This window comes from Pseudomonas sp., from assembly GCF_048269965.1.
Taxonomy (GTDB): Bacteria; Pseudomonadota; Gammaproteobacteria; order Pseudomonadales; family Pseudomonadaceae; genus Aquipseudomonas.
The window spans coordinates 1-41,112 of record NZ_JBLWTV010000029.1 but is presented as its reverse complement, the minus strand read 5'-3'; the positions used below and the strand labels follow the sequence as shown (position 1 = coordinate 41,112).

The 41,112-nt window shown below is 64.6% G+C and carries 36 protein-coding genes and 2 pseudogenes; 20 read left to right on the top strand and 18 right to left on the bottom strand.

Annotation, left to right across the window (positions count from 1 at the left end):
- Window positions 1–181 precede the first annotated feature (181 nt).
- The 3 genes from sugE to ACN0X6_RS22945 form a co-directional block, all read right to left on the bottom strand.
- A complete protein-coding gene (sugE, locus tag ACN0X6_RS22955; protein WP_192985717.1) occupies window positions 182–496 on the bottom strand; it encodes a quaternary ammonium compound efflux SMR transporter SugE in 315 nt (104 codons plus the stop codon).
- 142 nt (window positions 497–638) lie between these two features.
- Complete coding sequence (locus tag ACN0X6_RS22950; protein ID WP_417707488.1) at window positions 639–1,586, bottom strand: bile acid:sodium symporter family protein; 948 nt, start codon at window positions 1,584–1,586, stop codon at window positions 639–641.
- Window positions 1,587–1,950: 364 nt separating this feature from the next.
- On the bottom strand, window positions 1,951–2,811 hold the full coding sequence (locus ACN0X6_RS22945; protein ID WP_178094664.1) for a MurR/RpiR family transcriptional regulator: 861 nt from the start codon (window positions 2,809–2,811) through the stop codon (window positions 1,951–1,953).
- A gap of 211 nt (window positions 2,812–3,022) precedes the next feature.
- On the opposite strand from ACN0X6_RS22945, the gene zwf reads away from it, so the two are divergent.
- The 8 genes and pseudogenes from zwf (at window position 3,023) to ACN0X6_RS22905 (ending at window position 9,716) form a co-directional block, all read left to right on the top strand.
- The gene (gene zwf / locus ACN0X6_RS22940; protein ID WP_417707486.1) at window positions 3,023–4,492 is read left to right on the top strand and encodes a glucose-6-phosphate dehydrogenase; all 1,470 of its coding nucleotides are present in this window, start codon (window positions 3,023–3,025) and stop codon (window positions 4,490–4,492) included.
- Window positions 4,479–5,192, top strand: coding sequence for a 6-phosphogluconolactonase (pgl, locus tag ACN0X6_RS22935; RefSeq protein ID WP_417707484.1), 714 nt, complete (start codon window positions 4,479–4,481; stop codon window positions 5,190–5,192). The genes zwf and pgl overlap by 14 nt, the downstream gene beginning before the upstream one ends.
- A gap of 1 nt (window position 5,193) precedes the next feature.
- Complete coding sequence (locus tag ACN0X6_RS22930; RefSeq protein WP_196476914.1) at window positions 5,194–5,865, top strand: bifunctional 4-hydroxy-2-oxoglutarate aldolase/2-dehydro-3-deoxy-phosphogluconate aldolase; 672 nt, start codon at window positions 5,194–5,196, stop codon at window positions 5,863–5,865.
- A gap of 165 nt (window positions 5,866–6,030) precedes the next feature.
- A pseudogene (locus ACN0X6_RS22925) lies at window positions 6,031–7,050 on the top strand (methyl-accepting chemotaxis protein); the annotation flags it as partial.
- 9 nt (window positions 7,051–7,059) lie between these two features.
- On the top strand, window positions 7,060–7,953 hold the full coding sequence (locus tag ACN0X6_RS22920; protein ID WP_417707490.1) for a methyl-accepting chemotaxis protein: 894 nt from the start codon (window positions 7,060–7,062) through the stop codon (window positions 7,951–7,953).
- Between the two features lie 164 nt (window positions 7,954–8,117).
- Window positions 8,118–8,651 carry an REP-associated tyrosine transposase gene (locus ACN0X6_RS22915; protein ID WP_417707483.1) on the top strand — a complete coding sequence of 178 codons (534 nt, stop codon included), beginning with the start codon at window positions 8,118–8,120 and terminating at the stop codon, window positions 8,649–8,651.
- 208 nt (window positions 8,652–8,859) lie between these two features.
- Window positions 8,860–9,294, top strand: coding sequence for a YciI family protein (locus tag ACN0X6_RS22910; protein WP_417707481.1), 435 nt, complete (start codon window positions 8,860–8,862; stop codon window positions 9,292–9,294).
- 2 nt (window positions 9,295–9,296) lie between these two features.
- Window positions 9,297–9,716, top strand: coding sequence for a VOC family protein (locus ACN0X6_RS22905; RefSeq protein ID WP_417707479.1), 420 nt, complete (start codon window positions 9,297–9,299; stop codon window positions 9,714–9,716).
- A gap of 141 nt (window positions 9,717–9,857) precedes the next feature.
- On the opposite strand, the gene ggpS is transcribed toward ACN0X6_RS22905, so the two are convergent.
- The 6 genes from ggpS to phhA form a co-directional block, all read right to left on the bottom strand.
- On the bottom strand, window positions 9,858–12,116 hold the full coding sequence (gene ggpS / locus ACN0X6_RS22900; RefSeq protein WP_417707478.1) for a glucosylglycerol-phosphate synthase: 2,259 nt from the start codon (window positions 12,114–12,116) through the stop codon (window positions 9,858–9,860).
- A 144-nt stretch (window positions 12,117–12,260) separates the two neighbouring features.
- Window positions 12,261–13,523: an MFS transporter gene (locus ACN0X6_RS22895; RefSeq protein WP_417707476.1), complete on the bottom strand. Its 1,263-nt coding sequence runs from the start codon at window positions 13,521–13,523 to the stop codon at window positions 12,261–12,263.
- A gap of 145 nt (window positions 13,524–13,668) precedes the next feature.
- On the bottom strand, window positions 13,669–15,012 hold the full coding sequence (locus ACN0X6_RS22890; protein WP_417707475.1) for a DUF2254 domain-containing protein: 1,344 nt from the start codon (window positions 15,010–15,012) through the stop codon (window positions 13,669–13,671).
- A gap of 84 nt (window positions 15,013–15,096) precedes the next feature.
- On the bottom strand, window positions 15,097–16,296 hold the full coding sequence (locus ACN0X6_RS22885; RefSeq protein ID WP_417707474.1) for an amino acid aminotransferase: 1,200 nt from the start codon (window positions 16,294–16,296) through the stop codon (window positions 15,097–15,099).
- On the bottom strand, window positions 16,293–16,691 hold the full coding sequence (locus tag ACN0X6_RS22880; RefSeq protein ID WP_417707473.1) for a 4a-hydroxytetrahydrobiopterin dehydratase: 399 nt from the start codon (window positions 16,689–16,691) through the stop codon (window positions 16,293–16,295). Before ACN0X6_RS22880 ends, ACN0X6_RS22885 begins: the two co-directional genes overlap by 4 nt.
- Window positions 16,692–16,830: 139 nt before the next feature.
- Entirely contained in the window at window positions 16,831–17,616 is a 786-nt protein-coding gene (phhA, locus tag ACN0X6_RS22875) for a phenylalanine 4-monooxygenase (RefSeq protein WP_417707471.1), read from the bottom strand.
- A 251-nt stretch (window positions 17,617–17,867) separates the two neighbouring features.
- Here phhA and ACN0X6_RS22870 point away from each other — a divergent pair, with 251 nt between their 5' ends.
- Window positions 17,868–19,421 carry a sigma-54-dependent transcriptional regulator gene (locus tag ACN0X6_RS22870; protein ID WP_417707469.1) on the top strand — a complete coding sequence of 518 codons (1,554 nt, stop codon included), beginning with the start codon at window positions 17,868–17,870 and terminating at the stop codon, window positions 19,419–19,421.
- 76 nt (window positions 19,422–19,497) lie between these two features.
- Here ACN0X6_RS22870 and ACN0X6_RS22865 read toward each other — a convergent pair whose 3' ends face one another.
- Together ACN0X6_RS22865 and ACN0X6_RS22860 are read right to left on the bottom strand one after the other, a co-directional pair.
- Window positions 19,498–20,052, bottom strand: coding sequence for a nucleoside deaminase (locus tag ACN0X6_RS22865; RefSeq protein WP_417707467.1), 555 nt, complete (start codon window positions 20,050–20,052; stop codon window positions 19,498–19,500).
- Window positions 20,053–21,119: 1,067 nt separating this feature from the next.
- On the bottom strand, window positions 21,120–22,007 hold the full coding sequence (locus tag ACN0X6_RS22860) for a LysR family transcriptional regulator (RefSeq protein ID WP_160017457.1): 888 nt from the start codon (window positions 22,005–22,007) through the stop codon (window positions 21,120–21,122).
- Window positions 22,008–22,230: 223 nt separating this feature from the next.
- On the opposite strand from ACN0X6_RS22860, the gene ACN0X6_RS22855 reads away from it, so the two are divergent.
- From ACN0X6_RS22855 to ACN0X6_RS22830, 6 genes are all read left to right on the top strand, one after another.
- Window positions 22,231–23,058: an FAS1-like dehydratase domain-containing protein gene (locus ACN0X6_RS22855; protein ID WP_417707465.1), complete on the top strand. Its 828-nt coding sequence runs from the start codon at window positions 22,231–22,233 to the stop codon at window positions 23,056–23,058.
- A 73-nt stretch (window positions 23,059–23,131) separates the two neighbouring features.
- The gene (locus tag ACN0X6_RS22850; RefSeq protein ID WP_417707464.1) at window positions 23,132–24,295 is read left to right on the top strand and encodes an acyl-CoA dehydrogenase family protein; all 1,164 of its coding nucleotides are present in this window, start codon (window positions 23,132–23,134) and stop codon (window positions 24,293–24,295) included.
- Window positions 24,296–24,385: 90 nt separating this feature from the next.
- Window positions 24,386–25,738 (top strand): MmgE/PrpD family protein, encoded by a 1,353-nt coding sequence (locus ACN0X6_RS22845; protein ID WP_417707463.1) that lies wholly within the window; start codon window positions 24,386–24,388, stop codon window positions 25,736–25,738.
- 66 nt (window positions 25,739–25,804) lie between these two features.
- Window positions 25,805–27,007: a CaiB/BaiF CoA transferase family protein gene (locus ACN0X6_RS22840; protein ID WP_417707461.1), complete on the top strand. Its 1,203-nt coding sequence runs from the start codon at window positions 25,805–25,807 to the stop codon at window positions 27,005–27,007.
- Between the two features lie 175 nt (window positions 27,008–27,182).
- Window positions 27,183–28,004 carry an HpcH/HpaI aldolase/citrate lyase family protein gene (locus ACN0X6_RS22835; RefSeq protein ID WP_417707460.1) on the top strand — a complete coding sequence of 274 codons (822 nt, stop codon included), beginning with the start codon at window positions 27,183–27,185 and terminating at the stop codon, window positions 28,002–28,004.
- A 130-nt stretch (window positions 28,005–28,134) separates the two neighbouring features.
- Entirely contained in the window at window positions 28,135–29,130 is a 996-nt protein-coding gene (locus ACN0X6_RS22830) for a TRAP transporter substrate-binding protein (protein ID WP_417707458.1), read from the top strand.
- Window positions 29,131–29,187: 57 nt separating this feature from the next.
- Here ACN0X6_RS22830 and otnI read toward each other — a convergent pair whose 3' ends face one another.
- Genes otnI through ACN0X6_RS22805 form a run of 5 tightly spaced genes read right to left on the bottom strand, consistent with a single transcriptional unit; the run spans window position 29,188 to window position 33,548 of the window.
- Window positions 29,188–29,970 carry a 2-oxo-tetronate isomerase gene (gene otnI / locus ACN0X6_RS22825; protein ID WP_417707456.1) on the bottom strand — a complete coding sequence of 261 codons (783 nt, stop codon included), beginning with the start codon at window positions 29,968–29,970 and terminating at the stop codon, window positions 29,188–29,190.
- A gap of 9 nt (window positions 29,971–29,979) precedes the next feature.
- Window positions 29,980–30,621 (bottom strand): 3-oxo-tetronate 4-phosphate decarboxylase, encoded by a 642-nt coding sequence (gene otnC, locus ACN0X6_RS22820; protein ID WP_417707454.1) that lies wholly within the window; start codon window positions 30,619–30,621, stop codon window positions 29,980–29,982.
- Window positions 30,618–31,895: a 3-oxo-tetronate kinase gene (gene otnK / locus ACN0X6_RS22815; RefSeq protein ID WP_417707453.1), complete on the bottom strand. Its 1,278-nt coding sequence runs from the start codon at window positions 31,893–31,895 to the stop codon at window positions 30,618–30,620. The genes otnC and otnK overlap by 4 nt, the downstream gene beginning before the upstream one ends.
- 2 nt (window positions 31,896–31,897) lie before the next feature.
- Window positions 31,898–32,806: an L-threonate dehydrogenase gene (ltnD, locus tag ACN0X6_RS22810; protein ID WP_417707451.1), complete on the bottom strand. Its 909-nt coding sequence runs from the start codon at window positions 32,804–32,806 to the stop codon at window positions 31,898–31,900.
- Between the two features lie 28 nt (window positions 32,807–32,834).
- Window positions 32,835–33,548 (bottom strand): FadR/GntR family transcriptional regulator, encoded by a 714-nt coding sequence (locus tag ACN0X6_RS22805; protein ID WP_417707450.1) that lies wholly within the window; start codon window positions 33,546–33,548, stop codon window positions 32,835–32,837.
- Between the two features lie 162 nt (window positions 33,549–33,710).
- Here ACN0X6_RS22805 and denD point away from each other — a divergent pair, with 162 nt between their 5' ends.
- Window positions 33,711–34,679, top strand: coding sequence for a D-erythronate dehydrogenase (gene denD, locus ACN0X6_RS22800; RefSeq protein WP_417707448.1), 969 nt, complete (start codon window positions 33,711–33,713; stop codon window positions 34,677–34,679).
- A 43-nt stretch (window positions 34,680–34,722) separates the two neighbouring features.
- A complete protein-coding gene (locus ACN0X6_RS22795; RefSeq protein ID WP_417707446.1) occupies window positions 34,723–36,123 on the top strand; it encodes a GntP family permease in 1,401 nt (466 codons plus the stop codon).
- 176 nt (window positions 36,124–36,299) lie between these two features.
- Here ACN0X6_RS22795 and ACN0X6_RS22790 read toward each other — a convergent pair whose 3' ends face one another.
- Together ACN0X6_RS22790 and ACN0X6_RS22785 are read right to left on the bottom strand one after the other, a co-directional pair.
- Window positions 36,300–37,235 (bottom strand): hydroxymethylglutaryl-CoA lyase, encoded by a 936-nt coding sequence (locus ACN0X6_RS22790; protein WP_417707444.1) that lies wholly within the window; start codon window positions 37,233–37,235, stop codon window positions 36,300–36,302.
- A 183-nt stretch (window positions 37,236–37,418) separates the two neighbouring features.
- The gene (locus tag ACN0X6_RS22785) at window positions 37,419–38,621 is read right to left on the bottom strand and encodes a CaiB/BaiF CoA transferase family protein (RefSeq protein ID WP_417707442.1); all 1,203 of its coding nucleotides are present in this window, start codon (window positions 38,619–38,621) and stop codon (window positions 37,419–37,421) included.
- Window positions 38,622–38,789: 168 nt separating this feature from the next.
- On the opposite strand from ACN0X6_RS22785, the gene ACN0X6_RS22780 reads away from it, so the two are divergent.
- The 3 genes and pseudogenes from ACN0X6_RS22780 to ACN0X6_RS22770 all read left to right on the top strand — a co-directional run.
- A complete protein-coding gene (locus ACN0X6_RS22780; protein WP_417707440.1) occupies window positions 38,790–39,710 on the top strand; it encodes a LysR family transcriptional regulator in 921 nt (306 codons plus the stop codon).
- A gap of 118 nt (window positions 39,711–39,828) precedes the next feature.
- The gene (locus tag ACN0X6_RS22775) at window positions 39,829–40,833 is read left to right on the top strand and encodes a TRAP transporter substrate-binding protein (RefSeq protein ID WP_417707438.1); all 1,005 of its coding nucleotides are present in this window, start codon (window positions 39,829–39,831) and stop codon (window positions 40,831–40,833) included.
- Window positions 40,834–40,984: 151 nt separating this feature from the next.
- A pseudogene (locus ACN0X6_RS22770) lies at window positions 40,985–41,112 on the top strand (C4-dicarboxylate ABC transporter); the annotation flags it as partial.

Below are 41,112 nucleotides of genomic sequence, written 5' to 3'. Positions count from 1 at the left end.
AGGGGTGTGTTTCTTTGCTTACTTTCTTTGCACAAGCAAAGAAAGTGAGTCGCCCGTAAGGGGCGAAACCCATCAGGCCAGGCGGCGTGCTAATGGATAGTGCCAAGTCATTGACAGCTAACACGTAATTGCCAGTCCGGTGTCAACCCGGACGTTCCCCAAACTATCCGAAGAGCCTTTTCTAGTGGCTCAGCTTGAGCCCGATCAGCCCGCAGACGATCAGCGCCACGCTGGCCAGGCGCAGCAGCGCCATGGATTCGCCGAACAGGATGATGCCGGCGATTACCGTGCCCACGGCGCCGACGCCGGTCCAGATGGCGTAGGCGGTGCCCAGCGGCAATTCCTTCATGGCCAGGCCGAGCAGGCCCAGGCTGACCAGCATGGCGCAGACGGTGAGCAGAGTGGGCAGCGGGCGGGTGAAGCCTTCGGTGTATTTCAGGCCGATGGCCCAGCCGACCTCGAACAAGCCGGCGAGAAACAGAATGATCCAGGACATATGACCTCCAGTAGGTGCTGAAGGGCCGTCCCCGGATGAGCCACCCTGGCGTCAGGGTGCGGAGGTCGTCCTCGCGTGCGCCATTATTGTGCATATCGGCGCATCCGGGGCAAGGTGCCCCGGATTGGTGCGAGCTGTCGGGTCAGTTGGCGTCTTTCTTCGAGCCCTGATCCATTCGGCGATAAAGGGTCGCCAGCAGCGGGCCGGACAGGTTGTGCCAGACGCTGAACAGGGCGCTGGGCACGGCGGCCAGCGGGCTGAAGTGCGCGCTGGCCAGGGCGGCGCCGAGGCCGGAGTTCTGCATGCCGACCTCGATCGACAGCGTCTTGCGCTGCGCCAGCGACATGCCGAACAGGCGTCCGGCCAGGTAACCCAGGCTCAGGCCGATGCCGTTGTGCAGGATCACCACGGCCATGATCAGCAGGCCGGATTCGGCGATCTTGCCCTGGCTGGCGGCGACCACTGCAGCCACGATGGCGACGATGCTCACCACGGAAATCAGCGGCAGCACCTCGACGGCGGTCTTCACCCGTTCGCCGAGCAGGCGCTGGGCGATCAGGCCGAGGGCGATGGGCAGCAGCACCATCTTGAGGATGGAAATGAACATGGCGCTGAACGACACCGGCAGCCATTCCGAGGCCAGCAGCCAGATCAGCGCCGGGGTGACGAGCGGGGCGAGCAGGGTGGTGACGGCGGTGATCGACACCGACAGCGCCAGGTCGCCACGGGCGAACCAGGTGATCACGTTGGAGGCGGTGCCGCCCGGGCAGCAGCCCACCAGGATCACGCCCACGGCGATTTCCGGCGGCAGGGCAAAGGCCTGGCACAGCAGCCAGGCGGTGCAGGGCATGATGATGAACTGGGCCAGCACACCAAGCAGCACCGCCAACGGGCGCCGGGCGACTTCCTGGAAGTCCGCACCCTTGAGGGTCAGGCCCATGCCGAACATGATCAGCCCGAGCAGGGGGACGATCCAGGCAGTCAGCGGCAGGAACCAGCCGGGCTGGAAGAACGCCATGACGGCGAACAGCAACACCCAGATGGCGAAGGTGTTGCCGATGAAACGGCTGAGGGCAATCAGTGCGTGCATGGCGGATTTCCTGGCAGGTTCGGAAAAGCCGGCAAGCCTACCAGAAGTGTCCAGCGCACCAGAACTGCAGGAGCCGCCTTGCCGGCGATGCTTTTGCGAAGGGGCGGTACTGCCGATCGCCAGCAAGCTGGCTCCTGCTGTAATGCTGTTCATTTAAGAAATGGTCGGACGCGATCAGTCCCCGCGCCCCTTCGGGGGAGAGGGTAAGGGCGGGCCGCGTTCGGAGAGGGGAAAACTGGCAGTTTTGCGGCGTTTTCAGCCCTCTCCCCCAGCCCCTCTCCACTAGGCGTGCCCCCAATAAATGGGAGAGGGGAGTCAACCGCGTGCAACCTTAAGTGAACAGCATTAGGCTCCTGCAAGCGCCTTACAGCGGCTCTTCATCCGCCGGGTAACGGCTGGCGCCGAGGCTTTCCTTGATCTTGCGCAGGTGCGGCTGGAAGTCCACGCCACGGCGCAGGGTGACGCCGGTGGCGAGCACGTCGAGCACGGTGAGCTGGATGATGCGCGAGGTCATCGGCATGTAGATGTCGGTGTCTTCCGGCAGCGGAATGTCCAGGCTCAGGGTGCTGGCCTTGGCCAGGGGCGAGCCGGCGGCGGTGAGGCCGAGCACCGAGGCGCCGTTCTCGCGGGCCAGGCGCGCCACTTCCACCAATTCGCGGGTGCGCCCGGTGTAGGAAATGATCACGAACAGATCACCGGTGTGCGCCACCGAGGCGATCATGCGCTGCATCAGCACGTCGGAATGCGCCGACACTGCCAGGTTGAAGCGAAAGAACTTGTGCTGCGCGTCCAGCGCCACCGACGCCGAGGCGCCGAGGCCGAAGAAATGGATCTGTCGCGCCTGGATCAGCAGGTCGACGGCGCGGCTGACGTGCTGCGGGTCGAGGCTCTGGCAGGCGGTGTCCAGCGAGGCGATGGTGCTGCCGAAGATCTTGCGGGTGTAGGCCTCGGGGCCGTCGTCGGCGGACACCGCGCGGCTGACGTAGGCGGCGCCGCTGGCCAGGCTCTGCGCCAGTTGCATCTTCAGTTCCGGGTAGCCGTTGGCGCCGAACGAGCGGCAGAAGCGGTTGACCGTCGGCTCGCTGACGCCTGCGGCCTGGGCCAGTGCGGCGATGCTGAAGCGCGTGGCCTGCTGCGGATCGTGCAGGATCACTTCGGCGACCTTGCGTTCGGCCTTGTTCAGGTCGTCAAGGCGGCTCTGGATCTGTTCCAGCAAGTTGCGCACACGGTCCATAAGGGCTCCTAACAGGCGGTTGAACGGGCTTGGCGACAGGCGATGGGCGGTAAGACAACCGGCCTATCCTACTGATGCCGCCCCAAGGTCACCACTGACTTATCGGATGTCGTGAATAATGTTGTTGCTATCACAACATTTTTCCTTGATAAAAGCAGTATCACCCGGTATTTCTAGTGCATCTTGATAAAAGAACAAACTCATGCCCGCGATGAAGCTTGAATCCTGCACCTTTGCCTTGTTCGGCGCGCTGGGCGATCTGGCCTTGCGCAAGCTGTTTCCTGCGCTTTACCAGCTCGATCGCGCCGGTTTGCTGCACGATGCCTCGCGCATCCTCGCCCTGGCCCGCGAGACGGGCGAGCCGAGCGGCCACCTGCGCGCCATCGAGCAGGCATTGCGCCTGCACGTGCCAGCCAAGGAGCTGACGGAAACCGACATGGCGCGGTTCCTGGCGCGTCTGAGCTACCTGAGCATGGATTTCCTCAAGCCCGAGGACTATGCAGCGCTGCTCGAGCAGGTCAGCCCGCAGGATCAGCTGATCGCCTACTTCGCCACGCCCGCCTCGGTGTATGGCGGCATCTGCGCCAACCTGGCCGCCGTCGGGCTGGCCGAGGGCACGCGGGTGGTGCTGGAGAAGCCGATCGGCCATGACCTGGCGTCCTCGCGTGCGGTCAACGATGCCGTGGCCCAGGTGTTCCCGGAAAACCGCGTCTATCGCATCGACCATTACCTGGGCAAGGAGACGGTGCAGAACCTGATTGCCCTGCGCTTCGCCAACAGCCTGTTCGAAACCCAGTGGAACCAGAACCACATCTCCCACGTGGAAATCACCGTGGCCGAGAAGGTCGGTATCGAAGGGCGCTGGGGCTACTTCGATCAGGCCGGGCAGTTGCGCGACATGATCCAGAACCACCTGCTGCAGCTGCTTTGCCTGATCGCCATGGACCCGCCCAGCGACCTGTCCGCCGACAGCATCCGTGACGAGAAGGTCAAGGTGCTCAAGGCGCTGGAGCCGATCAGCGTCGAGCAGCTCGGCCAGCGCGTGGTGCGCGGTCAGTACGTGGCCGGCAGCAGCGATGGGCGGCCGGTGCCGGGCTATCTGGAGGAAGAGAACTCCAATACCCAGAGCGACACCGAAACCTTCGTCGCCCTGCGCGCCGACATCCGCAACTGGCGCTGGGCCGGCGTGCCGTTCTACCTACGCACCGGCAAGCGCATGCCGCAGAAGCTGTCGCAGATCGTCATCCACTTCAAGGCGCCGCCGCACTACATCTTCGCCCCGGAGCAGCGTCAATTGATCGGCAACAAGCTGATCATCCGCCTGCAGCCGGACGAGGGCATCGCCCTGCAGGTGCTGACCAAGGATCAGGGCCTGGACAAGGGCATGCAGCTGCGCAGCGGTCCGCTGCAGCTGAGTTTTTCCGATACCTACCGCAGTGCGCGCATTCCCGATGCCTACGAGCGTCTGCTGCTGGAAGTGATGCGCGGCAACCAGAACCTGTTCGTGCGCAAGGACGAGATCGAATACGCCTGGCAGTGGTGCGATCAACTGATCGACGGTTGGCATCGTCTCGGCGAGGCGCCGAAGCCGTACACGGCCGGCAGCTGGGGCCCCATGGCGTCGGTCGCGCTGATCACCCGCGATGGCAGGAGCTGGTATGGCGATCTCTGAACTGAAACTGCCGCCAGGCGTGCAGGCCTGCCCGCACGCTGGCGCCGAACAACTGGCCCAGGCATTGGCCGTGCGCGTGGCCGATGCGCTGCGTCAGGCCATCGCCAGTCGCGGCAAGGCCACCCTGGTGGTGTCTGGCGGGCGTAGCCCGGTGCCGTTCTTCGAGGCGCTGGCGCAACAGCCGCTGGCTTGGGCGCAGGTGCTGGTCAGCCTGGCCGACGAGCGTTGGGTGCCGGTGAATCACGCCGGCAGCAACGAGGCGCTGGTGCGCCGTCACCTGCTGCGTGGCCCGGCCGCCGAAGCGCGTTTTCTCAGCCTCTACCAGGTCGCTGGCAACCTCGAACAGGCGGCCGAGCTGGCCGATGCTGCGGTCGCCGAACTGGCGCCGATCGACGTGCTGGTGCTGGGCATGGGCGACGACGGTCATACCGCCTCGCTGTTCCCGCACAGCCCCAATCTGCACCAGGCGCTGCAGCCGGACTGCGTGCGCCGCGTGCTGCCGATGCTCGCCCCGAGCGAGCCGGCGCAACGCCTGACCCTGACCCTGCCGGTGCTGGCCAGCGCACGGCTGCCGCTGCTGGCGATCCAGGGCCAGGCGAAACTCAACACCCTGAGCGCGGCGCTGCTGCCGGGTGAGACCGCCCAGCTGCCGATCCGCGCGTTCCTCAATTCTCCTCTCGAAATCCATTGGTGCTCCTGACATGACCAGCCTCGACCCAAGCCAGCGTGTGCGCATGGCCGACAAAATCGCCGAGATCGACCGCATCTGCGCGCAAGCGCGGATCATGCCGGTGATCACCATCGCCCGTGAGGCGGATATCCTGCCGCTGGCCGATGCGCTGGCCGCTGGTGGCCTGCGCGTGCTGGAAGTGACTCTGCGCTCGGAGCATGGCCTGGAGGCGATTCGTCGCCTGCGTGCCGAGCGTCCCGAGCTCTGCGTTGGCGCTGGTACCGTATTGGATGAAGACATGCTGGCCGCAGCGACCGCTGCCGGTGCGCAGTTCATCGTCACGCCGGGCAGCACGCGCGAGCTGTTGCTGGCCGCGCTGGACAACCCGCTGCCGCTGCTGCCCGGCGTGAGCAGCGCGTCGGAACTGATGGTCGGCTACGCCCTGGGTTATCGCCGCTTCAAGCTGTTCCCGGCTGAGGTCTGTGGCGGTGTCGCGGCGCTCAAGGCACTGTCCGGGCCTTTCGGCGGGGTGCGCTTCTGCCCGACCGGCGGCATCACCCCGGACAACCTGCAGCGCTACATGGCGCAGCCCAATGTCATGTGCGTGGGCGGCACCTGGATGTTCCAGCGCGAGTGGGTGGAAAACAGCGATTGGGCACGCATCCAGCAATGCAGCGTCGAGGCGCTGCAGCTGCTGGGCTGATGCGCGCGTGGCGCCGCCAACGCTGGCGCCGCCGCTGCACAATGCCGCAGCCGCTTAAAATCTGTGCCGTCGTGGTCGCCTGGTACGTCAGCTGATCCCTCGTGCTGGCTTCAACAAAAACAATTCTCCAGCGAAACCTGAAACATCCGCAGTCGGAGAATTGTCATGAACACCTGGTTCGCTAATCTCAGCGTTACCCGCAAACTCGCGCTCGGCTTCGGCCTGGTGCTGGTGCTTACCCTGGCTCTGGCCTGGACCGCCTGGAGCGGCCTGGGTAGCGTGATCCAGCGCAGCACCTGGATGAGCGAGATCACCCAGCTCAATGCAACGCTGACCAACCTGCGTATCGCCCGCCTGCAGTTCATGCTGGCAAAGGGCGACGCAGCCAGTACCGAGCGTCTGCTGACCAACCTGAACATCTATCTCGGGCAGCAGAAGAAGCTGCTGGGGACCTTCACCAATCCGGTCAACGTCAAGCTGCTGCAAGAGCAGGACCGCTACAACCAGGACTATCAGCGTTCACTGGCGGGTATGCGCGCCGCTTACACGGCCGCCGAGCAGGCACGTGGCCGGGTCGGTAGCGAAGACCAGCAACTGAGCGAGCTGCTGGGCGCGATGCGGCGCAGCGTGGAGCTGCTGCCGGAATACGACGGTCGTCGCTTCGAGCAACTGCAGGCGCTGACGCTCACCCATGGCGAGCTGCTGCGTCTGCGTTATCTGCTCGAGCGTTACGACAGCGCAGCCGATGCCCAGACCGAGCAGGCCCTTGCCGAGCGCATTGCCATTGCCCGCAACAGCCTCGATGCACTGGAGCAGGCTTTCGGTAGCGCCCAGCAGGATGCGGTACGGCGTATCGCCACTGCGCTCGGCCAGTTCGAGCAGACGGTGCAGGCGTTCAAGGCTGCCACTGCCGATATCGCCCGTACCCGCCAGGAAATGACCGATCAGCAGGGCGAGATCGTCCGTATCAGCGAGACGCTGTACAAGTTCCAGATGGAGCGCATGGCCATCGAAAGTGCCCAGGCGCGCAGCCTGCAGATCGGCGCCACGCTGCTGGCCCTGCTGTTCGGCGTACTTGCTGCCTGGATCATCACCCGTCAGATCACCCGACCCTTGCAAGACACCCTGGGCGCGGTGCAGCGCATTGCCGACGGTGACCTGACCGCCAGCGTGCGGGTCGATCGTCGCGACGAGATGGGCCAGTTGCAGCAGGGCATCCAGCACATGGCCACGACCCTGCGCGAGCTGATCGGCGGCATCCGCGACAGCGTCACGCAGATCGCCAGCGCCGCCGAGGAACTGTCGGCGGTGACCGAACAGACCAGCGCTGGCGCCAACAGCCAGAAGAGCGAGACCGACCAGGTGGCCACCGCCATGCATGAGATGTCCGCGACCGTGCAGGAAGTGGCGCGCAACGCCGAGCAGGCCTCGCAGGCGGCCAACGACGCGGACGGCCAGGCGCGCCTGGGCGACCAGGTGGTGGCCGAGGTGATTTCGCAGATCGAGCGTCTGGCCGCCGAAGTGGGGCGTTCTTCCGAGGCCATGACCGGCCTGCAGCAGGAAAGCGACAAGATCGGCAGCGTGATGGATGTGATCAAGTCGGTGGCCGAGCAGACCAATCTGCTGGCGCTCAACGCCGCCATCGAGGCAGCGCGTGCCGGCGAAGCGGGGCGCGGCTTTGCCGTGGTCGCCGATGAGGTGCGTGGCCTGGCGCAGCGTACGCAGAAATCCACCGAGGAGATCGAGGCGCTGATCGCCGGCTTGCAGAGTGGCACTCAGCAGGTGGCGGCGGTGATGCGCAACAGCCACAAGCTCACCGACAGCAGCGTCGAGCTGACGCGCAAGGCCGGCGACTCGCTGGGTAGCATCACCCTTGCGGTGTCCAACATTCAGTCGATGAACCAGCAGATCGCCGCCGCTGCAGAAGAGCAGAGCGCCGTGGCCGAAGAAATCAGCCGCAGCATCCTCAGCGTGCGCGATGTCTCCGAGCAGACCGCCACTGCCAGCGACGAAACGGCCAAATCCTCCGCCGAGCTGGCGCGCCTGGGTGGCCAGCTGCAGTCCATGGTCAGCCGTTTCCGCGTTTGATTCGAGTGGGAGTCGGTGCGTGCGGCGCACCCTACGGGAATTGCGCCGTTCTACCGGTAGGGAGCGCCATGCGCAGCGAATACGCCGAGATACGCCGCCGTAGGGTGCGCCGCGCGCACCACCGACTATCCTGAATCTGCCGGCAAGGATTCAGGAGACAGGGAATGTCCAACTACCGCCGCGCTCGCGATGCGGGTGCCTGCTATTTCTTCACGCTGACAAGCCATCAGCGCCTCCCGGTGTTGACCGATGCGCCATTGCGCGCAGCCCTGCGCCGCGCCATCGAACGCGTCCGTCTACACCGTCCGTTCGTCATCGAGGGCTGGGTGCTGTTGCCAGACCACCTGCATTGTCTTTGGCGCATGCCTCAGGGAGATGCCGATTTCGGGTCACGCTGGTCGATGATCAAGCGCCTGACATCCCAGGCAATCGCGCTGCCTGGAACGGTCAGCTTGAGCCGTAGCCTGCGCCGCGAGTCGGGGCTGTGGCAGCGGCGTTTCTGGGAACATCGCATTCATGATGGCGACGATTACCAGCGGCATATGGATTACCTGCATTTCAATCCGGTGAAGCATGGTCTGGTGCCGCGCGTGGTGGATTGGCCGTGGTCGAGCTTTCATCGGTTGGTGAAGGAGGGCGTATATCCGGCCCATTGGGGCGCTGATGCGGTGGTGGACAACGGTGAGTACGGCGAATGACGCGGTGCGCATGGCCTAGGCGGCCCCGCGACACCCTGCGGGGGCGGCGAATGTTCGTAGGGTGCGCCGCGCGCACCAACTTTTTTCAATGTGCCTGTCGATTCTTCCGTCGCCCATTCGACTACTGCATAGAACCCCGGTCTGGGTTCACTGTCAGCCATAGGGAGACACCCTGCGCGCGACTTCGACTCGAACAAGGAGAAAGGCGATGCGTTTCATGGTGATTGTCAAAGCGACGGCCGATTCCGAAGCCGGTCTGGTGCCCAGCGAAGAGCTGCTGACGGCCATGGGCCGTTACAACGAAGAGCTGGCAGCCGCTGGTGTGATCCAGGCAGCCGAAGGTTTGCACCCGAGCTCCAGGGGAGCACGGGTGCGGTTCTCCGGGGCGCAGCGCACGGTGATCGACGGCCCGTTCATGGAAACCAAGGAGCTGGTCGCCGGTTTCTGGATCTTTCGGTGCGAGTCGCTGCAGGCCTGCATCGACTGGGTCAAGCGTTGCCCCAACCCCATGCCTGGCGAATCCGATATCGAGATTCGCCAGATCTTCGAGGCCGAGGATTTCGGCGCCGAGTTCACCCCCGAGTTGCGTGAGCAGGAAGACCGTATTCGCACGCGCATGAGCAGTGAAAATCAAGGAGCGTAACGATGAAGATGCATGCCTATCTGATGTTCGACGGCCAGTGCGAGGCCGCTTTCAAGCGCTACGCCGAGGTCTTCGGCGGTAACCTGGAGATGATGCGCTACGCCGATAGCCCTGAGGATATGGAGGTTCCGGCCGAGTACCAGCAGCGTGTCATGCACGTTTGCCTGACCGTTGGCGATCAGTTGCTGATGGCCTCCGACAATCTGCCGCAGTACCCCTATGAGGGGATCAAGGGGTGTTCCGTTTCCCTGCAGGTGGACAACGTGCCGGAGGCCGAGCGCCTGTACGAGGCGTTGTCGGCCGGCGGTTCGGTGCAGATGGAGCTGCAGGCGACCTTCTGGGCGACCCGCTTCGCCATGCTTACCGACCGTTTCGGCGTGTCCTGGATGATCAACTGCATGGTCGATAGCCAGCAGGGTTGACGGCGAGGTTCTCGGCAAACGTAGCCCGGATGAAATCCGGGGAAACGAGACTACGTCTTCGCGGCTGAAGCCGCTCCTACCGAGTGAATGAGCTCCGTAGGAGCGGCTGGGCGGCATTCCGTTTCAGCCGCGAAGCGCTTTCTAGCTCACCAGCGTCAGCGGCTCGGGCTCTTCCTGCACCTGCACGCCGGAGAGGAATTCCTCGCCCCAGCGGCGAATGTCGTTGTAGCAGACGATATCGAACAGCTCGCGCAGGCGCGCCTGTGCTTCGCTCTTGGGCAGGTTCAGCGCCAGGTAGCAGGTCTGCGCCAGGTCGGCCGGATCATGCGGGTTGGTCAGCAGCGCGCCCTTGAGTTCGGCGGCCGCACCGGCGAACTCCGACAGCACCAGCACGCCGCGTCCACCCAGCAGGCCCTGGGCGGCGACGAATTCCTTGGCCACCAGGTTGAGGCCGTCGCGCAGTGGGGTGATCCACATGACGTCGGCCATGGCGTACCAGGCGCTGACCTCCTCGAACGGCAGGCTGCGGAAGAAGAACTGCAGCGGCGTCCAGCCGATGCGGGCGAAGCGGCCATTGATGCGGCCGACCGCCTGTTCGATCTGGCTTTGCAGTTCGTTGTAGATGGTCATCTCCTTGGCCGCCGGTACGCACACCGTGACCAGGGTGACCTTGCCGATCAGCTCGGGGTTGTCGGCCAGCAGGCGCTCGTAAGCGTTGAGCTTTTCCAGAATGCCTTTGGTGTAGTCGAGCCGTTCCACCGAGAGGATCAGCTTCACGCCTTTCATTTCCTCGCGCAGCTGACCCATCAGCTCCTTGATCTTCGGCGCCTCCAGGGCGTTGCGTACGCGGTCGATGTCCAGCCCGACCGGGTGTGCGCCGAGCTTGACCTGACGGGTGCCGGTGTCCAGTGCGGTGGTCATGCGCTCCAGGCCCACGGCGCAACCGTAAGTGATGAAGCGCGGCGCGCAGTTCTGCCGCTCCAGGGTCTTGAGCGGGAACACGCCACGGGCGACGTCGACGAAGTTCTCCACCTGCCGTGGGATGTGAAAACCGATGTAGTCGCACTGCAGCAGGCTGCCGACGATCTGCCGGCGCCAGGGCAGCACGTTGAACACGTCCGCCGAGGGAAAGTAGGTGTGGTGGAAGAAGGCGATGCGCAGGTCCGGGCGCAGCTCGCGCAGGTAAGCCGGCACCATCCACAGGTTGTAGTCGTGCAGCCAGACGATGGCGCCTTCGGCAGCCTCCAGCGCCGTGCGTTCGGCGAAAGCGCGGTTGACCTTGAGGAACACCTGCCAGTCGTCCTCGTTGAAGGTGGCGCGCTCCCAGAAGGTGTGCAGGGTCGGCCAGAAGGCTTCCTTGGAGAAGCGCTTGTAGAAGATGTCGACTTCTTCCTTGCTCAGCTTGACCCGCGCCGCGGTGAGCTTGGGATAGCGTTCGGCGTCCACCGTGGTGTGGCTGTCGAACGGCTCGTCGCCGTCCTCGTGCACGGCCCAGGCCACCCAGGAGCCGGGGCGGCCATCGCCGAAGAAACTCAGCAGGGTGGGGATGATGCCGTTGGGCGAGGTCGGGCGACGGCGCTGCAGCTTGCCGGCGTCATTGCGGTATTCCTCATAGGGCAGGCGGTGATAGACCATCACCAGCTCGGCCTTGCCCGGCTGCGCGGCCTGGCGGCGTTCGGCAGCGATGCCGTGCTCGCCGAGAAAGCCGAAGTGGGCGAAGGCTTCGAGAATGCCGCCGCAGCCTGGGCGAGTGGCGTGCAGGGTGCGCGAGTGGCTGGCGGTGGCCTCCAGCAGGGCGGTTTCCGACTGACCGACGCAGACACCGTGGAAGCTGGCGCTGAGCATGGACAGGTCGTTGAGCGTATCGCCGGCCGCCAGTACCTGATCGTGGCTCAGCTCCAGCCAGTCGGCCAGGGCCTGCAGGCTGCTGCCCTTGTTCACGCCCTTGGGCAGAAAGTCCAGGTACAGCTCGGCGGAGTAGAGCAGGTCGCAGCCCAGCTCATCGGCGATCTCGCGCAGCGCCGGGTTGGCCGCCTGTTCGGGCGTGCAGAAGTAGGAGCAGCGGCGCGCCTGCGGCACGTCCTGGCGCTCAAGGCCGAGCGGCTCGATGGCGCTGGCCACCTGGGTTTCGCCGGGCCAGCGGGCGTCGACCACGCCTTGCAGCTGCTGGATCGGCTGCAGGCTGTCGCCATGTACCAGCGTCGCGCCGACGTCGGCGATGATGTAGTCAGGTTGCGGCAGCGTCGGGTCGGCCAGCAGCGGCAGTACCGCCTCCAGGCTGCGCCCGGTGACGTAGGCGAGCTTGATCTCGGGGTGAGCGGCGATGGTCTGATAAAGGCTCAGGCGATCCTCGGGATCGCCAGCGAGAAAGGTTCCATCCAGGTCGGTAGCAAGTAGCATCGTTGTTTCTCCAGAAGTGGCCACTGCGGCTCGGCGCGAATGCGAGCGGCCGACGGGCCGGGTTTCTGGCTGCTTGGGGTAGGCTCGCGGCCTTGCCGAAACAGCCATCCTTCAACAGGCTGTTTTCAACAGCCTGCCAGGTGTTCAGGAGGCGTTGGGGGAAGGTTCCTCCGTGGCTTCGTGGTCTTGTGGCGGTGCATCGGGCATCAGCTCCAGCACCGTGGGGCTGGTGCGCAGCATGGGTACGAAGTGCGCGGCGTCGCCGCTGACCAGGTCGCTGACATGGCGCAGCCGGTAAAAGGTGTAGGCGGCCAGCAGGCCGAGGGTACTGGCGAAGTACAGCGGCAGTGCGCTGGCGCCCAGTTGCTCCATCAGTACGCCGGCCAGCAGCGGCCCACACACCGAGCCAATGCCGTTGACCATCAGCAGGCTGGCGGAGCCGGAAAGGATTTCGTCGCTGTGCAACTGGTCGATCAGTTGCGCCACGGCGATGGGGTAGATGGCGAAGGCCAGGCCGCCCCAGATGAAGATGGCGCCGAGCAGCAGCGGGCCGGCCGGCAGCAGGCTCATGATCAGCGCCAGGGCGACTGCCAGTATCACGACCCAGAGCAGTACCTGGCGCCGGTCGTGGCGATCGGAGTAGATGCCGATGGGCCATTGCAGCAGGGCGCCACCAAGAATGGTGGCGGTCATCAGCAGGCCGACGCCGGACGTATCGAAGCCGGCCAGGCTCGCGTAGACCGGCGCCATGCCCCAGAAGGCGCCGAGTGCCAGCCCGGACAAACCCGCCGCGACGATGGCCAGCGGCGCGATGGTCCAGAGTTGGCGCAGGTTGCTCGGCGGTGTCTCGGGCAGGCTCGGCTGTGCCTGGCGGGTGAGGGTAATGGGTATCAACGCGGCGCTGATGAGGATGGCCGCGAGGGCGAACAGGGTGAACTGCACCGGGTCGGCCAGGTGCAGCAACTGCTGGGCCAGCGCCAGGGCACCGAGGTTGACCGCCATGTACACGGCGAATACCTGGCCGCGTTTTTCGTTGGGTGCCTGGGCGTTGAGCCAACTCTCGATGACCATGTACAGCGTCACCAGCCCCAGGCCGTAGAGCACGCGCAGCAGCAACCAGACCCAGGGATCGATCAGCAGCAGATGGAGCAGGGCGGCGATGGCGGCCAGCGCGGCACAACAGGCGAACGCGCGAATGTGCCCGATACGTTTGACCAGCGGAGTCGCCAGCCAGGTACCGAGGAGGAACCCGACGAAGTACCCGGACATGATCAGTCCGAGCATCGTGGTGGAGTAGCCTTCGGCGACGCCACGCAGGGTCAGTAGGGTGTTGAGCAGACCATTGCCAAGCAGGAGTAACGCGACCCCGCTCAGCAACGAACTGATGGGGGCAATCAGGGACCACATGCGAACTACCCTAGGGAACTGTGCCCCTGATGGCAAGCATGAAGCACGCCATGTTTTTTGCGTTTCGTTTCTATCTATTTGATTTTTAAGAGTTATTTTTACTGATAAACGGTCGTGCAATTTTCCTGCGGCGCGTTTCGCCCCATCACGGGGCGTCGTTTGCAACCTTCAGAGGCATCAGCGGCTGCTCCGAGTCCTGCAACGTGCGGTTGAGACGAGTGATGAAATCGTTGATTTCCTCGCGCTCCAGGCGTTCGGTCAGATGGCGCTCGGCGCTATCGCGCACGCTGCGTGCGTGGCGCAGCAGGTCGGCGCGTTGCCGCACGCTGGCGGGGCGATGCAGCAGGTTCTTGAAGGCCTGCAGCAGGCTCACCAGTACGCTGGCATCCGCCGCACCGTAGGCGCGTATCGGCCCCAGCAGTTGCAGCAGCAACTGGTCCAGCGGCAGTTCCTGGTAGCACAGCCGTGGTGGCTCGTCAGGCAGGCTGGCGAAATCTCGCTCGGACAACGCCAGGCGCCGACTCAGCAGCACGCTGAGCAGATCCACCGTCTTGATCGCCGTGCCGGGATCGTTGATGCCGGGGCTCAGCGCCTTCACGGCGATTTCCGACATCTGCCGGCAACCGAAGAAGTAATGGGTGCTGGCGTACTCTTCGATGAAGAAGTCGAAGCAGTCGAGCAGTTGCTGGCAGACGGCCTCGTCGAGCGGACGTTCCAGGCGAAACAGCGGGTGCCCCTCGCTGACGAAGAAACCACGGTGGGCGAGTACCGTCATGCGTACCTGATGGCGACGCAGCAGCGTGTTGACCTCTTTGACGTTGAGTTCCTTGAAGTAGCCGTTGCGCTGCGCATTGACGGTGACCCAGTCGCGGTCGTCCGGCCACTGTGGCGCGGCGGCGCGCGAGGCCGGGCCGCCACTGCAGGCATCGAGCTTTGCCAGGCTGGCGTTGTAGAGGTTGCTGAGGATGTGCTCGACCTGAATCGACTGCGAGATCGAGCGGATGAAGTGCACGAACAGACCCAGGCAGGTGATGCCCAGCACCAGGGTGATCAGCACGCCGAGGCTCGGCACACGGTCGCTGTTGCCCTGTTCGATGGTGGTGATCAGCAGCAGTGCGTAGAGGATGCTGCCGAGGTAGATGCCCAGGGTTTTCTGGTGGCCCTTGCTGCTGATCAGCCCTGGAATGACCCGTGGCGAAAGCGATGCGGCGGCGTTGTTGAGCACCACCATGACCATCGAGAAGCTGAACACCATCAGCGACAGAATGCCGGCCACCAGGGTGCCGAGAATCAGCCTGGCGTTGTCGGCGTTGCGCACCAGGCCAAGGTCGAAGTGCCCCTTGAGCGCCACCATCCACGGCTGGTATTCGATGGCCATGGTCAGCAGGCACAGCAGGAAGAAGCCGATGGCGATCAGCGTCGGGTAGAAGGCCAGGCTGTGGATGATGCGCTGGTAGGCGCGAAAGAGGATGTTGCTGGGTACGGCCATTGGCGAATCCGTCGTGAATGGCGATGACCGCACTATAGCCGTGAAGTGGGCAGGCGGCGGTCTTTGAGACTACCGCCTGCGGACTCAGTTCACGCAGACCCGGGCGATGGCGTCGGCCAGCTGATCCAGTCGGCTGGCGTCCAGTCCGGCGACGTTGGCGCGGCCACTGCCGACCATGTACAGGCTGAATTCCTCGCGCAGGCGTTGCACCTGCAGCGGCGACAGGCCGGTGTAGGAGAACATGCCGCGTTGCTCGGCTATGTGCGCGAAGCGTTCGCTCAGGCCATGCGGTGCCAGTGCCTCGACCAGGTCGTGACGCAGGCTGGCGACGCGCAGGCGCATGCTTTCCAGCTCGTCCAGCCACAGCGCCTTGAGTTCTTCGTCGCCGAGAATCTGCGCCACCACGGCGGCGCCATGAGCCGGCGGCGTCGACCACAGGTTGCGGGCAATGGACGCCAGCTGGCTGCGGATGTCGACGAGCTTTTCGGCGTCGCCGGCGCAGACGATCAGCGCGCCAGTACGCTCGCGATAGAGGCCGAAGTTCTTCGAGCAGGAACTGGTGATCAGCAGCTCCGGCAGTTCGGCGGCGAACAGGCGCACGGCCCAGGCGTCTTCTTCCAGGCCATCACCGAAGCCCTGGTAGGCGAAGTCGATCAGCGGCAGCAGTTCACGCGCCTTGACCACTTCCAGCACACGCTTGAAGTCGCGCGGGGTGAGGTCGAAGCCGGTGGGGTTGTGGCAGCAGGCATGCAACAGCACCACGTCGCCCTTGGGCAGGTGGGTGAGGGCGGCGATCATGGCCTCCACGTCGAGGCGATTGTCGGCGCCGACGTAAGGGTAGTGACCGACCTTGAGCCCGGCTTCGGCGAACAGGGTTTCATGGATCGGCCAGGTCGGATCGCTCAGCCAGATACCGCGCCCCGGCAGGCAATGGCGGATGAAATCACCCGCCAGGCGCAGGGCGCCGGTGCCGCCTGGCGTTTGCGTCGCGCCGGCACGCTGCTCGGCGAGCAGGGCCGAGTCAGCGCCCAGTACCAGCTGGCTGAGCAGCGTGCCGAACGCCGCGTCGCCGTGACCGCCGATGTAGGTCTTGGTTTGCTCGATATCGATCAGGCGCTGCTCGGCAAGCTTTACTGCACGTGGGATTGGCGTCAGGCCCTGAGCGTCCTTGTAGACGCCGACGCCGAGGTCCAGGCGCGCCGGGTTGCTGTCCAGGCGATAGGCTTCCATCAGGCTGAGGATGGGGTCGCCCGGCACGCGGGTGACCTGGGCGAAATGGCTCACTTGCGGCCCTCGGCGCTGGTTGCCAGCACATCGGTGCGCGCGGCCATGATGAAGTCGTTGCGGTGCAGGCCGCGCATTTCGTGGCTCCACCAGGTGACGGTGACCTTGCCCCATTCGGTGAGCAGGGCCGGGTGGTGGCCGACTTCCTCGGCGATGGCGCCAACCGCGTTGGTGAAGGCCAGGGCGTGGCGGAAGTTTTTGAACAGGTACACGCGCTCCAGCTCCATGTGGTCGCCGCGTACCTCGATGTTCCAGTCGGGGATCTCGCGGATCAGCTCGGCCAGTTCTTCATCGGTCACTTTCGGCGCATCGGCGCGGCAGGCTTCGCATTGGGCTTGGGCAAGGGACATGAGGCTCTCCTGATTATTCGTAGCCCGGATGAAATCCGGGGCCATGTCTGTGAACGATCCCGGATTGCATCCGGGCTACTCATCTGGGGTGTTCGACGCAGTGAATACACGAAGCGCTTCCTGCACAGGATAAAGGCTGCGTGAACCGCTGCCCGCTCGCATAAACGGGCGAGGGGCTAAAAGGCTACGCCGCTTTCGGCGGAAATTTCGGCGCGTGCAAGCCCAACTGCATGGCCTGATGCACCAGCGCCATGATGTCTTCATGAGCCAGCTCGAACAGGCGCTTGAGCTCGGGCAGGACGAAGTACACCGGCTGCAGGATATCGATGCGATACGGTGTGCGCATCGCCTCCAGCGCATCGAACGCCTGGTGCTCGGGGGCGTCGGACAGGGCGTAAAGGGTTTCCTTCGGCGACGAGAGGATGCCGCCGCCGTAGATGCGCCTGCCGGCCGGGGTGTCGAGCAGGCCGAACTCGATGGTCAGCCAGTACAGCCGCGCCAGGTAGACACGCTGCTCTTTCGTGGCCTGGAGGCCGAGCTTGCCGTAGGTATGGGTGAATTCGGCGAACCAGGGGTTGGTCAGCATGGGGCAGTGGCCGAAGATCTCGTGGAAGATGTCCGGTTCCTGCAGGTAGTCCAGCTCCGCAAACGTGCGGATGAAGGTGGCGACGGGAAACTGCTTGCTGGCCAGTAGCTCGAAGAAGGTCTGGAAGGGGATCAGCGCCGGTACCCGCGCCACGCGCCAACCGGTGCTGGCCTCGAGCACCCGGTTGATCTCGCCGAGCTGAGGAATCCGCTCCATGGGTAGACCGAGCTGCTCGATACCGTCCAGGTATTCCTGGCAGGCGCGGTTCTGAATCACGTCCAGCTGGCGAGTGATCAGGGTATTCCACACCTGATGTTCGCTTTCCGGGTAGTGGATAAAGCCACTCTCGTCCGGTTCCCGGGCCAGGTACTGCGTACTCTTCATCGCTGCCTCCTTGAGGGGGCTGTTGTTCTTGTCCTGACCCAAGCATGCCGACGATTGTTCGGGTTGAAATGGTGCCCATAAGCGGCGCTGCCCGGCATTGCGCTCAGAAACTGTAAAATTTTTATTACGATATTGCCGGTATGGCGATTTATCGGCTTGCTGCTGTGCTCTGCTGTCACATATTCTTGACGGAAATTATGCCGCCATCGTCGATTTCTACGACTCGGCGGCCCATAACAAGAGCCTGAGCCATGCGTATCAAGGTCCACTGCCAGAACCGTGTCGGCATCCTGCGTGACATCCTCAACCTGCTGGTCGACTACGGCATCAACGTCGCCCGTGGCGAAGTCGGGGGTGAGCAGGGCAACGCCATCTACCTGCACTGCCCGAATCTGATCAATTTGCAGTTCCAAGCGCTAAGGCCGAAGTTCGAGGCCATTGCCGGCGTGTTCGGCGTCAAACGTGTGGGGCTGATGCCCAGCGAACGGCGTCACCTGGAGCTCAATGCGCTGCTTGGTGCGCTGGATTTTCCCGTGTTGTCCATCGACATGGGCGGCAGCATCGTCGCCGCCAACCGCAGCGCCGCGCAGTTGCTCGGTGTGCGCGTGGACGAGGTGCCGGGCATGGCGCTGTCGCGCTATGCCGAGGATTTCGACCTGCCCGAACTGGTGCGCGCCAACAAGACGCGGATCAACGGGCTGCGGGTGAAGATCAAGGGCGATGTGTTCCTCGCCGATATCGCACCGTTGCAGAACGAACACGACGACAGCGAGGCGCTGGCCGGCGCCGTGCTGACCCTGCACCGCGCCGACCGCGTCGGTGAGCGCATCTACCATGTGCGCAAGCAGGAGCTGCGCGGCTTCGACTCGATCTTCCAGAGCTCCAGGGTGATGGCGGCAGTGGTCAAGGAAGCGCGGCGCATGGCGCCGCTGGATGCACCGCTGCTGATCGAAGGTGAAACCGGCACCGGCAAGGAATTGCTGGCGCGCGCCTGTCACCTGGCCAGCCCGCGCGGGCAGTCGCCGTTCATGGCACTCAACTGCGCGGGGCTGCCGGAATCCATGGCCGAGACCGAGCTGTTCGGCTACGGCCCCGGCGCCTTCGAGGGCGCACGCCCGGAAGGCAAGCTCGGCCTGCTCGAACTGACCGCCGGCGGCACGCTGTTTCTCGACGGCGTCGGTGAGATGAGCCCGCGTCTGCAGGCCAAGCTGCTGCGCTTTCTGCAGGACGGCTGCTTCCGTCGGGTGGGCAGCGACGAGGAGGTGTACCTGGACGTGCGGGTGATCTGCGCCACCCAGGTCGATCTGTCCGAACTCTGCGCCCATGGCGAGTTTCGCCAGGATCTCTACCACCGCCTCAACGTGCTCAGCCTGCACATCCCGCCGCTGCGCGAATGCCTCGACGGCCTGGCGCCGCTGGTCGAGCACTTTCTCGATTCCGCCAGTCGGCAGATCGGTTGTGCATTGCCCAAGCTGGCGCCGCAAGCCTTCGAGCGCATGGCCCATTACCACTGGCCGGGTAACGTGCGGCAGCTGGAGAACGTGCTGTTCCAGGCGGTTTCGTTGTGCGATGGCGGTACGGTGAAGGCCGAGCATATCCGCCTGCCAGACTACGGCGCGCCGCAGCCGTTGGGCGAGTTTTCGGTGGAAGGCAGCCTCGACGACATCCTCGGCCGTTTCGAGAAGGCGGTGCTGGAGCGGCTATTCCACGACCATCCCAGCAGCCGCCAGTTGGGCAAGCGCCTTGGTGTTTCCCATACCACCATCGCCAACAAGTTGCGGCAACACGGTCTGGGCAAGGAGTAGGGTGCGCCGCGCGCACCAATGCACCGCTGGCCCTGGCGGATGTCGCAATTTTCGGTGCGCATGGCGCACCCTGTACTCAACGCCCGCCGCGCCAGGCTGCGACCACGCGCTCGCGCATGGCCCGTCGCTCTTGCAGGCGGCTGATGGCCCGCTCGGCCAGGTCGATCCAGTAGGGATCGGCCTGGGCCTGAACCACCGAAAGGCCGGAGGCGAGATTGGCCCAGGCCGGAGGCAGGCGCCCGTGACGCAGGGCGAAGCCGCCATCGCGGTCGCGCGCCAGGTAGCGCACGCGGGTGATGCCGGCCAGCAGGATACGGCCGTAGCACATCAGGCAAGGTTCGAGGCTGACGTAGAGAGTAAGGCGTCCACGGTCGATCTGCGCATGTTCGGCTTCGAGCCGATCGAGCACCTGCATCTCCGCGTGCGCGGCGCTGGCGTAGGCCGCAGCGAATACCTGGTTGCGGCCGCTGCACAGCAGTTCGCCTGCCTCATCCACCAGCACTGCGCCGACCGCATAACAGCCTTCCTCAAGCGCCAGTAGGGCCTGTTCGCAACAGAGCCGGGCCCAGGTGTCATCGACATGGGTGCTGGCTGGCGCCTGCTGCAACAGGGCGAGGTGTTCCGGGTTCATGGGTGTCTCCAGGCCCAAAAGGCGTCGCCGGAGTATGGCCTGCCCTGTGACGGGTGCCCTACGACCTTGGTGCAATAGGCAGGGCATGGGGCTACGGCGACACTGAGGCCGTCCCGATCATCCTGCGTGATTTGGGTGCAAGCGTTTCCGCATTCCTCTCGAGGAATGCCTTGAATGGGCGGGCGACCAAATTGGTCGCCCTTTTTTTTGGTTCTTCGCATAGCTTGGGGAACGTCCGGGTTGACACTGGACTGGCAAGTTTGTGTGCGTCTTGCTTGCTGACTTAGCACTATCTATTACCGCGTGCGCTGAGCGTTTGGGTTGCGCCCCTTACGGGCGCCACACCTTTCTTGCTTGCCCAAGAAAGGTGTGCCAAAGAAGGGCACCCCGACATCCGGGTTTCGCTGCGCGAAACTTGATTCGCTTTGCTCACCCTTCGGGCCAGCCTGCGGCTGTTACTTCGCTTTGCTGCGTTTCCTCGCTCCGGTGCCGCTCCGGGGGCCGGCTTACAAGGGCCATCCCTGGCCCTTTAAGCGGGGCCGCCATCGGTATTTCGCCGCATCCATGCGGCTCGCTCCCCTACGCAACACCTCCGCTCAGCCTCCTGAAGGGGACCAGTTCGCGAGCCTGCGTAATCTTTGCGGAACTGGAATTGGCGGCGTCTGGCCTTTGCCTTTGCTCTTCAACTGCGATGGTGTAGACGACGCCCAAGTCCCCTTCAGGAGGCCGAGTGGAATCGCCACGTAAGGGGTTGAGCGACATGGATGTCGCGAGAGCTGCGATGGGCCAGGGATGGCCCTTCGCAGCGTGCCCCTGGAGTGGTGATGGAGCGAGGGAACCCCGGCGCAGCCGGGGCCGTATGTAGGGGTGTGTTTCTTTGCTTACTTTCTTTGCACAAGCAAAGAAAGTGAGTCGCCCGTAAGGGGCGAAACCCATCAGATCAGACGATCTCGCTAACGGAGAGTGCCAAGTCATGTACAGCTGACACGTAATTGCCAGTCCGGTGTCAAGCGTATCCGCCCCGCAAAAATGCGAAGAACCTTTTTTACCCGTGTTTTCGCCTGGCGCTATACACCCTGGTTCAGCCGGTCGATCAGCGCCCGCACGCTGCCCGGCAGCGCATCCAGCTCACGCACCAGCATGCTGCGTTCGCGCACCGCCCAGGCTTCGTCCAGCTGCAGGATGGCCAGCTGCATGGTGCGGCTGTGCCGACGTGCGGCCGACTCGGGGATGATGCCGATGCCGACGCCGCCTTCGATCATCCGACAGATCGCCTCGAAGCTCGAGACCTGGATACGCAAGGCCAGGTTGCCGCCGAGTTTCTCCACCTGTTCGCGCAGGAAGCTCAGCAGAGTGCTGCCCTCGTGCAGGCCGATGTGCTGGTAGGCGAGGGTGTCGCCGAGGCTGACCGTCTGCCGCTGCGCCAGGGCATGGCCCAGCGGCACGGCCAGCACCAGGCGGTCGGTGCTGAAGTGCAGTACCTGCAGGCCGGGCGCCTGCACCGGGCCGGCGATGATGCCCAGATCCGCCGCGCCATCGAGTACGCCACGCACGATGTCGCGGCTCAGGCGCTCCTGCAGATCGACGGTGACGCCGGGGCGTTCGGCGAGAAAGCCGGCCAGCACCTCGGGGAGGAACTCGGTCACCGCCGTGGTGTTGGCGAAGATGCGCATATGCCCGGCGGCGTCGGTGCCGTATTCGGTGAATTCACTCTTCAGGTAATCCACCTGGCGCATGATCAGCCGCGCATGCTGCAGCAGGCGCTGACCGGCCGGGGTCAGCTCGACACCACGGCTGTCGCGGTACAGCAGGCGACTGCCGAGCTGACCTTCCAGCGCCTTGATCCGCGCGCTGGCGGCGGCCGGCGAAAGGAATGCCTTGCGCGCGCCCTGGGTCAGGCTGGGCGACTCGGCGATATGGATGAACAGGCGCAGGTCGGGCAGATCGAAGTGCATGGTGGTCTCGGTGCTGGTGTGGACGCCGGGGGTGGCGATCCGTTTCAGCCGCGACAGTTTTGCGTCATGACGAAAAGCTCGCGGCTGAAGCCCCTCCCACAGATGTGAATGGGCGTAGTGTGTTCAGCATAACCGAACGCTGGTTTAAATAAATGCGGATTCTCTGAACGCAAGCGGCGTCGCATGCTCCAGCTCACACAAGAACCGAGCTGGAACCTGCCCCATGAGTGATTCTGCTTTTTCCGCCTGGATCGGTCGTAGCGAAGAAGTTCACGACCAACTCAGTCGCAATCTGGTCAAGCGCATCGCCGCTACCTTTGGCGAAGCCACGCCGGCCCATGGCGAGGCGCTGCCGCCGCTGTGGCATTGGGCGTTCTTCCAGGAGCCGGTCGCCGAGAGCGGTCTGGGCGAAGACGGCCATCCGGCGCGCGGTGGCTTCCTGCCGCCGGCCGACAACCGCAATCGCATGTGGGCCGGCGGCCGTATCGAGTTCATCCAGCCACTGCGCGTGGGTGGCGAAGCCAGTCGGGTATCGACCATCAAGCACATCGAGGAGAAGCATGGCCGCACCGGCGCGCTGCTGTTCGTCACCGTGCAGCACGACTACCTGCAGGACGGCCAACTGGCCATCCGCGAGGAGCAGGACATCGTCTACCGCGAGCCCAGCCCGCCCAAGGCCAGCAGTGGCGAGCCGCTGGTCGCCGGTGACTGGCGCGAGGCGGTCACGCCGTCCAGCACCCTGCTGTTTCGCTACAGCGCAGTGACCTTCAACGGTCACCGCATCCATTACGACTGGCCCTATGTCACCGAAACCGAAGGCTACAGCGGCCTGGTGGTGCACGGCCCGCTGACTGCCACCCTGAACCTGCGCGCCTTCTGCCGCGCCAACCCGCAGGTGCGCCTGCGCCGTTTCGCCTATCGCGGCCTGCGCCCGCTGATTGCGCCGCAGCCGTTCGAGGTCGGTGGGCGTATCAGCGGCGAGGGCCTGGCCGAACTCTGGGCGGGCAACGAGGCCGGCCTGGCGCAGCGCGCCGAGGTGCAATTCGACTGATTGTGTAGCCCGGATGCAATCCGGGAAATCGCTCCCGGATTGCATCCGGGCTACGGCTTACCGAGGAACTGTGATGAACGCCTACAACAACGAAGAACTCAATGCCATACGCGAAGGCGTGCGCGCCCTCTGTGCGGAATTTCCCGCCGAATACTGGCGCAAGATCGATGAGGAGAAGGGCTTCCCGGAAGCCTTCGTCACGGCCATGACCGAGGCCGGCTGGCTGTCGGCGATGATCCCGGAAGAATACGGCGGCTCGGGCCTGGGCCTGGCCGAGGCGTCGGTGATCCTCGAGGAGGTCAACCACTGCGGTGGCAACTCCGGCACCATCCACGGGCAGATGTACAACATGTTCACCCTGCTGCGTAACGGCAGCGAGGAGCAGAAGCGCTACTACCTGCCCAAGCTGGCCAGCGGTGAGCTGCGCCTGCAGTCGATGGGCGTCACCGAGCCGACCACCGGCACCGACACCACCAAGATCAAGACCACCGCCGTGCGCCAGGGCGACAAGTACGTGATCAACGGCCAGAAGGTGTGGATCTCGCGCGTCCAGCATTCCGACCTGATGATCCTGCTGGCGCGCACCACGCCGCTGGCCGAGGTGCAACGCAAGTCCGAGGGCATGTCGATCTTCCTGGTCGATCTGCGCGAAGCCATTGGCAACGGCCTGACCGTGCAGCCGATCGCCAACATGGTCAACCACGAGACCAACGAGCTGTTCTTCGACAACCTGGAGATTCCCGCCAGCAGTCTGATCGGCGAAGAGGGCAAGGGTTTCCGCTACATCCTCGACGGCCTCAATGCCGAGCGCACGCTGATCGCCGCCGAGTGCATCGGCGATGGCCGCTGGTTCATCGAGAAGTCCGCGCAGTACGCCCGTGATCGCGTGGTGTTCGGCCGCCCCATCGGGCAGAACCAGGGTGTGCAGTTCCCCATCGCCGAGGCGCACATCGAGATCGAGGCCGCCGACCTGATGCGCTGGCGCGCCTGCGAGGAATACGACGCCGGGCGCAATGCCGGGGCTGCCGCCAACATGGCCAAGTATCTGGCGGCCAAGGCCAGCTGGGAGGCGGCCAACGCCTGCCTGCAGACCCACGGTGGCTTCGGCTTCGCCAACGAGTACGACGTCGAGCGCAAGTTCCGCGAAACCCGCCTGTACCAGGTGGCGCCGATCTCCACCAACCTGATCCTGAGCTACGTGGCCGAGCATCTGCTCGAGCTGCCGCGTTCGTTCTGACTGTAAACGTAGGGTGGATCGGGGCGCGTACCACCTGCATGACGGAAGACGCATCGCGGTTTTCCGCCCGACGAATTGGAGAGCATCAAGATGAGTCAGCACACCCAGGCATTGGCTGGATTCCTTGCCAAACTGTCCTACGAGCAGATTCCCGAGCACGTGCTGGATCGCACCGAAGACCTGTTCCTCGACTGGCTGGGCTCGGCACTGGCCAGCGAGGGCGCGCGGCCGATTCCGCTGTTCGAGGCCTACGCGCAGAAGATGGGCCCGGCCGATGGCCCGGCGCGCATCCTGGTCAATGGTCGCGGCACCTCGGCGTACTTCGCCGCGCTGGTCAACGGCGCCTCCTCGCACCTGGTGGAGCAGGACGACCTGCACAACAGCTCGGTGCTGCACCCGGCCACCGTGGTGTTCCCGGCGGCCCTGGCGGCGGCGCAGGACCTCGGCAAGTCCGGTCGCGAGCTGCTGCTGGCCTCGGTGGCCGGCTACGAGGCGGGTATCCGCATCGGCGAATTCCTCGGCCGCTCGCACTACCGCATCTTTCACACCACGGCCACGGTCGGCACCCTGGCCGCTGCGGTGGCCGTGGGCAAGCTGCTGGATTTCGATCAGCAGCAGTTCATTCATCTGCTTGGCAATGCCGGAACCCAGGCCGCCGGTCTGTGGGAGTTCCTGCGCGATGCCGCCGACTCCAAGCAACTGCATACCGCCAAGGCCGCTGCTGATGGCCTGCTGGCGGCCTACTTCACCGAGCAGGGCCTGACCGGCGCGCAGAACATTCTCGAAGGCGAGCAGGGCATGGCCGCCGGCATGTCGCGCGATGCCGACCCGAGCAAGCTGTCGGATCGTCTCGGCCGGCGCTGGGCGCTGGTGGAGACCTCGTTCAAGTTCCACGCTTCCTGCCGTCATACCCATCCGGCGGCTGACGCGCTGCTCGATCTGATGCAGCGCGAAGGCCTGCGTCACGCGCAGATCGAGCGCGTCATCGCCCGCGTGCATCAGGGCGCCATCGATGTGCTCGGCCGCGTCAAGGTGCCGCAGACGGTGCACCAGGCCAAGTTCTCCATGGGCACCGTGCTCGGCCTGATCGCCGTGCATGGCAGCGCGCAACTGACCGAGTTCGCCAACCTGGCGTTGCAGGACCCAGCGGTGGCCGCCTTCCGTGACAAGGTGCTGATGCGCCTCGACCCGGAGGTGGATGTGGCCTACCCGCAGCGCTGGCTGGGCCGCATCGAGGTGATCACCAGCGATGGCCGAACCCTGCGTGGCGCCATCGACGAGCCCAAGGGCGACCCCGGCAACACCCTCAGCCGCGTCGAGTTGGAAGACAAGTTTCGCCGCCTGCTGGCCTTCGCCGGCAAGCGCAGCAGCGATGAGGCGGGTGTGCTGATCGAGCGGGTCTGGCGCCTGCGCGAGACGGCTGACTTGAGCCAGCTGGCCTGACGGCGAGCTTCGATTTTCCGGTGGATCGATGAAGCGCGATCCACCCTACGGATCAGGGATCTGCACATGAACGACACACAACAACCGCGACCACTGGATGGCATCACCGTGGTCAGCCTGGAGCACGCCATCGCCGCGCCGTTCTGCACCCGCCAACTCGCCGACCTCGGCGCGCGGGTGATCAAGGTCGAACGCCCCGGCAGTGGCGATTTCGCCCGTGGCTACGACGAGCGGGTCAGCGGCCTGGCCTCGCATTTCGTCTGGACCAACCGCTCCAAGGAAAGCCTGACCCTCGACCTCAAGCAGGACGATGCGATGCAGGTGCTCGGCAGCCTGCTGGCCAGTGCCGACGTGCTGGTACAGAACCTGGCACCGGGTGCCGCCGCGCGCATGGGCCTGTCGTTCGAGGCGCTGCACGAACGCTTTCCCACGCTGATCGTCTGCGACATCTCCGGCTACGGCGAGGGCGGCCCGTACGAGCAGAAGAAAGCCTACGACCTGCTGATCCAGAGCGAGGGCGGCTTTCTCTCCGTTACCGGCGGGCCGGGCGAGGAGGAGATGGCCAAGGCCGGCTGCTCCATCGCCGACATCGCCGCCGGCATGTATGCCTACACCGGCGTGCTCTCGGCGCTGATGCTGCGTGGCAAGACCGGTGTCGGCAGCCGCGTCGACGTGTCGATGCTGGAAAGCCTGGTGGAATGGATGGGTTACCCGCTGTACTACGCCTACGACGGCGCCACGCCGCCACCGCGTGCCGGCGCCGCACACTCGACCATCTATCCCTACGGCCCGTTCCCGGCCGGCGACGGCGGCACGGTAATGCTCGGCCTGCAGAACGAGCGTGAGTGGCAGGCGTTCTGCGACAAGGTGCTGGAACAGCCGGCGCTGGCCAGCGACGAGCGCTTTTGCGCCAACTCCAGGCGCTCGGCCAATCGCGGTGAGCTGCGCGCCATCATCGTCGAGGCGTTCTCGCGCATGAGCGCGGCGCAGGTCATCGAGCGCCTGGAGCAGGCGCAGATCGCCAATGCCCAGGTCAACGACATGGCCGGCGTCTGGGCCCATCCGCAACTTCAAGCGGGGCAGCGCTGGCGTCAGGTCGGCAGCCCCAGCGGCAGCCTGCCGGCGCTGTTGCCGCCGGGGCGCAACAGTGCTTTCGAACCGCGCATGGATGCCATCCCGGCGCTGGGCCAGCACACCGATGCACTGCTCGCCGAGCTGGGTTATGCCGCTGGTGACATCCAGCGCCTGCATCAGCAGGGGGCCGTATGAGTCCGACCGTAGCCCGGATGCAATCCGGGAAGTTCATGGCTGCCATCAGACCGCTCCCGGATTTCATCCGGGCTACGCGCCGCAAGTCGCTGCGTAGGGTGGACGACGCTTTTTTCGTCCACCAGTCGCTTGCCAACCGCGCAGCGCAAACGCCCGCGTTTGATGAGGACAGATCATGAGCAAGCCAATCATTCGCAGTGCCCTGTTCGTGCCGGCGAGTCGCCCTGAGCGTATTCCCAAGGCGCTCGCCGTCGGTGCCGATGCAGTCATCATCGACCTGGAAGACGCCGTGCAGGAGAGCCTCAAGATCGAGGCGCGGGCCAATCTCGATGCCTTCCTGACGGCCAATCCCGAAGCACGGCTGCTGGTGCGCATCAACGCGCCGGAACATGCCGGGCACGACGCCGATATCGAGCTCTGTGGCCGTCATGCCGGTGTCGTCGGTGTGCTGCTGCCCAAGGTGGAAAGCGCCGCGCAGGTGGCGCGCGTGGCGGCCTGTGGCAAACCAGTGTGGCCGATCATCGAGAGCGCGGCGGGGTTGCTGGCGCTGGCGCAAATCGCCCACGGCGAAGGCGTCGAGCGTCTGTCCTTCGGCGCCCTCGACCTGGGCCTGGACCTTGGCCTGAGCAGCGGCAGCGCAGCGGCCGAACGCATTCTCGATCAGGCCCGTTACGCCTTGCTGCTGCATTCGCGCACAGCGGGCCTGGCAGCACCGCTGGACAGCGTATTTCCCGCCATCGAGGACCGCGACGGCCTGGCCCGCACGACGCGTGATGCGCGCGACATGGGCTTCGATGGTTTGCTCTGCATCCACCCGACCCAGGTGGCGATCGTCCACGACGCCTTGCGCCCGGCGGACCAGGAATTGGCCTGGGCACGTCGCGTAATGACGGCGGCCAGCAGCGGCGAAGGCGTCTTCGTGGTGGACGGCCAGATGGTCGACGCCCCCGTACTCGGTCGCGCTCGTCGCTTGCTGCAGCGCGCAGGAGAACCGTAGGAGCCCGCTGGCGGGCGATGCGTCTCAGCAGATCGCCGGCAAGCCGGCTCCTGCAAAAAACGGCTGACTACCGAGGCAGTCAGCCACCTTGTAACCACGTACCGACCTACAAAAACAACGAGGTAACGTCATGTTCAAACTCACCGCCAAGGCGCTCGCCTGCGCCGCCATCCTGTCCTGTGCCGGCCTGGTCCAGGCTGCCCAGGACCCCATCCTCATCAAGTTCGCCCATGTGGTGGCGGACAATACGCCCAAGGGCCAGGGGGCGTTGCTGTTCAAGCAACTGGCTGAAGAGCGCCTGCCCGGCCGGGTGAAGGTGGAGGTCTACCCCAACTCCTCGCTGTTCGGCGATGGCAAGGAAATGGAGGCGTTGCTGCTTGGCGAGGTGCAGATGCTGGCGCCGTCGCTGGCCAAGTTCGAGCAGTACGCCAAGTCGGTGCAGATCTTCGACCTGCCGTTTCTGTTCGACGACATGACCGCGGTCGATCGCTTCCAGGCCAGCCCCGAGGGCCGCGCGCTGCTGACCTCCATGGAAGACAAGAACATCACCGGCCTGGCCTACTGGCACAACGGCCTGAAGGTGATGTCGGCCAACAAGCCGCTGCGCGATCCGGCCGATGCCCGTGGCCTGAAGTTCCGCGTGCAGGCTTCGGCGGTGCTGGAGGAGCAGTTCAAGGCGGTGCGCGCCAACCCGCGCAAGATGAGCTTCGCCGAGGTCTATCAGGGCCTGCAGACCGGCGTGGTCAACGGCACCGAGAACACCTGGTCGAACTACTACAGCCAGAAGGTGCACGAGGTGCAGAAGTACATGACCGAGTCCGATCATGGTCTGATCGACTACATGGTGATCACCAACACCAAATTCTGGAAGGGCCTGCCGGATGACGTGCGTACCGAGCTGGAAACCATCATGGCCGAGGTCTCCGTCGAGGTGAACAAGCAGGCTGACGCACTCAACCGCACGGCCAAGCAGGACATTGCCAAGGCCGGCACCACCGAAATCATCGAACTGACCCCACAGCAGCGCGCCCAATGGCGTGAGGCGATGCGCCCGGTGTGGCAAAAGTTCGAAAAGGAGATCGGCGCCGAGCTGATCCAGGCGGCGGAGCAGTCCAACCAGGGTTGAGCGTTCACCCTGACATGAAAACGCCCGGCTCGTGCCGGGCGTTTTCATGATGGGGTATCAGCCTTGGTCGATGCTCTTCATCCAACCCAGGCCGTCCTCCGTGCGTCCTCGCGGCTGATACTCGCAGCCCACCCAGCCCGTATAGCCGCAATCATCGAGCAACTGGAACAGAAACGGATAGTTGACCTCGCCGCTGCTGGGCTCATGGCGATCCGGAACGCCTGCGATCTGCACGTGGCCGATGGTCGTCTGGTAGCGCCTGTACGTCGCGGCCAGATCGCCCTCCATGATCTGCGCGTGAAAGAAATCCATCTGCACTCTGAGGTTCGCGAGCCCCAGCTCGCTGACTAGCGCGTGGGCTTCGGCCTGATGGTTAAGGATGTAGTGGGGCATGCTGCGATTGTTGATCGGCTCCACCAGCAGCATCAGTTCATGGGCGTGCAGCTTTTCTGCGGCATAGCGCAGGTTCTCGCGGTAGCAGTCCAGTGCTGCGGGGCGTTGCTCCGGATCGTCCAGTAGCCCGGCCATGGCATGCAGACGCTTGCAGCCCAGCGTCAGGGCATAGTCGATGGCCAGCTCCACACTGGCGCGAAACTCGACCTGTCGCCCTGGCACGGCGGCCATGCCGCGTTCGCCATTGGCGAAATCGCCGCAAGGTAGGTTGAACAGCACCTGAGTCAGGTCGTGGCGGTGCAATTCCTCGGCCAGTCGTTCTGCCGGGAAATCGTAGGGGAAAAGGCACTCCACGCCCTTGAAACCAGCCTTGGCAGCACGGGCAAAGCGATCGAGAAAGGGTACGTCGGTGAACAGCGTGGTGAGGTTTGCAGCGAATCTGGGCATGAGTCGATCTCACCAGCGGGCGCCGAAGGTCTGGCGCAGTTCTTCGATCTGCTCCTCGTCGAGCAGGCGGACCGGTTGCTGACGCAGCAGGAGGTAGAGCTTGGCCGTCTCTTCCAGCTCTTCGATGGCGTAGGCCGCAGCCTCCAGGCTCTTGCCCGATACCACCGGTCCATGGTTGGCCAGCAGCACCGCGCTGTGCTTGCCGGCCAGCCCCTTGATGACGTCGCCCAGCTTGGGGTCGCCGGGGCGATGGTAGGGAATCAGCGGGAGGCGTCCCACGCGCATGACGAAGTAGGGGGTCAGCGGTGGCAGGCAGGAACTGCTGTCGAGGCAGTCCAGGCAGGATACCGCCGCCGAATGGGCGCAATGCAGATGCACGATGGCGCGCGACTCGTCGCTGCCGTCATACATGGCGCGGTGCAGGAACGCTTCCTTGGAGGCTGGCTTGCCCGAGAGGTGGTGGCCGCCCCAGCTCAGCTTGGCGATGTCGGCAGGGTCGAGGCTACCCAGGCAGGCATTGGTTGGGGTCAGCAGCCAGCCGTCGTCGAGACGTGCGCTGATGTTGCCCGACGAACCCGGGCTGAGGCCGCGTTCGTGCAGGGAGCGGCCAATGCTTGCGATGTCCTCGCGAAGACGGTTTTCGTCGGTCATGGTAGAAGCTCCCAGGCCTTGATCATGAAATCGTCGCTGCCGAAGTTGCCCGACTTGAGGGCAAGGCTCAGAGGTGCCTGACGCTCGTCGAGCGCTTGCGTCCAAGGGACGCCGGGGTCGATGCTCGGGCCGATGTGCAGCCCTTCGATCCGAAGTGCCTCTACCACGGCGCCAGAGGTCTCTCCGCCTGCCACCAGAAGCTGCCCGAAGCCCTGCGTGGTCACCAGTTGTTGGGCAATTCGGGCCAGCGCCGACTCGATACGTGCGCCGGTCTGTTCGGCGCCATAGCGCATCTGGATGCGTTGAAGCTGATGCGACGGGCTGCTGGCATAGATCAGCAGCGTGGTGTCGAGGTTCTGTTGCCTGCACCAGTCAAGCGCCTCTTCCACGACGACCTCGCCGCGCCGCATCAGCGCTTCGGCATCGAGGTGCAGGGCCGGGTAGCGGGCCTTGGCGTGCTCCAGCTGGATCAGGGTTGCCCTGGAGCAACTGCCGGAGATGATGACGCGCCGGCCTTGGGCAGGACGCAGTGCGGTGGCATCGGTTGAGCGGCTCAGACGTCCCGAAGCCTGCCAGGCGGCCGCCAGGCCTTTGGCCAGGCCAGAACCGGCGGTTACCAGCGGCAGCTGCGAACAGAGGGTGCCGAGCGTCAGAAGGTCCTGATCATCAAGGGTGTCGCAGATGGCGATGCCGACTCCCTGACGCTGAAGGTCTTCCAGGTGTGCCTGCGCCTGTTCCACACCGCCATGCAAGGCGCGGTAGTCCAGCAGACCAACGGTGTGCCGGGTTTGCACCTGCAGTACACGCACCAGATTGGCGTCTTTCATCGGGGTCAGGGGGTGATCCTGCATGCCGCTTTCGTTCAGCGGCACGTCGTTGGCGAACAGGTAGCCGTTGAACACGCAGCGGCGATTCTCGGGAAAGGCCGGGCAGGCGATGGTAAAACGGCTATCGAGCGCTTCCAGCAGGGCGTCGGTGACCGGACCGATATTGCCCTGCGCGGTGGAATCGAAGGTCGAGCAGTACTTGAAGTAGAACTGCTCGCAGCCCTGCCCGCGCAGCCATTCCAGCGCTTGCAGCGACTGTTGTACGGCCTCCCGGGACGGCAGGGTGCGTGACTTGAGGGCGATCACCAGGGCCTGGACATCGCCGAGCGGCAACGCCTGCGTGGGAACGCCAATGGTCTGAATGGTCTTCATGCCGCCACGTACCAGCATGCTGGCGAGGTCGGTCGCGCCGGTGAAGTCGTCGGCGATGCAGCCTAGCAGTGCCATGCTCAGACCTCCGCACGGTGGCTGGGCAAGTCGATGCCCGGGAAAATCTTGGCGACGGCGATGTCGTCCTGGCGGCCAAAGCCAGAGGCACTGGCCTGCTTGAACATCTGGTGCGCGGTGGCGGTGAGGGGCAGCGGAAATACGTCCTGTTGGGCGCTGTCGAGCACCAGCCCCAGATCCTTGACGAAAATGTCCACCGCCGAGCGTGGGCTGTAGTCACCGGCCAGCAGGTGCGGTACCCGGTTCTCGAACATCCAGGAGTTGCCGGCGCTGTGGCTGATGACCTCGAACAGGGCATGCGGATCGCAGCCCTGGCGTATGCCGTAAGCCATTGCCTCCGCTGCGGCGGCGATGTGTACCCCGGCAAGCAATTGATTGATCAGTTTGATCTGCGAGCCCTGGCCTGCCTGATCGCCCAGTCGGTAGACCGTTGCCGCAACGGCATCGAGGCCCGCTTCGGCAGCGGCAAAGGCACTGTCGGGACCGGAGGCCATGATGGTCAGCTCACCCATGGCGGCGCGCTGGGCTCCCCCGGAAATGGGAGCGTCGAGCATTTCGACATCGTGCAGGGCGAGATTCACAGCGATTTCCCTGGCCCTGCTGGCGGCAACCGTGGCACACAGCAGCACGACGCTACCCGGGCGAAGGTGCTTGCCGATGCCCTGTTCACCGAACAGAACCTGGCAGGCCTGATCCGCGTTGACCACCACGATGAACAGCAGGTCGCTGCGTGCGGCTTGTTCGGCGAGGGGCCGCAGCGGCTGGCCTGTTTGCTCGGCGAACTGCGCAGTGACGTCTTCGTCAACGTCATGCCCCCAGACAGGCAGGCCGGCCCGCAAGAGTGAACAGGCCATGCCAAGGCCCATTGAACCAAGGCCGATGACTCCGCAGCAAGGCTGAGCGCTATTCATCTGAGATACCTCTTGTTGTTGTAAAGAATCAGCTGTCGTCAAGCAGCGCCTTAGCGCCCCGCAGGCGCTGTTCTGCATTGATCAGATGGCGGCTGGTAGCGAGGCCGGCGGCCTGCGGATCCCCCGAACTGATCGCCTGCAGGATGGCGCGGTGTTCAGCGTCCACCTGGCGCATATAGGGCGGATGCTTGGCCTCGTTGCGCCGGGTGACGCTGATGGCCCGGTAGAGCAACTGGTGCAGGAAGTCGACAGTGGCGACGAAATGCTCGTTGCCCGTGGCGACGACGATGGTTCGGTGAAAGGCGAGGTCTTCACGTACGCCGTCCTCGCCGCGTTCGACAGCGTCCTCCAGTTCTTCCAGCGCGTTGCGTATCGCTCGGATGGCGGCCTTGTCGCCACGCTTGGCCGCCAGTTCGGCGGCCTTGATCTCCAGCGCACTCCTGATCTCGAGAATTTCGCTGACTGACTGGGTGTTGGCCTGAGGCGTATTGAGGCGCAGTGCAATGGTCGGGTTCGGGGTGACGTAGGTGCCACTGCCCTGACGTGAAGCCACCAGCTCTTCGCGCTTGAGCATGGAGATGGCCTCACGCACGACCGTACGGCTGACTCCGTACTGACTGCACAGGCTCTGTTCGGTGGGTAGACGACTGCCCGCCGCCAAGCTGCCGTTCTGGATGGATTGCGCCAGGCCCCGAGCAACGCGCTCGGCGAGTTTCGGCGTGGATTCGCTCAGTGGTTGCAAGGCTTTTCTCCGCAAAGAGGGGGGAAGGGCAGTTTCCCATTTCCCGTTTCAGCTTGCGCTGACAATAAATTCATCATACAACATGACAAATTTTCGTGAAGCGCTTTCTTCCCGCAAGAACCTCGGTGTCGACATCACATCGTCCAGAAAGGGGGTAGGCACATGAACATCGTCGTCACGGGCGGAGCCGGTTTTCTCGGCCAACGTCTCATTCACGCACTCCTGCAATCGGCCGCCAGCGACCTGCTGCCGGCCCATGCTCGTGTCGTTTCCCTGGATCGGGTGGCCTGTCCGCTGGCAGATCCGCGGCTGTTGTCACAGGCCGGTGATGTTGCCGACAGCGCATTGCTGGAAGAGCTGATCGATACCGAGACTACCCTGGTGTTCCATCTGGCTGCGGTGGTCAGTGGGCAGGCCGAGGCGGATTTCGACCTGGGCATGCGCGTCAACTTGGATGCCACTCGGGCCTTGCTGGAGGTCTGTCGGCATCGTGCTCGGGCGCCGAGGCTGCTGTTCGCGAGCTCCCTGGCGGTGTTCGGTGGCGACCTGCCGGAGCGGGTGGGCGATGCTCAGGCGACGATGCCGCAATCGTCCTATGGTGCCCAGAAAGCCATTGGCGAGCTGCTGGTCGCAGAGTATTCGCGCAAGGGCTTCATCGATGGGCGTATCTGCCGCCTGCCGACCATTTCCGTACGTCCTGGCGCGCCCAATGCGGCGGCATCATCCTTTGCCAGCGGCATCATTCGCGAGCCCCTGATGGGGTTGCCGAGCAACTGCCCGGTTCCGCTGGATACTCGTCTGTGGCTGTCTTCGCCGGAGCGGGTGATTGCCAATCTATTGCATGCCGCACGCCTGGATGCGGCGGCGCTGGGGGCGCAGCGCACCCTCAACCTGCCGGGGATCAGCGTCACTGTCGAGCAGATGCTCGACAGCCTCGAGCGCCTCGCCGGTGAGCAGGCGCGTGGACTGGTCACGCATCAGCATGATCCGCGCGTTGCCGCCATCGTCTGCAGTTGGCCAAGCGACTTCGATCTGCATCGGGCGATTGCCTTGGGCTTCCAGGGTGATGTCGATTTCGACGCCGTGGTCGCCGCCCATCAACGTTACCTGGAGGTGAATGCCGCCCGGTAGCAGCCCGCGTCACCCATTCAAACAAGAATAAGAGGGTTCCTTCATGACAGACACAATCGCGGTCTCCGGGCCACAACTGATGGTGGGCCTGGTGCTGGCCATCGTGGTGCTGATCATCCTGGTGCTACGCACCCGCATCCATGCGCTGCTGGCGTTGGTCATCGCTGCATCCATCGCTGGCCTGGTAGGGGGCATGGCCCCTGATGCACTGGTGAAAACCATCACCAGCGGCTTTGGTTCAACCCTCTCCACCATCGGCCTGGTTATCGGCTTCGGCGTGATGATGGGGCGTTTGCTGGAAGTGTCCGGTGCCGGTGAGCGAATGGCCTACAGCATCATTGCCTGGCTGGGCGCCAAGCGTGAAGAGTGGGCCATGGCGATTACCGGCTACATCGTTTCGATACCTGTGTTCTGCGATTCCGCCTTCGTCATCCTCACTCCTCTGGCACGTGCACTGGCGCGCAACTCCGGCAAGTCCGTGCTGACGCTGGGCATCGCCCTGGCTGGCGGGCTGATGCTCAGTCACCACGCCATTCCACCGACGCCGGGACCATTGGGGATCGCCGGCATCTTCGGGGTGGACATCGGGCTGATGATGTTCTGGGGCACGGTCTTCACAGTGCCGTCGCTGTTCGTCCTGATCACCTATGCCAGGGTCATGGGTCCACGCATCGAGGGCATGATGCAGCATGACTCCGAGGTCGACCCGCACGAGACCTACGAGGCCTTGATGAGTCGCGCCCGCGAGCGAGATACCGAGTTGCCACCGCTGTGGCTGTCGGTCCTGCCGATCGTGTTGCCGATCGTGCTGATCTTCGCCAACACGCTGACTGGCGTACTGGCCCGCTACGGCGACGGGGCGATTGCCCAAAGCCTGCCGGGTCAGGTACTCACCTTTCTCGGTAATCCGGTGATCGCTGTAGGTCTGGGCGTTGTGGCCGCCGTCTATGGGTTGGTGCCGCGCATGCCGCGCGAGCAACTGATTGGAGAAATGGAGAAGGGGGTCGAGAGCGCCGGCATCATCCTGCTCGTTACCGGTGCGGGCGGCGCCTTGGGTGCGGTGCTGCGCGAGAGCGGTGGCGGGCAGTACATGGGGGAATTGGTGGCCTCGCTGCCAATGCCGGCGGTGCTGATTCCCTTTGTGATCGCCACGCTGGTGCGCCTGATCCAGGGCAGCGGCACGGTGGCGATGATCACCGCCGCCTCGATATCCATGCCGATCCTGTCGACCATTGCCGGTGTGAACATGGTGTTCGCTGCTCTGGCGGCCGCTATCGGCTCAATGGTCTTCGGCTACTTCAATGACAGCTTCTTCTGGGTGGTCAATCGGATGCTCGGCGTAAGCCAGGCCAAACACCAGATCCTCACGTGGTCGGTGCCTACGACGCTGTGCTGGTTCACTTCACTGGTCACCTTGCTGCTGTTCAACGCCTTGCTGGGTTGAAGGCCTGTGTCGAACACAGGCTGGCCAGCGGTTGGCTGAGTTGCTGCTGATAAGGTCGTCGCGGCTAAAGCCCCTCCCACAAGTTCGGAAGGGCCTAGCCTTTTGGGTCAGGCGATTGCCGCCCGTTACCTAGGGTGCGCCGTACGCGCCAATCACGCCATCGCCGGCACCAGGCCTTACAGCCCCGCTTCCTGCATCCACTTCGGCTTGGGATAGCGGCGATCCGCTTTGCCCGCCTTGAGGATGGCGCCTGGCACCTCGTGGCCGATCAGGCCGGGCAGGGTGGCGGCTGCTTCGAGCAGGGCATCGAGGTTGACGCCGGTGTCCAGGCCCATGCGCTGGAACATGTGCACCAGATCCTCGGTGCAGATATTGCCGCTGGCGCCCGGTGCATAGGGGCAGCCGCCGAGGCCGCCGAGCGAGGCGTCGAAGCGGTCGATGCCGGCATTCAGCGCCGCCAGGGCGTTGGCCAGGCCCATGCCACGGGTGTTGTGGAAATGCGCGGTGAATACCGCCTCGGGCCAGCGCTGCAACGCTTCGCGGCAGATGCGCTCGACCTGCGCCGGATCGGCCATGCCGGTGGTGTCGCACAGGGTCACGCCCTGTACGCCGATCTCCAGCAGACGCTGGATCAGTTGGTAGACGCGGGCCTCGCTGACCTCGCCCTCGAACGGGCAGCCGAAGGTGGTCGACAGCGAGGCGTTGATGAACACGCCGCTGCCACGGCTGACCTCGATGATCTCGGCGAACTGCGCCAGCGACTGCTCCGGCGTCATGCGCAGGTTGGCCAGGCCGTGGGTGTCGCTGGCGGACATCACCAGGTTGATCTCGTCCACCTCGCACGACAGCGCGCGTTCGCAGCCCTTCACGTTGGGTACCAGCACGGTGTACTCGACGCCGGCCACGCGCTGGATGCCGCGCATCACCTCTTCGGCATCGCGCAGGTTGGGGATGGCCTTGGGCGAGGTGAAGGAGGTCACCTCGATCTTGGCCAGGCCGGTGTGGGACAGGCGGTCGATCAGGGCGATCTTGTCTGCGCTGGGCACGAAGGAAGCTTCGATCTGGAAGCCGTCGCGGGTGGCGACGTCCTGGATGTAGAGGCGTTTGTTCATGGCGTGATCCTGATTGTTCGCGGCGTAGGGTGCGCTGTGCGCACCGGCTTGAGCTGCGTTGCTGTCTTGGTGGACAAGCTTCGCGTTGTCCACCCTACGAACTGAGCTGAACTCCCACGCAGAGCGTGGGAGCCATCTAATCGTTCCTCACGCTCTGCGTGGGAACTATCTGCAGCCATCTGGCTAGATGATGCCGCGCTCGCGCAGGCCGGCGACCTGTTCCGCGCTCAGGCCTAGGCCGGCGAGGATGTCGTCGTTGTGCTCGCCCAACTGCGGGCCGCCGGTGCCGATACGGCCCGGTGTACGGCTCAGCTTGGGCAGCACGCCCGGTACCTTGAGCGGACCGACACTGGTCTGCACCTGCTCGATCATCTGCCGCGCCAGGTAGTGCGGGTCCTGCACGATGTCGGCGGCGGTGTAGGGATAGCCGGCCGGTACGCGGGCGCCCTTGAGGGCCTCGATCACTTCATCGCGGCCGCGCTGCGCGGTCCATTCGGCGATGGCAGCGTCGATCAGCTCGGCGTGCTGGCTGCGCCCGTCGTTCTGCGCCAGGCGCGGGTCATTGCCCAGGTCGTCGCGGCCGATCAGGCTCATCAGGCGCTTGTAGATGCTGTCGCCATTGCCGGCGATCAGCACGTAGCTGCCGTCGTTGCAGGGGTAGGAGTTGGACGGCGTGATGCCGGGCAGGGCGCTGCCGGCCGGCTCGCGGACGTAGCCGAAGGCGTCGTATTCGGGGATCAGGCTTTCCATCATGGCGAACACCGACTCGTACAGCGCCACGTCGATTTCCTGGCCTTCGCCGCTGCGCGCACGCTCCTGCAGGGCCAGCAGTACGCCGATCACGCCGTACAGCGATGACAGCGAGTCACCGATGCTGATGCCGACGCGCACCGGCGCCTGGCCGGGGTAGCCAGAGAGGTGGCGCAGGCCGCCCATGGCTTCGCCGATCACGCCGAAACCGGGCAAGTCGCGGTAGGGGCCGGTCTGCCCGTAGCCGGAAATGCGCAGCATGATCAGGCGCGGGTTGATCGCCTTCAGTGCTGCGTAGCTCAGGCCCCAGCCTTCCAGCGTGCCGGGGCGGAAATTCTCCACCAGCACGTCGGCCTCGGATACCAGCCTACGCACGATGTCCTGCGCTTCGGCCTGCTTCAGGTCGAGGGTCAGCGAGCGCTTGTTGCGCGACTGCACGTGCCACCAGAGCGAGGTGCCGTCCTTGATCTTGCGCCATTTGCGCAGCGGATCGCCGACGCCCGGCGGCTCGATCTTGATCACCTCGGCGCCGAATTCGCCGAGCAGCTTGCTGGCGAAGGGACCGGCGATGAGCTGACCCATCTCGATCACCTTGAGCCCCTGCAGGGCCATGTTGCTGGTGTTGCTCTGAGTCATGGCTGCACCTGATTTGCCTGTGCGTTTCTCGTGGTGCGCAGAATGGCGCAGCGCAGCGATGCCGACAATTACCCAATGGCCAAGCTAGGCTTCGCGTATCGCGAAGTGGCATGCTGTAAATCAGGTGTCTGGCTGCTTCACTTCGCCAGGCACGAAATGGAGACCCTCATGCGCCGCATCGATTTCGTCACCCTCAAGCTGTTCGTGGCCATTGCCGACGAGCGCAGCCTGACCCGCGCCGCCGAGCGCGAGCACCTGGCCCTGGCGGCGGTGAGCAAGCGCGTCAGCGACCTGGAAAACCAGCTCGGCATCGCGCTGCTCTATCGCCAGCCCAAGGGCGTCGAGCTGACCCCGGCCGGTCACGCGCTGCTGCACCACGCGCGCAACATGATGGACAACCTCGAACAGCTCAATGCCGACCTCAGCGAATTCAGCGAAGGGGTCAAGGGCCATGTGCGCATCCACGCCAACACCTCGGCGGTGATCGAGTTTCTGCCCGAGGATCTGGCCAGCTTCAGCCGCCTGCACCCGCAGGTGAAGATCGACCTGGAGGAGCGCGTCAGCAGCGAGACCATTCGCGCCGTGCGCGAGGGGCTGACCGATATCGGCATCTTCGCCGGCCACGTGCCGGCCGAGGACCTGCAGGTGTTCACCTACCGCCACGATCAACTGGTGCTGGTCACTCCGCGTGAGCATCCGCTGGCCGAACGCGATGGCCTGTTCCTGCGCGAGGCGGTGGGCCACGACTTCATTGGCCTGCAGCAGGACGCGTCCTTGCACGGCCTGCTGCAGCACTCGGCGCACAGCCAGGGGGTGGCCCTGCGCCTGCGCATCCAGGTGCGCAGCTTCGAAGCCATCTGCCGGATGATCCACACCGGCATGGGCGTTGGTGTGTTGCCGGACCTGGCGGTGCGCACCTATCTGCCGGCGCTGGATGTGCGGGTCATCCCGCTGCACGATCCCTGGGCCCGGCGTGAGCTCAAGGTGGCGGTGCGCAATCAGGACAACCTTTCGCTGACCGCGAAGCAGATGCTCGATCACCTGAGAAACAGTGGCGCGGCAGGGGAGGGTTCTGCGCTGCCTTCGTGAATGCCGAAGGCTCGGTTGTCCAAATGTGAATTTCAGCTTGTGGAAGGGCGCAGTAGAGTCCGGGCCAATCGAAGGGGTTTCTCCCTCGACGCTCAGACAAAAACAACAGGAGCCTTCCATGAAGTTTTCTTTCGTCCGTCGTGGCCTGGCCGGCGTGCTCGCCGGTTGCGCACTGCTTGGCGCACTCTCGGCACACGCAGCCGATCCGATCTTGATCAAGTTTTCCCATATCACCGCCGACAGTACGCCGAAGGGCCAGGGCGCGCTGCTGTTCAAGAAGCTGGTGGAGGAGCGCCTGGCCGGCAAGGTCAAGGTCGACGTCTATGCCAACTCCTCGCTGTATGGCGATGGCAAGGAAATGGAAGCCCTGCTGCTCAACGAAGTGCAGATGCTGGCGCCGGCACCGTCCAAGCTGGAGCAGTACACCAAGCAGCTGCAGCTGTTCGACATGATGTTCCTGTTCGATGACGTCGCCGCCGCGCAGCGCTTCCAGTCCTCAAGCAAGGGCAAGGCGCTGCTCAAGTCGATGGAGAGCAAGGGCATCACCGGCCTGGCCTACTGGCTCAACGGCATGCGTCAGCTCACCGCCAACAAGCCGCTGGTGGAGCCGGCCGATGCCCGTGGGCAGAAATTCCGCGTGCAACCGTCCGACCTGCAGGCCGCGCAGTACAGCGCCCTGCGCGCGGTGCCGCGCAAGATGGCCTTCGCCGAGATCTACCAGGGCCTGCAGACCGGCGTGGTCAACGCCCAGGACAACCCCTGGTCGAACATCTACTCGCAGAAGTACTTCGAGGTGCAGAAGTACATGACCGAGTCCAACCATGCCATCGGCAACTACCTGCTGATCACCAACACCCAGTTCTGGAACGGCCTGCCGGCGGATATCCGCAGCGAGCTGGAACAGATCGTCGACGAGGTGACCCGCGAGGTGAACAAGCAGGCCGAGGCACTGAATACCCAGGCGCGCCAGGCCATCGTCGCCACCGGCAAGAGCGAAATCATCACCCTGACGCCCGAGCAGCGTGCCGCCTGGCGTGACGCCGTGCGTCCGGCGTGGAAGAAGTTCGAGGCCGAGATCGGCAGTGATGTGATCGAAGCCGCGCAAGCCGCCAACCAGCCTTGAGCCCCACGGCCGTCCCGGGCCCACGCACCCGGGGCGGTCTTTCATTCGCCGTCGCCTAAGACGGCGTTTGCCAATGACGAATATCGCGCCGGTCCTTGCTCGGTTAGATTCGCCCAACTCCTGACAATCACAAGAACCTCGCGGAGATGCCATGAACGCCTTGCGGCGCGTCTGGGAGCACTTCGAGGAAGGCTTCATCGCTTTCCTCCTGGCGGCCATGACGCTGATCACTTTCGTCTACGTGATCCTCAACAATTTCTACACCCTGTTCTATTGGCT

Bases quoted from the DNA above. Each gene is read 5' to 3' on its own strand.
- sugE (WP_192985717.1), bottom strand. From the start codon at position 496: ATGTCCTGGATCATTCTGTTTCTCGCCGGCTTGTTCGAGGTCGGCTGG.
- ACN0X6_RS22950 (WP_417707488.1), bottom strand. From the start codon at position 1,586: ATGCACGCACTGATTGCCCTCAGCCGTTTCATCGGCAACACCTTCGCC.
- zwf (WP_417707486.1), top strand. From the start codon at position 3,023: ATGCCCGCGATGAAGCTTGAATCCTGCACCTTTGCCTTGTTCGGCGCG.
- pgl (WP_417707484.1), top strand. From the start codon at position 4,479: ATGGCGATCTCTGAACTGAAACTGCCGCCAGGCGTGCAGGCCTGCCCG.
- ACN0X6_RS22930 (WP_196476914.1), top strand. From the start codon at position 5,194: ATGACCAGCCTCGACCCAAGCCAGCGTGTGCGCATGGCCGACAAAATC.
- ACN0X6_RS22920 (WP_417707490.1), top strand. From the start codon at position 7,060: ATGGGCCAGTTGCAGCAGGGCATCCAGCACATGGCCACGACCCTGCGC.
- ACN0X6_RS22915 (WP_417707483.1), top strand. From the start codon at position 8,118: ATGTCCAACTACCGCCGCGCTCGCGATGCGGGTGCCTGCTATTTCTTC.
- ACN0X6_RS22910 (WP_417707481.1), top strand. From the start codon at position 8,860: ATGCGTTTCATGGTGATTGTCAAAGCGACGGCCGATTCCGAAGCCGGT.
- ACN0X6_RS22905 (WP_417707479.1), top strand. From the start codon at position 9,297: ATGAAGATGCATGCCTATCTGATGTTCGACGGCCAGTGCGAGGCCGCT.
- ggpS (WP_417707478.1), bottom strand. From the start codon at position 12,116: ATGCTACTTGCTACCGACCTGGATGGAACCTTTCTCGCTGGCGATCCC.
- ACN0X6_RS22895 (WP_417707476.1), bottom strand. From the start codon at position 13,523: ATGTGGTCCCTGATTGCCCCCATCAGTTCGTTGCTGAGCGGGGTCGCG.
- ACN0X6_RS22890 (WP_417707475.1), bottom strand. From the start codon at position 15,012: ATGGCCGTACCCAGCAACATCCTCTTTCGCGCCTACCAGCGCATCATC.
- ACN0X6_RS22880 (WP_417707473.1), bottom strand. From the start codon at position 16,691: ATGGCCCCGGATTTCATCCGGGCTACGAATAATCAGGAGAGCCTCATG.
- phhA (WP_417707471.1), bottom strand. From the start codon at position 17,616: ATGAAGAGTACGCAGTACCTGGCCCGGGAACCGGACGAGAGTGGCTTT.
- ACN0X6_RS22870 (WP_417707469.1), top strand. From the start codon at position 17,868: ATGCGTATCAAGGTCCACTGCCAGAACCGTGTCGGCATCCTGCGTGAC.
- ACN0X6_RS22865 (WP_417707467.1), bottom strand. From the start codon at position 20,052: ATGAACCCGGAACACCTCGCCCTGTTGCAGCAGGCGCCAGCCAGCACC.
- ACN0X6_RS22860 (WP_160017457.1), bottom strand. From the start codon at position 22,007: ATGCACTTCGATCTGCCCGACCTGCGCCTGTTCATCCATATCGCCGAG.
- ACN0X6_RS22855 (WP_417707465.1), top strand. From the start codon at position 22,231: ATGAGTGATTCTGCTTTTTCCGCCTGGATCGGTCGTAGCGAAGAAGTT.
- ACN0X6_RS22850 (WP_417707464.1), top strand. From the start codon at position 23,132: ATGAACGCCTACAACAACGAAGAACTCAATGCCATACGCGAAGGCGTG.
- ACN0X6_RS22845 (WP_417707463.1), top strand. From the start codon at position 24,386: ATGAGTCAGCACACCCAGGCATTGGCTGGATTCCTTGCCAAACTGTCC.
- ACN0X6_RS22840 (WP_417707461.1), top strand. From the start codon at position 25,805: ATGAACGACACACAACAACCGCGACCACTGGATGGCATCACCGTGGTC.
- ACN0X6_RS22835 (WP_417707460.1), top strand. From the start codon at position 27,183: ATGAGCAAGCCAATCATTCGCAGTGCCCTGTTCGTGCCGGCGAGTCGC.
- ACN0X6_RS22830 (WP_417707458.1), top strand. From the start codon at position 28,135: ATGTTCAAACTCACCGCCAAGGCGCTCGCCTGCGCCGCCATCCTGTCC.
- otnI (WP_417707456.1), bottom strand. From the start codon at position 29,970: ATGCCCAGATTCGCTGCAAACCTCACCACGCTGTTCACCGACGTACCC.
- otnC (WP_417707454.1), bottom strand. From the start codon at position 30,621: ATGACCGACGAAAACCGTCTTCGCGAGGACATCGCAAGCATTGGCCGC.
- otnK (WP_417707453.1), bottom strand. From the start codon at position 31,895: ATGGCACTGCTAGGCTGCATCGCCGACGACTTCACCGGCGCGACCGAC.
- ltnD (WP_417707451.1), bottom strand. From the start codon at position 32,806: ATGAATAGCGCTCAGCCTTGCTGCGGAGTCATCGGCCTTGGTTCAATG.
- denD (WP_417707448.1), top strand. From the start codon at position 33,711: ATGAACATCGTCGTCACGGGCGGAGCCGGTTTTCTCGGCCAACGTCTC.
- ACN0X6_RS22795 (WP_417707446.1), top strand. From the start codon at position 34,723: ATGACAGACACAATCGCGGTCTCCGGGCCACAACTGATGGTGGGCCTG.
- ACN0X6_RS22790 (WP_417707444.1), bottom strand. From the start codon at position 37,235: ATGAACAAACGCCTCTACATCCAGGACGTCGCCACCCGCGACGGCTTC.
- ACN0X6_RS22785 (WP_417707442.1), bottom strand. From the start codon at position 38,621: ATGACTCAGAGCAACACCAGCAACATGGCCCTGCAGGGGCTCAAGGTG.
- ACN0X6_RS22780 (WP_417707440.1), top strand. From the start codon at position 38,790: ATGCGCCGCATCGATTTCGTCACCCTCAAGCTGTTCGTGGCCATTGCC.
- ACN0X6_RS22775 (WP_417707438.1), top strand. From the start codon at position 39,829: ATGAAGTTTTCTTTCGTCCGTCGTGGCCTGGCCGGCGTGCTCGCCGGT.